Genomic DNA, 56,892 nt, shown 5'->3' on the forward strand with positions numbered 1-56,892 from the left:
GTGTCTCCCCGGCGACCATTCGCAACGACATGGTCGCCCTCGAGGAGGACGGCTACATCACCCAACCCCACACCAGTGCGGGACGGGTGCCCACCGACAAGGGGTACCGGCTCTTCGTGGACCGGCTCTCCTCCGTCAAGCCGCTCTCGGCGGCCGAACGGCGAGCCATCGAGTCCTTCCTCGGCGGTGCCGTGGACCTCGACGAGATCGTCGCCCGCACGGTGCGGCTGCTCGCGCAGCTCACCCGGCAGGTCGCGATCGTCCAGTACCCGTCGCTGACCCGCTCGTCGGTCCAGCACGTGGAACTGGTGCCGCTCGGCGGCCAGCGCATCATGATGGTCGTCATCACCAACACCGGCCGAGTCGAACAGCGCGTCATCGACGGGCTGGGATCGGTCAGCGAGACCGTGGTCGACGACCTGCGCAACATGCTCAACCGCGCCATCGCGGGCCGACACCTCGGTGACGTGCCGGACGCGGTGGAGGACCTGCCCGCCCAGGTCGCACCGGAGGACCGACCCGTCGCGGTCGCGGTCCTCTCCATCCTGCTGGAGAGCCTCGTGGAAAGACACGAGGAGAAGATCGTTCTGGCGGGAACCGCCAACCTGGCCGCGGTCGACTTCGCGGCCAGCCTGCGCGAGGTGCTCGAAGCACTGGAAGAGAACATGGTCCTCATCCGACTGCTCGGTGAGGCCAAGGACCCCTCCATGCTCACGGTGCGCATCGGCGCGGAGAACTTCCACGAGGGCCTTCGATCCACTTCCATCGTGTCGGCTGACTACGGCGTGGGAAACCAGTCGCTGGCCAAGATCGGAGTGGTGGGCCCGACCCGTATGGACTACCCAGGGACGATGGGCGCCGTCCGTGCGGTGGCCCGGTATGTCGGACAGATTTTGGCAGGACAGTAACTCAGTGGCCAGAGACTATTACCAGGTTCTCGGGGTGCGTCGCGACGCGTCCAAGGACGAGATCAAGAAGGCGTACCGGCGGCTCGCGCGCGAGCTCCACCCGGACATCAACCCGGACCCCGCGACCCAGGAGCGCTTCAAGGAAGTGACCCAGGCCTACGAGGTCCTCTCCGACGAGAACAAGCGTCGGATGTTCGACATGGGTCAGGACCCCTTCGCCCCCGGTGGCGGTGGCGGTGCCGGAGGTTTCGGCAACGCTGGCGGGTTCGCCTTCGACGACATCATGAACGCCTTCTTCGGCGGAGGACAGCCCGGCGGCCGCGGCCCCCGGGAACGGGTCCGGCGCGGACGCAGCATCAAGATCCGCATCGAACTCGACCTCGTCGAGACCGCTTTCGGGGTCAGCCGGGAGATCACCTTCCCGACCGCGATCCTCTGTGAGACCTGCCAGGGCGAGGGCACGGCGGCCGGTTCGCACCGGACCACCTGCGACATGTGCCACGGCCAGGGCGAGGTCTCCCAGGTCACGCGCTCCTTCCTCGGCCAGGTCATGACCTCGCGCCCGTGCCCGCAGTGCTCGGGTCAGGGCTCGGTCATCACCAACCCCTGCGGCGACTGTGCGGGCGAGGGCCGGGTCCGGGAGAAGGTCACCCGGACCGTGAAGATCCCCGCCGGTGTCGACGACGGCACCCGCATCCAGCTCGCCGGCGAGGGCGAGGTCGGCCCCAACGGCGGACCGCGCGGCGACATCATCCTGGAGATCGTCCAGAAGCCGCACCCGACCTTCGAGCGTCGCGGCGACGACCTGCACTGCACCATCACCGTCCCCATGACGGCGGCGGCGCTGGGTGCCTCGTGCGCCTTCGACACCCTCGACGGCACCGAGAACATCGACCTGCGTCCGGGGACCAACTCGGGCCACGTCATCACCCTGCCCGGCAAGGGCGTCACCCACCTCGACGGCGGCGGCCGGGGCGACCTGCGCATCCGTGTGGACGTGGAGACCCCGGGCAAGCTGGACGAGGAGCAGGAGGCCCTGCTGCGCAAGTTCGCGGAGCTGCGTGGGGAGGACCAGAACCCGGGCCGCTTCAGCCCCGGGCACGGTGGGTTCTTCTCCAAGATCCGCGACGCCTTCGGAGCCAAGTGACCCCGCCGGTCTTCCTGGTCGGGACCGCCGTGCTGGCGGGCGACCGGATCCGTCTGGACGGTCCGGAGGGACGCCACGCGGTGGCGGTCCGACGCATCGGTGAGGGCGAGACCGTCGACCTCTCCGACGGTCTCGGCCTTCGCGTGCGCTGCGAGGTCGACGAGGTCGTCGGCAAGGACACGCTCGTCTGCCGTGTGGTGGAACGCCGGAGCGAACCCGAGCCCCGACCCCGGATCACCGTGGTGCAGGCCCTGCCCAAACGGGACCGGGGTGAGCTCGCGGTGGAGATGATGACCGAGGCCGGGGTCGACGCCGTCGTGCCCTGGTCCGCCGAGCGCTGTGTCACGCAGTGGAAGGGCGACCGGGGTGCCAAGGCCCTGGCCAAGTGGCGGGCGAGCGCCAGGGAGGCGGCCAAGCAGGCCCGCCGTGCCCGGACGCCCGAGGTCACCGAACCACTGGACCGCAAGGGGGTGTCCGCCCTGCTCGCCGAGGCGGACCTCGCCGTGGTCCTGCACGAGGAGGGGGCGGGGCGGCTCTCGGAGCTCCCACTGCCGGAGGAACCCCACGGTTCGGGGATCGTCCTGGTGGTCGGGCCCGAGGGCGGGATCTCCGAGGCCGAGCTGGCCGCCTTCGACGCGGCCGGTGCGGCCCGGGCCCTGCTGGGCCCCTCGGTCCTGCGCACCTCCACAGCCGGGGTGGCCGGACTGTCCGTGCTCCAGGCCCGCACGGGACGCTGGTGAACGGACACGGACACGGACACGGACACGGACACGGTCCGGGTCCGTCCCCGGTGACCGTGACCGTGACCGGGTAGCCGGGACACTCACGGAAGACACGACGAAGGGCCCGTGGAGGATTCCACGGGCCCTTCGTCATGTCCGTTCCCTGGTGCGGTCGGGGGTCAGCTCACGCTGGCCCCGTCCTCCTCACCGCCGCCGCCGGAACCGCTGCCGGGGTCCTCGGAGCCCTCGTCGGGATCCGGGTCACCGCCGCCTCCGGGGCTGGTGGGCTCGTCGGTGGGCTCTTCCCGCGGCTCGTCGGTCGGGGCGCAGGTCTCCTTGTCGGAGCCCCTGTCGTCCCGGTCGTCGTCCTTGTTCTTCCTGTCCTCGTCACGGGCGCCGTCGGTCGCGGCCGGGACGAGCTCCTCACCGGGCGGGCACGAGGAGGTGGCCTCGAAACCGTCGTCCTCCGAGGAGGAGGGCGAGCTGTCGGGGCTGGGGGAGCCCTCGGGGTCGTCCCCCGCCTCCTCCTCCAGCTTGCTGCTGCCGGAGGTGGAGTCCGTCGACGGGTCGGGAGCCGCCACGCCGTCGCCCCCGTCGGACTGGGTCTCGGGCGGGGTGCCCGCGCGGTCGGCCCCGGCCGGGACGATCTCCAGGACCTGTTCGCGGACCTGCGGACTCGACATGATCACCGAGGCGGCGATGAGCACGGCCGCAGCCACGGCCGTCACGGGACGGAGCCACGGCAGCCCGAACCACGACGATCCGCGTTGGCGCTCGGTGCGCTCACGGATGAGGTTGAGGCCTTCGGCCGAGGGTGTGACCTCGTCGGCCTCGGCGCGCAGTATCTGGCGGAGCTGGTCCTCGAACTCCGGTTCGTTCCTATCGTTGGGGCTACTCATGACGTCTGCTCCAGTACAGAGCGAAGGGAGGAGATGCCGCGCGAGGTGTGGCTCTTGACCGCGCCTCGGCTGATGCCCATGGCGTCCGCGATCTGTGCCTCGGACAGATCACCGTAGTACCGGAGCACGATGGCCTCTCGCTGACGGGTGGGTAGCTTGCGCAGGGCGGTGATGACCGCCTCGCGCTCGAGCAGGTTCATGGCCCCGTGCTCGGCGCTGGGTGCGTCGGGCAGGGCCTTGGGGGCGTGCTTCTCGACGACTGCCCTGTGGCGCAGTACCGACCTGGCCTTGTTCACCACCGCCTGGCGGAGGTAGGAGAGGGCCTTGTTCGGGTCCCTGAGGCGACGCCAGGCGCCGTGCATGGCGACGAAGGCGTCCTGGACGACCTCCTCGGCGGTCGCGTGGTCCCGCACGAGCAGGGCGGCGAGCCGAACGAGCGGACGGTAGTGCTCCCGGTAGAGCTCCGTCACGGCATGGTCAGCGTCCCACTCGACCGAGAGTGGCGCCGTGGTGGCATTGGCCACCAAGGTTTCTGTCGTCACATCAGTTCGACGCACACCCTTGTCGCGGGGTTTACGAAAGGGCATACCTCATCATTTCCAGTAGACGTGCGTTCCGATCCGAACACGTCGGACGTGGCCGAACAGCGGGGTGTGCCCACAGTCTGACGCGCACGGAGACCAAAGACTATCGCGCTCGGATCGGTGGCTGGAGGGGAACGTGGATCGGAACGGTTGCGGAAAGGTTGAGGGTTCATCTCCCCGTGGGCCGCGCACCTGCGGCGTTTCGTGCACCTGCGGCATCATGGGCAACGGACAATCCCGAGAACCGAATGAGCGGTGCCGCCACCGAGCGCGGGCCCGCGTGACGGAAGGTGAGCGATGGTCGACCCCGACTGCCTTTTCTGCAAGATCGTGAAGGGCGAGGTCCCAGCGGACATCGTCCGCGAGGGGGAGCGCACGGTGGCGTTCCGCGACATCAACCCCCAGGCGCCCACCCACGTCCTGGTCGTCCCGCGTGAGCACCACGCCGACGCCGCCGCTGCCGCCGCCACCGACACCGGGCTGGTGGACGCCCTGGTCCGGGAGGCCCACGAGGTGGCCAAGGGCGAGGGCGTGGTGGAGTCCGGGTACCGGATGGTGTTCAACACCGGGGCCGGCGCCGGACAGACCGTCTTCCACCTGCACGCCCACGTGCTCGGCGGTCGAGGCCTGAACTGGCCCCCCGGGTAGGCGTCGCGATAATCCATCGAGCCCGCCGTGCCCCCGTTGGTAGACTCGGGGACGGGCCCCACCGGCCACTTCGGTTGTCCCACACACCCGTGGTGACCGTGTCCGACACCGTCGGGCACGGTGTGCGGCCCGTCCGCGAGGAACCCCGGGCGACCGACCCCGGGGCCGTGACCGAAGGGTAGGGACAGCGGCCGCAAGGCCACACCATGGCCGAGTCAACTCACACGAACCAGGACCCGGAGACCCAGGTCAAGGTCGTGGTTCCGGACGAACACACGATGATCAGCCTGCTGGGTTCGGGGGACGAGCTCCTCCGGGCGCTGGAGCGGTCCTTCAAGAGCGACATCCACGTCCGTGGCAACGAGTTCACGATCAGCGGTACCCCCGAGGAGACGGCCGTGGTGGTCCGCCTCGTGGAGGAGCTGATCGAGCTCGCCAAGAGCGGCACCCACGTCACCCCCGACACCATCGAGCGCATGATCCACATGCTGCGCTCGCCGGGCAAGGAACGCCCCGCGGACGTGCTGACCACCAACATCCTGTCCAACCGGGGCAAAACCATCCGCCCCAAGACGCTGAACCAGAAGCGGTACGTCGACATCATCGACGAGCGCACCGTGGTCTTCGGCATCGGCCCGGCGGGCACCGGCAAGACCTACCTGGCCATGGCCAAGGCGGTGAAGGCCCTCCAGGACAAGGAGGTCAACCGGATCATCCTCACCCGGCCCGCCGTCGAGGCCGGGGAGCGCCTGGGATTCCTGCCCGGCACCCTGTACGACAAGATCGACCCGTACCTGCGTCCGCTGTACGACGCCCTGCACGACATGCTCGACCCGGACTCCATCCCCAAACTGATGGCGGCCGGAACCATCGAGGTCGCGCCCTTGGCGTACATGCGTGGCCGGGCGCAGCCGCTGCACACGAAGGTGCTGACCCCGGAGGGGTTCCGGCCCATCGGTGACCTCCGGATCGGTGACCTGGTGATGGGCTCTGACGGGCGACCGACCCCGGTGATCGGGGTGTACCCGCAGGGGGAGAAGGCGACCTACCGTTTCTCCTCCCAGGACGGTGCCTCCACGCTGTGCTCAGAGGACCATCTGTGGACCGTCCGGACCAGGGACGACGCACGCAGAGGCAAGCCGCCCAGGGTGCTCACCGCCAAGGAGATCGTCGAGAGCGGGCTGCGCAGCTCGCACTATCGCAAGTACGAACTCCCTCTGCTCAGCGAGCCCGTGGCCTTCCCGGAGCGGGAGGTACCCATGGACGCCTACGCCCTGGGCCTGCTCCTCGGGGACGGTTGCCTCACGGGTTCGACCACACCGCGTTTCGCGACCAACGACCCGGAGCTGGCCGAGGCACTCGAGACGCTTCTCCCCGGTGTTCGCGTCAGGCACAAGTCCGGTGTGGACTACGTTCTCAACCGCGAGAGCGCGCCGGGCGACGTGATCACCATCACCAACCCGGTCACGGCGATCATGCGTGACCTGGGACTGTGCGGGACTGGGTCCGACACGAAGTTCGTCCCGGACGACTACCTGTACAACACGGCCGAGGTGAGGTTGGCCCTGCTCCAGGGCCTGCTCGACTCGGACGGGGGACCGGTCACACAAGCGGGGCGCACCTGCCGCGTGCAGTACGGAACGGCGTCCCCGCACCTGCGTGACGCGGTGACCTTCCTGGTCCGGTCTCTTGGAGGCGTGGTCTACGAGCGTTGCCGCCCAGCCGAGGGGCGTGCACCGGGCCTCGCCCGGGGACGGGAGGTCTTCCACCGCAAGGACGCCCATGCCCTCGACCTGCGTCTGCCCGAGGGAGTTCAGCCCTTCCGGCTCCGACGCAAGAAGGAGAAGTACGACGCGACCGGTGGGGGACGCCCGATGCGCTTCGTCGACTCCGTCGAACCCGCCGGAAGCGAGGAGTGCGTGTGCATCCAAGTGGCGGCGGAGGACTCCCTCTACGTCACCGAGGACTTCCTGCTCACACACAACACACTCAACGACTCCTTCATCATCCTGGACGAGGCGCAGAACACCTCTCCGGAGCAGATGAAGATGTTCCTCACGCGGCTCGGCTTCGGGTCGAAGATCGTGGTCACCGGTGACGTCACCCAGGTGGACCTGCCCGGCGGGCAGACCAGCGGGCTCCGGACCATCGAGAACATCCTGCGTGATATCGACGACATCGCCTTCTGCCGACTGACCAGTGAGGACGTCGTGCGGCACCGGCTGGTGGGGCAGATCGTCGACGCCTACGGGCGCTACGACGCCGATCAGGGCGGCCGGAGCGACGGCGACCGGGGCCGCCCGGGACCGCGCGGCGGACGGCGCGGGGGCGGTGACACCCCGAAGGACGGGGGCGGCGGCGCCGAGGGCCCCCAACACCGGGCAGACTGAGAAGAAGTACGTAGTGACACCGGCCGGTGGGCCCGCCTCGTGCGGGCCCACCGGTGTCGGTGGGCGCCCCTCGCCGGGCGCCGGGCGGAGCGAACCCGCCCACCCACACCGAATCCAAGTGAGGCAGCCCCAACCGATGAGTATCGACGTCGCCAACGAGTCCGGCGTCAGCACCGTGGACGAGGAGCGACTCTCCCGTCTGGCCCGGCACGTGCTCGACGCCATGCGGGTGCACCCGTTGGCCGAGCTGTCGGTCGTGCTGGTGGACGAAGGACCCATGACCGACCTTCACGTGCGCTGGATGGACGAGCCCGGCCCCACCGACGTGCTCTCGTTCCCCATGGACGAACTGCGCCCCGGCGGTCCCGGACGCACCAGCGAACCCGGTGTGCTCGGTGACGTGATCATCTGCCCGCAGGTGGCCGAGCGCCAGGGCGAGAAGGCCGGTCACGGTACCCGGGCCGAGATCGACCTGCTGTGCACGCACGGCATCCTCCACCTGCTCGGCTACGACCACGCCGAGCCCGAGGAGCACAAGGAGATGTTCGGTCTCCAGGGCGAGATCCTCGCCGCCTGGAACGAGCGTGAGGCCGCCGCCGACGGGACGACCGAAGGGGACGAGAGCGCCCGATGAGCGCGTCGCTGGCCACGGGTGACCCCGTGGTGTGGTCGGTGTCCCTGGCGGCCGCCCTCCTCCTGACCGCGGTGGCCGGTTTCCTGGTGGCGGCCGAGGTCGCCGTCACCCGAGTGATCTCCATGGGCATGGAGGACGCCCACGCCGAGCGCCCCGCACGGGTGCGCGCCGCGTGGGAGCGGGTGCGGGTCAATCCCACCGAGCATCTGAACATGCTGCTCTTCCTGCGCGTGGTGTGCGAGGTCTGCGCCGTGCTCGCCGCCGTGGTGGGCATGGTCTTCCTGCTGGGAGCCGGCTGGCCCGCCCTGGTGCTCACCGCCGTGGCGATGGTCGTGGTCGAGTGCGTCCTGATCGCGGTCACCCCGCGCATCCTCGGCCGCCAGTTCGCCGGTCCTCTGGCCCGGGTCAGCGCGACGGTCGTGTACCCGCTCCAGGTGGTGCTGGGTCCGCTCGCCCGCCTGCTGGTGGGGGCGGGCCGCGCGCTCACCCCGCGCGGCAAGGGCGACCGGGACGGCCCGTTCAGCACCGAGGTGGAGCTGCGTCAGCTCGTGGACCTGGCCGAGCAGGGGGAGGTGATCGACCCCGAGGAGCGCCAGATGATCCACTCGGTGTTCAAGCTGGACGACACCTCCGTGCGCGAGGTGATGGTGCCCCGGCCCGACATCGTCTTCACGGGCCGTGACGCGGACGCCGACGCGGTCCTCTCGCTTGCCATGGCCAGCGGGTACTCGCGTATCCCGGTCACGGGTGAGGACGAGGACGACGTGGTCGGCATCGTCTACCTCAAGGACCTGGTGGAGCGCCTGCGCGACCGCTGGGCGGCCGCCGCCGGGGGCGCGGACGACGTGCCCCTGACCGCCGGGGACGTGATGCGTGACGCCACGTTCGTGCCCGACACCAAGCCCATCGACGAACTCCTGCGGGAGATGCAAAAGCGCCGCAACCACGTGGCGGTGGCGATCGACGAGTACGGCGGCACCGCCGGGCTCGTCACGCTGGAGGACATCGTGGAGGAGATCGTCGGCGAGATCACCGACGAGTACGACCACGAGATCGCCCCGGTGGACTGGCTGGACGACGACCGTCTGCGGGTCACCGCGCGACTGCCCCTGGGTGAGCTGGCCGAACTCTTCCCCGAGCGCGACCTGGAGGTCTCCGACGTGGAGACCGTGGGCGGCCTGGTGGCGTTCGTGCTGGGTCGCGTCCCGGCGGGCGGCGCCCAGGCAGAATACGCTGGACTCCGGCTCACCCTGGAGGGCAAGAGCAGCCGCCGCAACCGGATGACCACGGTGCTGGTGGAGCGGCTCGCCCCCGAAGGGGACCAGGGCCCCGACCACGACGTAAGGAGCACGGACCAGTGACGGACACGACGGGACTCGGCCCCGAGGACGCCAAGCTGATCACCCTCGCGCGCGCCTCCCGGGCACGGAACGCGGCGGCCGAGGGCGCCGCGGTACGCGACGAGACCGGGCGCACGTACGTGGCCACCACGGTGTCGCTGCCCTCGCTCCAGCTGAGCGCGCTCCAGGCCGCCGTGGCCGCGGCGGCCTCCAGCGAGGCCTCCGCTCTGGAGGCCGCGGTGGTCGTCACCCAGGCCAAGGAGCTGACCGAGGCCGACCGCGCGGTGGCGGACGACCTGAAGACCCAGCTGGTGGTGATCGCGGCCCCCGACGGGGTGCCCGCGAACATCGCCCGGCGTTGAGAAGGACCGATGAACGACCTCGACCTTGAGAAGCTCCGCGTGCCGCTGGAGCCGCTCTCCTTCCCGGAGGGCTTCCGGAGCGGTTTCGCCTGCTTCGTGGGCCGCCCGAACGTGGGCAAGTCCACCCTGATGAACGCGCTGGTCGGGCAGAAGGTGGCGATCACCAGCAACCGGCCGCAGACCACCCGGCGGACGGTGCGCGGGATCGTGCACCGCCCGGACGCGCAGCTGATCATCGTGGACACGCCCGGTCTGCACAAGCCCCGCACCCTGTTGGGGGAGCGGTTGGACTCGCTGGTGCGGTCCACGTTGGTCGAGGTGGACGTGATCGCGTTCTGTCTGCCGGCCAACGAGCCGATCGGGCGCGGTGACACCTACATCGCCAAGGAGCTGGCCGAGCAGACCAACACTCCGGTGGTGGCGCTGGTGACCAAGACCGACCTGGTGGACCGGGCGGCGGTCGGGGAGCACCTGATGGCCGTGAACGAGCTGGGCGACTGGGCCGACATCGTGCCGGTGTCCGCGCGCGGGGAGTTCCAGCTGGACACGGTCACGGACGTGCTGTGCTCGCACCTGCCGAAGGGGCCGCCGCTGTACCCGGAAGGCGACCTCACGGACGAACCGGACGAGATGCTCGTGGCGGAGCTGGTCCGCGAGGCCGCCCTTGAGGGTGTCCGGGACGAGCTCCCGCACTCGATCGCGGTGGTCGTGGACGAGATGTACGAGCGGGAGAACACCAAGCCCGGCAAGGAGCTGGTGGACATCTACGCGTCGCTGTACGTGGAGCGCCCCAGCCAGAAGGCGATCGTGATCGGCTCCAAGGGTTCGCGTCTGCGTGACGTGGGCTCGCGGGCCCGCAAGCAGATCGAGGGGCTGCTCGGGCAGCGGGTCTTCCTGGACCTGCGGGTGCGGGTGGCCAAGGACTGGCAGCGCGACCCCAAGCAGCTGCGCAAGCTGGGCTTCGACCAGCAGACGTAGTTCGGCGGTCTCGAAGCGGACGAGGGGGCGTGACCACATGTGGTCACGCCCCCTCGTCGTGGTGCGGGTCAGCTCTGGTTGTTGAGGTCGGTGGCCAGGACCCGGGCGCACCGCTGCACGATGGGTGCGGCGTGGTCCACGAAGTCCCAGCTCACGCGGGCCTCGGGGCCGGAGACCGACACGGCCATGCCGGAGGGTGCGTCCTTGACCGGGACGGCCACGCATCGCACGCCCACCTCCTGTTCACCGTCGTCGATCGCGTACCCGGTCTCGCGGATGCGCCGCAGTTCGGAGAGGAAGGCCTCGGGGTCGGTGATGGTGCGTTCGGTGGCGGCGGGCATCCCGGTGCGGCGGACGGCGGCCAGGGCCTCCGCATCGCTGAGCTGGGACAGCAGGGCCTTGCCGACCCCGGCGGAGTGCGGCAGGACGCGGCGGCCGACCTCGGTGAACATGCGCATGGCGTGCGGTGAGGGGACCTGGGCGACGTAGATGACCTTGTCGCCGTCGAGCATCGCGAGGTTGGCGGTCTCGCCGAGGTCCTCCACGAGTTGGGCGAGGTGGGGGCGGGCCCAGGTACCGAGCATGCGGGCGGCCTTGTCGCCGAGCCCGATCAGGCGGGGGCCCAGGGCGTACCGGCGGGAGGGGAGCTGGCGCACGTAGCCGTTGCCGACCAGGGTGCGGATGATGCGGTGGATGGTGGGCAGGGGCAGGCCCGAGGAGTCGGCGAGCTGACTCAGGGAGGCCTCGCCGCCCGCCTCGGCCATGATCTCCAGCAGGGCGAAGGCGCGGTCGAGTGACTGCACGCCACCGGAGCGCCGGGCCGTCTCCTCTGGAGGGCGTGGCTGGTCCGTTTGGGGGATCTGTGAGGCTGACAAGGGTCGTGCTCCCATGCTGAGGGCCGCTGCGGTCTCGCCCATCATTCTGCAATACGAAAGGAGGTTTTCGCTCTCTGTTGCTTGCGGAAGCTTCGCGTTCGCAGGCGCGGGAGTCTCGGGACCCTTGTTCTTCCGAATGGCAGAAGTTATTATCCGCATATAGAAATTAGTGACCGGACTCTCAACGACCCCCGAGGGCCGGCACCGACGACGGAGGAGGACACGACACGTGGCGAGTGACAGCCTTGCTGGCCTGACCGACCTGGTCACCGAACTCGACACCCGGCTGGCCGAGGCCGACGCCCGACTGGACCGTGAGTACCCCGGGACCAGCGGCGGCCGCCAGCCCGTCCACAGCGTCTACGTTCCCGCCGACCGCATCCAGCCCGGCCTCGCCGCCGCCTGGGGCGAGGAGGCGATCGCCTCCCTCGACGAGTACGCGCCCAGGGCCGCCGATCTGGCCGGGATCACCGGTCTGAGCGAGGCCGCCGTGGCCGACGCGATCCCGCTGGTGCGCGCCAAGCTCGCCCGCGAGCCCATCGAGGACCTGCGAGCCGACTTCGAGGACGGCTACGGGTCCCCCGGTGACGAGGCCGAGGACGCCCACGTCCTGGCCACCGCGAACGCGTTCGTCTCGGACCTGAAACAGGGGACGGCCACCCCCTACTTCGGGATCCGGATGAAGGGCATGGAGGCCGCCGGGCGCCACCGCGGCGTCCGCACGCTCACCCTCTTCCTCCAGACCCTGCTGGAGGGACACGGCTCCCTCCCGGACAACCTCGTCCTCACCCTGCCCAAGATCACCTCGGTCGAGCAGGTCGAGGCGATGGTGTGGGTCAGCGAGCGCCTGGAGGAGCGCTTCGGCCTGCCCGCCGGGCGCCTCCGGTTCGAACTCCAGATCGAGACCCCCCAGTCCATCCTGCTCACCGACGGCACCGTCGCGGTCTCCCGCATGATCCAGGCGGGCCAGGGGCGGGTCACCGCCCTGCACTACGGAACCTACGACTACAGCGCGGCCTGCGGGATCACCGCCGCCCACCAGAGCCTGGCCCACCCGGCCGCCGACTACGCGAAGGCCGTCATGCAGGTGGCCGCCGCCGGGACCGGCGTGTGGCTCTCCGACGGGGGCAGCAACATCCTGCCCACGGGCAGCACCGAGGACGTGCGCTCCGCGTGGAACCTGCACGCCGGGCTGGTCCGCCGCTCCCTGGAGCGCGGCTTCTACCAGGGCTGGGACCTGCACCCGAACCAGCTCCCCATCCGCTACCTGGCGACCTACGCCTTCTACCGGGAGGCCTTCGCGCCCGCCGCCGCCCGTCTCAGGGCCTACCTCGGCCAGGCCGGGGGCAACGTGATGGACGAACCGGCCACCGCCCAGGCCCTGGCCTCCGTGCTGGCCAGCGGCCTGCGCTGCGGCGCCCTGGAGGAGTCCGAGGTGGTCACCGCCGCCGGTGCGGACGCCGGTACCATCGTCGCCCTGGCCACCCGCCGTGTCGGACAGGAGCAGTGAGTTGACCGAGCACGCACTCGTCGTACGCGCCCACCGCGCGCTCACCCCCGAGGGTGAGCGCGCCGTCAGCGTGGTCGTGGACGACCAAAGGATCACCGAGGTCCTCGCCGGTGACGACGTTCCCGTCGAAGCCGCCCGCGAGGTGCGCCTGGCCGAGGACGAGATCCTCCTCCCCGGCCTCGTTGACAGCCACGTGCACGTCAACGAGCCCGGCCGCACCGAGTGGGAGGGCTTCGCCAGCGCCACCCGCGCCGCCGCGCTGGGCGGTGTGACCACCCTGGTGGACATGCCGCTCAACAGCGTGCCGCCCACCACCACGCTCGACGGCCTCAAGGCCAAACGAGCCGTGGCCGAGGGCAAGCTCGCCGTGGACGTGGGCTTCTGGGGCGGGGCCGTCCCGGAGAACTCCGGAGCGGACACCACCGGCACCCTCGCCGACCTCTGGTCCGAGGGAGTGTTCGGGTTCAAGGCGTTCCTGTCGCCCTCCGGGGTGGACGAGTTCGGGCACCTGTCCCCGGAGCAGCTGAACACCGCAGCCACGGCCATCAGGGCGTTCGGCGGCAGGCTGATCGTGCACGCTGAGGACCCCAAGGTGCTGGACTCGGCGCCCGCCGCGTCCGGCCGCGACTACGCGGACTTCCTGGCCTCGCGCCCCGACGAGGCCGAGAACGCCGCGATCGCCCTGGTGATCGACACGGCCCGCCGAACCGGGGTTCGCGCGCACATCCTGCACCTGTCCAGCGCCTCGGCCCTGCCCCTCATCGCGCAGGCCAAGCAGGAGGGCGTGCCGCTCACGGTGGAGAGCTGCCCGCACTACCTCACGCTGGCAGCCGAGGAGATCCCGGCCGGTGGGACCAGCTACAAGTGCTGCCCGCCGATCCGCGACGGCGCCAACCGCGACCTGCTGTGGAGAGCGCTCCAGGACGGCCTGATCGACTGCGTGGTCAGTGACCACTCTCCGAGCACCCCCGACCTGAAGGACCTGGACACCGGTGACTTCGGCACCGCCTGGGGCGGCGTCGCCGGGCTCCAGGTGGGTCTGTCCGCCATGTGGACCGAGGCCAGAGGCCGGGGCGTCCCGCTCGCGGAGGTCGTCCGGTGGATGTCCGCCAGGCCCGCGAGTGTGGCCGGTGTGACCGGCAAGGGCTCGATCGCCCCTGGTATGGACGCTGACCTGGCGGTCTTCGCCCCCGACGAGCCCTTCCACGTGGAGGCGGGCTCGCTGGCGCACCGCAACCCGGTGAGCGCCTACGACGGCGCCGACCTCCTGGGCCGGGTCCGCCGCACCATCCTGCGCGGCGCCGAGGTCACCTCGGACAGCGTGAACGGCCGGATGATCACCCGGAACTGACCGGTTCCGGCCCCGGGCGCCCCGCCACCACCGGGGCGCCCGTTCTTGTGAGCGGAGTCGTCAGACAGACCTCAGCCCCAGGGGGGCGAAACCCACCCACGTGCCGTAGTAACCCGCACAGGACAAACCCCCTGGTGCACAGGGGTGTGGACGTGCACGTGTGTGCTGCCTTGAGTTGTGCGGGGTTCGAAGTTCCGCCATGTGCTGTAGTAACCCGAACAGGACGATCCTCCTGGGGTGCAGGGGGTGTGGACGGGTACCCGTGTGCTGCCACCGGTGGCGGGGCTTCTAGCAAACTCCCTGGGCTTGAGGGGTTCGCGCCCTGTGCATGCTCGACCACCGGTGGCGGGGCTTCGCGTAACCCTCTGGGGCTGAGGGTGCCGCACACCTGCATGTGCTCTGAGGCCTGCGGGCATGTGGAAGGGCGGGCCCGCTGACGCGTGCCCGCCCTGGTCTCTGTGTGGGGGCTGCTGGCTGTGGATCAATTCGCACTTGCTTCCCAGCCTCGGTTCCACTCCCGCCCCGTCGCCTTTCGACGGTCGCGAGTCTCGTGAGCGATCTCCGAGCACGCGTCCACGAATCAGGCCTCTTGATTTTTCGGCAATGGTTCGTAGGCATCGCGGAGGCGGCGGACAGCGGCCTCCGCCACGGCCCGGACATCCGTCGCGTGTAGCGGAGTGGGAGCAAGGGCGGAGCTGAGCGAGAAGCCTTCGACCAGGGTGATGAGCAGAAGCGTCTCGCGGTGCAGCGCCTGTTCGTCGATGGCGCGGTCAGCTAGCGCCGCGCGCAGGAGTGGATCAATCGCGGCTGCTGCCGCGGCGCTCGCGGCGGCGATCTCGGCGCCGATCTCAGCGTCCGCCCGTCCCATGACTCGGTACTCGACGAGGGCGATGTTCTCCTTGCGCTCCTGCTCGCTGGTCGGAGCGGTGAAGGTGATCACGTCCACGATCCGTGTCGTTGGGTCTTCGGACAGGGTTGGAGCGCGTTGTTCTGCGCGTTGGATCAGGACGCGCAGGGTGAAGCGCATGAGTTCGCGGACGTTGTTGCCGAAGTAGTGCCGGATGCTCCCGATGGCCAAGCCGGTGCGCTCGGCGATGCGGGCGAGGGTCACTGACTGGAGGCCGTGCACGGCGATCTCGTCGATCACGGCGTCGGCGATCAGCTCCCGGCGAGTGTCTGGGTCGACTCTTTTTGGCATGCCGCCATCCTACCCACAAATAGCATGGACATGCTAATTTGATGAGCATTCCAATGCCAGAAAAGATCCGGGGGAATGCGCCATCGCTTCGCCCGAGGCCATTGGCGGCAGCCTGCTGGATTTCGAAAGCCCACCCGCCGGGGCTCGAAGAAGCCTCTGATCCCGCACGCGGGGCAATGGGGAAGGGATACGCGACTCCGACCGCAGAATCCCCGTTGATGCCAAGGGGGCCCGTACTTACACCGACGCGAGAGACGGCCCGGGAACACTGATGCCGCGACGCATGACATTGTCTCCGCAGCCGATGGGTCCGGCGGCCTGCACGGCAGTCATACTGATGTGCTGGTGATCGGCGCGGGGATTTCTGGGATCGGTGCCGCGCACCGGCTGAGGGTTGACTTCCCGAACCTCGGATTCGTGGTCATCGAGGCTCAGGGTGAGCGGGGCGGCACGTGGTGGACACATCGATACGCCGGTGTCCGTTCGGACAGCGACCTGTTCACCTACGGCTACCGACAAACTTTGCCGGGGTCGGTCATCGCGGGCTGAGGCGAGATCCTCGACCCTCGACTAGGTGATCGCCCAGGGCATCCACTACTGCTGCCGAGTCGCGGGACTGGAGCGGTCGTCACACGATGGGCGATGGGTCCCGCAGGTCAACCGCCTTGATACCGGCGAGCAGCTGCAGGTCACTGCGAACTTCCTCTGGCGGGGCGTCGTCGGACGCAGGCGTGCTGGTGCCTCGGGCCGCGGATCATCGTGCTTCTCCTTCGGAGGGCCGCGTGTCAAGGGGGAACGGATCGCCTCGGTCGCCGCCCGGGACGTCGCCGCGACTTCGGCCGCGATCTCGGGGTCCCGTGCGAGCCATGACGCGGTACTCCACCAGGGTGAAGTTCTCCCGGTGCTGCTGTTCGTCGGTCGGCGTGGCGAAGGCGATCAGCTCCACGATCCCGGTCGCGGGGTCGTTGGACGGCTTCGGGTTCCGGTCCTGGACGCGTCGGATGAGGACGCCCAGCGTGAAGCGCATGAGACCTCGCCCAGGGTGTTGCCGAAGTAGTGCCGGATGCTCCCGATTGCCAGCCCGGTCCGGGTGGAGATCCGTGCGAGGGTCACCGAGCGGATCCCGTGGTCGGTGATCTCATTGATCACGGCGTCGGCGACCTGCTCGCGGTGCATGTCGGGGTCGACTCGTCGGGGCACGGACTCATCATAGACGGGTGTGGCATGCCTGTGCTACTTTATTGGCATGAGCATGCTAGAAAACTCATCGTGGCCCGAAGACGCGGGGCAGAACCGATCCGCCCATCGCCCGGGTGAGGGATCGGACGTGCTCGGAGATCTCGGCCTCGGCGACGACCAGGCAGGGGTCTGGTCGACGGACGAGCCGGCTCCGGGCGCGTCGCTGCCGCCGTTCCCACGGTCCCTCTCGATGGAACGCACCCGCTTCACCGTCGACCTCCCTGATCGCTCGACGGCCACGGTCGACGTCGATCACCTCGCTGGTCGGGCCTCCCTCTACCGGGATGATCGGCATGTCCGGACCTGCGACATGCCGGCCCGGTTCGCGCTTGGACCGGACCACCTTGAGGTCGCGGCGAGCAGGTACGGCATGAAGCGCATCCACCTCGTCCACGCCGACGGTCGCGAGCGACGTCTCGATCCCGCTCCGGGCACGCCCGAACACTGGCGTGCGCAGCTCTCTCGTGAGCATCCTGGGCTCGGGCGCGCCCTAGCCGTCTGCGCGGTCCTCGTGCTCGCGATCAACCTGATCCTGCTCGCCCCGCAGGCACTCGACCTGCTCACCCACCAGGCGTTCTGGGCCGATCACTTCAGCTCGTTCGACTCACCGGTGTCCCTGCCCGCTTGGGCCAACACCGCGCTCACCCTCGCCACGTGCCTCGCTGGCACCGAGAGGGCGCTTACCTTCCGTCATCACCGCCTCCTCGACGTCGAAACCGACGGCATCGCGGACTGACGACCCACCCAGACCATGAAGGAGACACCCATGTCGACCCGACCCCCCGCCCAGCGTGGACCACGGTGCTTCACGATCGGGCTCGCCGTTGTGACGCTCCTGCTGCTTGCCGCGTGCACGCCCGGCTCCCCCTCATCGGGCGCCGACCCCGGCCTGGATCCCTACCTGGAGCAGGACGTCGACTGGGGTGGGTGCGAGGAGCGCGCCACCACCGCGGTGGACGCCGAGTTGTTCGCTGACCCTGCGCTGGAGTGTGCCTCGGTCGAGGTCCCGATCGACTACGACGATCCGCAGGCCGAGCGTGCGCAGATCGCGCTGATGCGCCTGCCAGCCACCGGCGAGGCAGAGGCCGAGGGCTCCTTGCTGATCAACCCGGGCGGGCCCGGCGGGTCCGGGATGAGCTTCGTCGCGTCCCTCCTGCCCATGTGGCAGGACAATCCCATCGCCGAACGGTTCGACGTCGTCGGCTTCGACCCGCGCGGCGTCGGGGCGTCGACGCCCTCTCTCGGCTGCCATACCGACGAGGAGCGCGACGCGGGCGACGTCCCCGGGTTTGCCGCCGTCTACGACATCACCAGCGCCGAGCAGGCCACCGAGCTCGCGCAGCGGTGCATCGACGGCTCCGGCGGCGTCGACAATCTCGTCAACGCTGGGACCACGAACGTCGTGCGGGATGTGGACATCCTGCGCGCGGCGCTCGGCGATGAGCAGCTGACCTACCTCGGCTACAGCTACGGCTCTGAGCTCGGAGCGATGTACGCCGCGACCTACCCCGACAAGGTCCGCGCGATCGTGCTCGACGGAGCCACTTCGCCCGAACTCACAGCGCTCGAGTTCCGACGCACCCAGTTCATCGCTGCTCAGGAGCGCTTCGACGATGTCGCCGCGCTCTGCGCAGAGACGTCGGACTGCGTGCTCGGTCCCGACCCGGCGAAGGCGACCGATCGGCTGCACGAGATCCTAGAACCGGTCGTCGAGAACCCGGTACTCACGTCCGATGGCCGGGAGGTCAGCGTCTGGGACGTCTACCTCGGGCTCACCGCCGGGTTGGCCTCGGAGTCGACGTGGCCCGAGGTCGTCTCCGCTCTGACCGAACTGGACGCTGGCGACGCCGACGAGATGCTCGTTCTGCGCGACAGCTACTTCGAGCGCGGTCCGGATGCTGTCTACGCCAGGAACCTCGACACGAACATCGCCGTGCGGTGCATGGACTGGCCTCGGCCGACGTCGCAGGAGCTCACCGAGCACGCCCGTGAGCTCGGTGACGTGGCCCCGATGTACGACCTCGACCTGCTCACGGGAGGGACCTTCCACAGTGAGTGCGAGGCGTGGCCAGCGCCGCCCACGCGCAACGAACCCTGGCTCCCTGCTGACGTTGAGGACCTGCCCGAGACGCTGGTCGTGTCGATCACAGGTGATCCCGCGACGCCGCACGGGGGCGGTGTGGCGATGGCCGAAGCCCTCGGCGCGAACCTGTTGACCGTTGACGGCAAGCAGCACGGCGCCTACCTCCTCGGCGGCAGCAGCTGCGTCGACGAGGTGGTCGAGACCTACCTCCTGGATCTGCAGACCCCGCCCGACGACGCCACGTGCAGTCTCTGAGGTAGTCGGCGCGCGGCCAAGGGCGCCGTGGACTGTCAGGGCCGCGCAGTGCGATTGGCGCGACACCCGTCCGTCGTAGCGTGCTGCCCGTGATTGGAACCACGATGGAAGCATCCGCGAGCAGCATGTGGCGGCGCGCCTCACAAACGGTCGCTTCCGAGGGCCGGGTCCCGCTGGTGGCCAAGATCAAGGTGCGCGGTCCGGTGGGCCGCCCCAGGAGCCGACCGATCGTGGTCGCCGCAGACAAGGCGTACTCATCCCGAGTCAACCGCACCCACCTGCGCAGGCGCGGTATCAGGTCGGTGATCCCGGAGAAGGCTGACCAGGCCGTCAACCGTAAGAGGAAGGGGGCGGCCGGGGGCCGCCCCCTCAGCCACGACAGCGAGTTGCACAAGGACCGCAACACCGTGGAGCGGACCATCAACAAGATCAAGGAATGGCGGGGGCTGGCCACCCGGTACTCCAATAGAACCGGCACGAAACACGCGGGGCTCCATCTGCGCGGGCCGTCCTGTGGTTGCGCGGCCCGCCCGCCGCACCATGATCCAAACTCAGAACAGGCCCTGGCTCCGGGTGGCTTCCCAGCGGTCGCGGAGGTCGGCGGAGCCGGTCTCCGTGAGGGAGCCGAACACGTTCAGGCGGGCCATGCCGCCGTCGGGGAACACGTCGGTGCGCACGTGGGTCACGGTGACCGGCGAGTCCAGCACGAAGCGGTGGGCGCTGTCGGGCTGGAGCTTGGTGCGGCCGACGATCTCGAACCACTCGTCCGGGGTGTCCGAGTGCGTGTCACGGCCCAGGATGGCTACCCAGCCAGCCGAGTTGCCCTTGAGGTAGGCGGTGTCCAGCTCGATGGCGCGGACCGAGGCCTGGGCGGTGAGGCGGAAGCGGACCCAGTCGTTGCCGGTGTCGCGGCGGCGGCGGTTCTCCCAGCCGTCGTCCATCTTGTGCGAACGGCCCGGCAGGATGATGTTCTCCGGCGAGGAGTAGAAGCGGTCCGAGGCGTCCTCGACGGTGCCGCCGTTGACCAGCGCGGCCAGGTCGAAGCCGCCGAGGGCCGACAGCCAGGCCGGGTCGGCGACGGGCTCGCCGTACACGCGCAGGCGCGCCACACCGCCGTCGGGGAACTGCTTGAGGCGCAGGTGGGTCCAGCGGCGCTCCACCTCGATCCTGAAACCGTTCTCGGCGTGGCCGTAGACGGGCGTGCGCGCCACGATCTCGGTCCAGTCGGCGGCCAGGAGCTCTTCGGTGGTGGGGGTCCCGTCGACGTGCGCCACCTCGACGCTGATCTCCGTGGGGTGGTTGCCGCGGAAGTGCGCGGTGTCCACCACGATGCCGTGGATGACTCCGGGCAGGGCGAGGCGGACCAGGGCCCAGTCGTGGTCGTCGGCGGTGGGGTGCGGCTGCTCGGCGCTCACTCCACGGCGGCGGCGGGTCTCCCACCCGTCCATGACCTTGCCCTTGTGCCCGAAGTGGTGCGGGTCGAACACCGCGGGCTCGGTCCGCAGCATGTTCTCGCGGTGGGCGAAGAACTCGTCGTTGGCGGCGACGACGCCCCCGCCCAGTCGGCGGTCGGCTAGGTCCACCAGCCCGGCGAAGTCCAGTTCGGTCTTCTTGAAGTCGGCGTAGGGGTCGCCGCCGGGGTAGGGCTGGGCGTTGTAGGCGCGGGGGTCGAAGGACGGGTCCTTGCTCACGTTTCTCCTGTCGTTCGCTGCTTCAGTCCAGCGTCGCAGGAGAGACTGGTTAATTCCAGCGAAAGTTTTTGATCACTATGTTCGCTTTGGCTGAACGTTTGACAGGCGCGCGGCGGCGTCGGCGAGAGCCCTGAGGGCGAGGGCGATCTGGGGGCGCCCACCGGCGCCGGAGCGCACGGCGGTGACCACGTGGCGGCGGGGCTGTTCGGAGTGGGGAACGCGCAGCGTGACCCCGGGGGTGTCACCAGCGGCGGCCAGTCGGGGGATCAGCGCCACCCCCATGCCTGCGGCGACCATGTCGAGGATGGCCCGCCAGTCCGAGGCCACGTGCGCCTGCTCGGGGACGAACCCGGCCTGGGCGCAGGCGGCGAGGGTGATGTCCCGCCAGGGCCCGGCGGCCCCGTAGATCCAGGGCTCCTCGGCGAGTTCCCTCATGCGCAGCGCGGGTGTGGTGGCGAGCCGGTGCTGGGCGGGCAGGGCCACGTCGAGGGGGTCGGTGAGCAGCTCGGTCCGGTCGTAGCGGCCGTCGTTGCTGGTGGGAGCCTGCGCTGCCAGGGAGAGACCGATGTCGATCTCCCCCGCGGAGAGGAGGTCGTACACCTCGGCCGCCTCGGCCTGGTGCACTCGCGTGCGCAGTCCCGGGTGGTCGGCGCGCAGGGCGTTGAGCGCCGGGACCACCAGTCCCGGGATGGCGGTGGCGAAGGTGCCCACGCGGACCCGTCCGGCCTCACCCCGGACGAAGCCGTCCAGTTCGGCCTCGGCCCTCTCCAGCTGGGCCAGCACCACGTCGGTGTGCCGCAGCAGCACGTGCGCGGCGTCGGTGAGCCGCACCCGGCGCCCGTGGGCCTCCAGCAGGGCCACGCCCACCTGTTGCGAGAGGGAGGAGAGCTGTTGGGAGACGGCCGAGGGCGTCATGGACAGGGCCTCGGCCGTCGCCCGGACGGTTCCGAGCTCTTCGAGGGTGCGGAGTACGCGCAGCTTGCGCAGGTCCCAGTCGGTCACCCTCACAGGCATACCATTCACCGTCACTTAACAGAAGCGGGGCGGGCGCGTGATCACGGCGCTCCGCCCCCGGGGATGGGACTCGGGTCAGGTCCTCTCGTGCTCCCCGCCCCGGTAGGTGGCGCCCGCCTGGTCCGTGTACTTGGCCTCACCGGGCCCGGCGCTGCCGATGTCCGCCTGGTCGATCTCGGCGGGGTCCGCGGAGGGGCCCCGACCGATCACGTTGAAGCAGATGTTCAGCAGGATCGAGACGATGGCCGCGCCGATGATGCCCGAATGCGCGATCAGCTCCACGGACTCCGGCAGGAACGCGTAGAAGGTCGGGTAGGCCAGCGGGATGACGGCCACGCCGATGGAGGCGGCGACCAGGATGAGGTTGAGGTTGTTGGTGAAGTCCACCTTGGCCAGGGTCTTGATGCCGCTGGCCGCCACGCTGCCGAACAGCACCAGCCCGGCACCGCCCAGGACCGGGGTGGGGATGGCGGCCATCACCCCGCCGAGCACCGGGAACATACCCAGGACCAGCAGGATGCCCGCGCCGGTGGCCACCACGAAGCGGCTGCGAATGCCGGTGAGGGCGAGCAGACCGATGTTCTGCGCGAACGAGCTGGTGGGGGTGGCGCTGAAGATCGGGCCGATGATCGAACCGCTCACGTCGGCGCGCAGTCCGGCGGAGATGCGCTTGGCGTCCACCTTGGAACCGGTGATCTCGCCGACCGCGATGATGTGCGAGGCACCCTCGGTGAGGACCACGAGCATGATGATGCACATGGTGATGATCGCGGCGACCTCGAACTGCGGAGCACCGAAGTAGAACACCGAGGTGGGGTTGAAGACGACGTCGGCCTCTCCCACCCGGCTGAAGTCGGTCATGCCGAGCGGGACGGCGACCAGTGTGCCCACGACCAGGCCCAGCAGGATGGACAGGCGTCCCCAGATTCCCGGGAACAGGCGGGAACCGACGAGGATGACGGCCAGGGTGAGCCCGGCCAGGGCGAGGTTGGCCACGGGCGCGGCCGGGACCTCGGCGCCGTCCTCCATGACGCGCACGGAGTCGTCCATGATCCAGCGCGCGGCCACGGGCATCAGGCTGACGCCGATCACCGTGATGATCGTGCCGGTGACGATCGGGGGGAAGAAGCGGATGAGCTGCCCGAAGAAGGGGGTCAGGAGCAGCGCGAACACACCGGCGGCCATGGACGCGCCGAAGGCGATGGGGAGGTTCTCCCCGTCCTGGCCGGCCGCGAGGGCGGTGATCGCGCTGACGGGCACGAAGGAGCAGGCCACCACGATCGGCATCTGCGCGCCGATCCTCTTGTGACCGACGGTCTGCATGAGGGTGGCGATACCCGCCACCAGGAGCGCGCCGCTGACGAGGATTCCCATGGCGGCGGGGTCGTTCGCGAGCCCAGCGGCGGCGCCGATGACCAGGGCCGGTGCCACCGCACCGGCGTACATGGTGAGGATGTGCTGGAGCCCGTAGACGAGCATGAGCCGCACGGGCAGCTTCTCGTCCTCGGGCCGGGAGGGGGTAGTGGCGGTTGTTGTGGCCGAGTCCTTCGCGGACGGACTGTTCGACATGGCCAGTTTCCAGCCTTTGCGATCGGCGGTCACCGAGAGAGGGGGGTGACCGGGTTCTCCGGGGCGGGTGCCCGGTGGTGTCGCGCCGGCCTCGAACGCCCGGGACAGCTGTTTCCGGGCATGACGAAGGCCGGTGTGGCCCAACTCGGGTGGGCAGGCGAGGGTGACCTCGGGTGATGGAGGGTCCGGGGCCCGGCCGCACGCACGGGCCCCGGCGTTCAGAGAGCTCCGAAGAGCACAGGGGGCGGGCCGGGGGAGCGCCCCGGGGCCGTCACCGGGAGAGGGGGCTAGATGAAGCCCGGGACCGCCCTCCAGGCGTCGCCCGCGTCGGGGGCGTCGTCCCGCTCGACCGTGGCCTCGATCTTGCCGTAGGGCCGGTCGGCGGCGAAGAAGACCTCGTTGGGGTTGTCCAGGCCGAACGGGGACAGGTCCACCAGGAAGTGGTGGTTGTTCGGCATGGAGAAGCGGATCTCGGCGATCTCGGGGTGGGCCTCGAGGACGGCCGTGCCCATCGCGTACAGCGTCTGCTGGAGGGCGAGGCTGTGCGTCTCCGCGAAGAGCTCCAGGCAGAGGGCGCGGACCGACGCGTACGCCTTGTCGAAGTCGTGGTCGGTGCCGACGTAGCGCCAGCGGGCGGTGACGTCGGTGGCCAGGATGCGGTCGTTGGTCTCGGGCAGGGTCGTGTACCGGGTCCGGGGGTACCCGTGGAACTCCGAGCCGGTGGACTTGAGGACGGTCAGACCCTCGAAGCCCGAGACCACCCACTCCTTGTCGCCGTCCTTGTTGACGACGGTGGTGCGAGTCTCGGCGCCCCTGCGGGAGAACGCGTGGTCGTGCGGGCCCCTCGAGGTGGCGATCCGGTCCCAGGAGTACTCCTCGATCTCCTGGCGCGCGCCGTACACGTACTCGTGCTCATCCACGAAATGGCGGGCCAGGCGCAGGGCGAAGTCCTCGATCGCGCCGACGCCGCCCCACTCGCGGGCCTTGGCGTAGACGGTGTTCTTCTGCGTGTCCGTCGGCAGACACTTGGCGTTGTCGCCGACGGTGTGGACTTCCTCCAGGTCCCCGCGGAGCTGGGAGGTGACGTTGACGTCCTTGATCTGGTGGACGTCCGTGTCGCGCTGGACGTGGACGAGGCGGACCTCCGCCTTGCCGTACTGGTTGTCTCCGAGTCTGATGCCCATCAGGGGGAACTCCATCCGTGTGGATTCGGTTTCATCGCTCGCGCCGTGCGTGCTGCCACGCGTCGGTGCGCTGTGCGTATGAGGGAGGACCGCTGTGGTCATGCGGAAGGACCTGTCACGCACTCGAAGAGGTGAGGGTGCTACGTGGTGGGTGCCGCCAGGCGGGGCTCCTTGGTTCGTGGTCGGGACCGGGGGAGGGGCGTGCCCGTGGTCGGGCGCGGCCCGGTCTATGAGCCCCGGTAGGTCGAGTAGGCGAACGGGCTCAGGAGGAGCGGCACGTGGTAGTGCTGGCTCTCCTCCGCGAGGTCGAACACGATGGTGACCTCCGGGTAGAAGCCCCTCTGACCCGTCGCCGCGAAGTAGGCCCCGGTGTCGAAGACGACCCGGTAGTAGCCGGCGGAGAGCTGGTCGGGTCCGAGGTCGGGCACGCGGCCGTCGTCGTTGGTGCGGCCCTCCGCGACGGTGGTCCACGAGGTGCGGCCGGGATCGGCGGCGGCCTCCAGGCGCACCGGGACGTCGCGGGCGGGCGCGCCCAGGGCGGCGTCCAGGATGTGGGTGGTCACGTGGCTCATGCTGCCTCCAGGAGTTTGACCAGGCGGAGTCCGGAGATCCTGCGGAGCTCCTCGCCGACCACGGTCAGCTCGGTCTCGGGGTCGTTGCCGAGTCGGCCGACCAGGTCCGCGAGGAGTTCGCGGCTGCTGCGGCCGCTGGCGCAGACAAGGTAGATCTGTCCGAACCTTCCCTCGTACTCACCCTGGGCGAACGTGAAGATCCGCTGAACCCTGGCGGAGGCGTCGTCGGTGTCGGCGGCGAACGCCGACTGTTCCCCGCGGGACCACGCCGACTCGGTGTCCTTTCCCTTGGCCTTCTCCCCGATGCGTGGGTGGCGGGCCAGGGCGGTGGCGACCTCGTCGGAGGTGATTTCGCGTGCGTGCGCGTCGGCCACCGAGAGCAGGCTCCGGCGGTCGGCGTAGGGCGCTTCGGAGGCCACGGCCTCGACCCAGCGGTCCACGTTCAGGCACTGCGCGAGCTCGGTGCGCAGGTCCTGCCGGGACAGGGTGTTCAGACGCGCCAGACCCGGATCGGGGGCGTCCCCCGACTGGTCCGGGGTGGTCTCGGGCATGTGTTCTCCCGTGGCTCGGCCGGCACTCGGCCCCGGCGCCGCACGCGGCGCCGGATCGTCGTACCGGCCTGGGCTTTCGTAGTGCAGATACCTGATTCCGTATTACGGATTGCAGGGACTCTAGTTGATGGCAGTGTGACCTTGTCAACACTCGCAAGGGGAGAAATCGGAAAAACAGGCGAATCTGTGGCCTGGTGCGAAGAAATCATGAAGTTCCTGCTCGCTCCTGAGGCCTCCGGGATGGGTGGGGTCGTGGCCTCGGGTTTTGTCGGGCGCGTTCGCGGGGGCTCGGGCGGTGGGGGTTCGAAGGTCGGCTCGGCGGGTGGTTGACAAGTGGTGGTGGTGCGGCCCACACTCAGATCATTCCTTAAAGTGAAAACTACTTTCCGCAATACGGAAGTGGATGCCGGAGGCAACGCATGAGCCACACACTCGGGTACACGGTGAACTGCTCCCTGCTGTTCACCGAGCTCCCCGTCAACGAGCGCCCCCGGGCCGCACGGGACGCGGGCTTCCACGCCGTCGAGTACTGGTGGCCCTTCGAGAGCGCCACCCCGGCGCAGGCGGAGATCGACGCCTTCGTCGCCGCCCTCGACGAGGCGGACGTGCGCCTCAGCGGCCTCAACTTCTTCGCCGGACAGCTGCCCGGTCCCGACCGCGGCGTCCTCTCCCACCCCTCCCGCACCGACGAGTTCCTCGCCAACGCCGAGGTGGTCGCCCAGATCGCCGAGCGCACCGGCACCACCGGCTTCAACGCCCTCTACGGCCTGAGGCAGGACGGCGTGGACCCGGCCGAGCAGGACCGCCTCGCCGTGCGCAACGCGGTGGCCGCCGCCGACGCGGTGGCCAAGGTCGGCGGCACCGTCCTTGTCGAGCCCATCAGCGGCTCCGAGGACTACCCGCTCAAGACCGCCGCCGACGGCCTCGCCTTCGTCGCCAGGGTCAGGGAGGCGGGGGCCGAGAACGTCGCCCTCCTCGCCGACTTCTTCCACCTGGCCGTCAACGGAGAGGACGTCGCCGCCGTCGTCCGCGACCACGCGGCCGAGTTCGGGCACATCCAGATCGCCGACGCCCCCGGACGCGGCGAGCCCGGCACCGGCGACCTGCCCATCGACGAACTCCTCTCCGCCGCCCAGGCGGGCGGCTACCGGGGCCTGGTCGGCCTGGAGTACAAGCCGACCGTCCCCAGCGCCGAGAGCTTCGGCTGGCGCGACTGACCCACCGGTCACCACGGCGACTACGGTCGCACCAGCCACCGCAATACCAGCCACACCCACAGCCTGAAAGGGGGCCGACATGGCCGCCAAGAAGATCGCCTTCATCGGCCTGGGCATCATGGGCCTTCCCATGGCCGTCAACCTCGTCCGCGCCGGACACACCGTCACGGGCTTCAACCGCAGCAGCGCGCGGGTGGACGCCCTGGTCGCCGAGGGCGGCCTGCGCGGCGGAAGTGTCGCCGAGGCCGTCACCGACGCCGACGTCGTCATCACGATGGTCCCGGACTCCCCGGACGTCGACCAGGTCCTGCGGGGCGAGGGCGGCGTCTATGACAACGCCAAACCCGGCACCCTGGTGATCGACATGAGCACCATCCGCCCCGACGTCGCCAGGGAGGTCGCCGCGGCCGGTGCCGAGCGCGGCCTGCGCGTCCTGGACGCGCCGGTCAGCGGCGGCGAGGCCGGAGCCATCGAGGCCAAGCTGTCCATCATGGTCGGTGGCGCCGCCGAGGACTTCGAGGCGGCGCGCCCCGTCTTCGATGTCCTGGGCACCACCCCGGTCCTGGTCGGTCCCAGCGGCTCCGGCCAGACAGTCAAGGCGGCCAACCAGCTCATCGTCGCGGGCAACATCCAGCTCCTCGCCGAGGCCCTGGTCTTCCTGGAGGCCCACGGCGTGGACACCGAGTCCGGCCTGGAGGTCCTGGGCGGCGGGCTCGCTGGCAGCACCGTGCTCCAGCGCAAGGGCAGGGCCATGCGCGAGCGCGACTTCAACCCCGGCTTCCGGATCGCCCTGCACGACAAGGACATGCGCATCATCACCGACTCCGCGAGCGCCGCCGGTGTGGCGATCCCGCTGGGAGCACAGGTGGCGCAGTACGTGGCCGCGCTCAAGAACCAGGGCCACGGCGGCCTCGACCACTCGGCCCTGCTCAAGATCGTCGAGCAGCTCTCGGGCCGCGAGGCCGAGTAGGCGCCCGGCCCACCGGCCGCGACCGCGGCAGCAGTACCCCTGGCACAGAGACTCCGTATGAACGGGGCGGCGCGCCGCCCCCGGGTGTTGGCCCACCCGGGAGGCAGGCGGCGACGTCGCCCCACCCCTGGCACTCACCCCTGGCAGCCGGGGCGTCCACGCACCAAGGACGTCCCCGGCACACCAGCCACCCCAGCACTGAAGGGTTCGCTCCCATGGCGAAAATGCCCGCGATGAACGCCGTCGTGGAGGTTCTCAAGGACGAGGGCGTCGACACCGCCTTCGGCTGCCCCGGCGCGGCGATCCTCCCCCTCTACAAGGCGATGGAGGAGGTGGGCGGCATCGAGCACCTGACCGTCCGCCACGAGGAGGGCGCCACCCACATGGCCGACGGTTGGTCGCGCACGACCGGCAGGGTCGGCGTGGCCATCGGCACCTCCGGGCCCGCCGGGACCAACATGATCACCGGCCTGTACACCGCCATCGCGGACTCGGTCCCGATCGTGTGCATCACCGGCCAGCAGCGCACCGACCTGCTGGACAAGGAGGGCTTCCAAGCGGTCGACATCGTCGAGATCGCCAAGCCCGTCACCAAGTGGGCCGTCCAGATCAAGGAGGCGGCCACCGCCCCGTGGATCTTCCGGGAGGCCTTCCGGATCGCCCAGGAGGGCCGCCCCGGACCCGTGCTGGTCGACATCCCGGTGGACGTCGCCCAGCAGCTCATCGAGTACGACCCCGAGCTGGACGCCGCTCTCAAGATCAACACGGTCGAGCCGCACCCGCCCCGGGTGGAGAGGGCCCTGGACCTGCTGCTGGAGGCCGAGCGCCCGCTTATCCTCGCCGGTGGCGGCGTGATCCTGGCCGAGGCCTCCGACGACCTGCGCGCGCTGGCCGAACACCTCCAGGTCCCGGTCCAGGTCACCCTCATGGGCAAGGGCTCCTTCGACGAGGACTCGCCCCTGTACTCCGGCATGACCGGCGTGCAGACCTCCCAGCGCTACGGGAACGCCTCCTTCCTGGAGTCGGACCTGGTCCTGGCCGTGGGCGCGCGCTTCGCCGACCGCCACACCGGCCAGATCGACGTCTACCGGGGCGAGCGCAGGTTCATCCACGTGGACATCGAGGCCACCCAGATCGGCCGGGTCTTCGAGCCCGACCTCGGCGTGGTCTCCGACGCCGGACTGTTCCTCCAGGAACTGCTGGCCGCCGCCAAGCGCCGCGACGCCAAGGCCAGGGTGGGTGCGTGGATCGAACGGATCAACGAACTCAAGTCGACCCTGATCCGCCGCGAGGACTTCGACACCGTCCCCGTGAAGGCGCCCCGCGTCTACAAGGAGATCAACGAGGTCTTCGACGAGGACACCTACTTCGTCACCGCCATCGGCCTCTACCAGATCTGGGGCGGCCAGCACCAGAAGGCCTACAAGCCGCGCCACTACCAGATCTGCGGCCAGGCGGGCCCGCTCGGCTGGGAGATCCCTGCGGCCATCGGCGTCAAGAAGGCCCTCAAGAACACCGAGCCGGACGCCGAGGTGGTCGGCATCGTCGGTGACTACGGCTTCCAGTACATGGTCGAGGAACTCGCGGTCGCGGCGCAGTACAACGTGCCGTACGTGATCATCATGCTCAACAACGAGTACCTGGGCCTGATCCGCCAGGCGTCGATCCCGTTCGACATGAACTACCAGGTGGACATCCACTACGACGAGTACGGCACCGACAGCGTCAAGCTGATGGAGGCCTACGGCTGCTCGGGCCGCCGCGTCTGGGAGCCGGGGGAGATCCGGGAGTCCCTGGAGTGGGCCCGCAAGCAGGCCCAGTCCACCTCGCGCCCGGTGCTCGTGGAGATCATGATCGAGCGCGAGGCCAACACCCCGCACGGCCCCGCGATCAACGCCGTCAAGGAGTTCGAGCCGCTGCCCGGCGAGTAGCTCCGAGGCCCGGGCGCCCCGGCGCCCGGAGCCCACAGACCGCCACGGGGTCGGACCTGCACCCCGACCCCGTGGCACGGGCCCCCTCCGCGACCGGCAGGAGGGGGCCCGCACCAGCCCCGGGGGGTGGTGACGTTCTTCGCTGGCTCAGCGCCACCCCCCGGTTTCCTCGCGTCCGGGCTCCGGGAGGACCTCTCCGAGCCCCGGGCGGTGGCGTGCCCCGACGCGCGCGCTCCCATGAACGACGGAACCCCCTCACACGTGCGGACCTTATCTCGGCACGTGCAAGGGGGCGTTCTGTCGGGCCTACGCGGGTGTGACCCTGTGGGTCAGGAGCAGTAGGCCTCCTCCTCACCGATGATGCGGTACGGGCAGTCCGCGTAGTCGAGCAGGCGCAGCACGGCCTCCTCGTTGCGGGCGGTCTCGCGTTCGATCACCGACGAGGGCGGGTAGAAGCCGCCGTCCCCGGCCGACTTCGGGTACATCTCATAGGTGTAGTTGACGATTGACTGGTCGGCCCAGAGCCAGTCGTTGATGGAGCCGTCCGTGACGTAGAGGTCGCTGGACTGCTGGGGCGTGTAACCGTTGGCCTCGGCCATGTACTCACCCAGGGCACGGTGGGTGTCGTACTCCTCGCGGTTCATGCCGTCGGTGACCTCGTCGTAGGTGTACCCGTACGGCCACAGGATCAGCTCGCTGTAGGTGTGGAAGTCGATCGCGCTGGTGATCTGCTGTTCGCCGTCCACCACGCGGCTCCGGACGAAGTCGGCGACGGCCCGGACCTCGGGGGCCGACTCGGCCGAGTCGCCCCGGTAGGTGATGCTGCTCGGGTCGCCGGAGGAGCCGTTGCAACAGCCCCAGTTGTACGCCCAGTTGCGGTTCAGGTCCGTGCCGATCGACGACGAACCCTCGTCGGGCTGACGGTTCTTGCGCCAGTCCCGCCAGGTGTCGCCCGCCATGTCGTACTCGCTGCCGTCCGGGTTGACGTTCGGCAGGATCCAGATCTCCCGGCTGTCCACCAGCCCGGTGACGCGCTCGTCCTCGCCGTAGCCGTCCGTGAACAGGCGCATCAGGTGGATCGCCATCTCCACGGTCAGGTGCTCTCGCGCGTGCTGGGAGTGGGTGAACAGCACCTCGGGCTGGTCCTCGTCCACGGACACGTTGTCACTGATCTTCACCGCGACGAGGTCCTGGCCCTCGTGGGACCGTCCGTACACCTCCTTGGCGGCGATGTCGGGGTTGGCCGCGACCAGCTCGTCGACGATCTCCAACAGCTCGGGATAGGTCGTGTAGCCCGGGTCGGGGTTGGCGAGGGTCTCTGGGATCGCGTAGGGCTCGGCGGCGTAGCCGAGGTCGTCCAGCTCGGCCATGTCGTGCACCGAACCGGTGACCAGGACGGAGTCCTCGCCCACGTGGTCGATGGCCACTCCGGACGCGGCGATCCGCGAGCGCTCCTCGGCGGTGCTCACGCCGGTGATCTCGTACAGGTCGTAGGAGGGTTCGGCGGTCGCTCCGCCAGGGGCTAGCAGGCCGAGCAGGAGGGCGCTCGCCGCCACCGGGACCAGGGTTCTTCGGACGGGGGTGAGGGACACGATGCCTCCGTTGAGCGGGGGTGAGGCTTCGGATATCTGGCGATATTGGAGATCGGGGCGCCGTGAACTGTCAATGTGGGTGGCTTCGAGGCGCAGGGGTGCCCCATTGTCTGGTTTGGCGTCCTTGCCACGTGAAGCCCGCTTTTTCTGTCACGAGACCCTCGCTCTCCGTGTCCGGATGTGGCCACGGCGGGACTCCGTTCCCCAGCGGTGGGGGTGAGAGAGGAGTGAACGTGAAACGTCCCGTGGCGGACGGGCCACGGGACGCGTTTGCGGGTGGTGTGAGGAGAGAGGTCCGTCCCGACGGGAGAAGGGGGGTCCGTGCCCGGATCGGAGCCTTGGTCGGACGGTGGAGGGGGCGTCCGCCGCGCTGGTGTACATGCGCCGCTGTGCCGCCGGATGTCCCAGGCGGCCCCGCCCTCGGCGTCCGGGTCCAGGACGGCGTGGTGGCGGGTCCGGGGCCGGTCGCCCCTGGCCCGGTGTGAAACCGCCCCCGAACCGCTCCGTCACCTCCGAGCTGAGGCCGGGTTCGGTGGGGGCGGCGACGACGGTGTCGGCCCCTTCCGTGGGCTGGCGGGCGGAGGGCGGGGTGGGGGTCCCGGTCCCCGGGGCTTCGCGACCCGTGCGAACAGTTCGGGCCTGCCCGGAGAGTTTCGGGAAAACGCGGACACGGGCGGAGGTCGGGGGCTAGGTTGTGGGTGAGGCCGTGGGAACTCCCACGGCTCGATCGCCGCCACGCCCGTCAAAGGCGTGGTCAGGCGGAACAGAGTTCTCGGTGTCCGCGTCGGAGACTCCTCGGTAAGTCCGTAGGGGAGGGATGAGGGGTGAGCCCTGCACGTGGTCCTCAGCCGCGTCGCACGCCGTCCGGCCAGATGACCTCGACCGGAAGACCCCGCAGACGGGCGGTCTCCACAGCGTCCCCGGTTCCGCCGTGGCCGTCGGCTGGTTGGCCGTCCCACACGGCGAAGAGCCGGTCCGCCTGGGAGATCAGGGTCTGGTTCGCGGCTTCGTACGCCGCCCGGCCCGCACTGCGGTGCGGCATGTAGCGGACCGAGTCGGCGCGGATGAGCAGCTCGTCGAAGGAGTCCCGCTCGTGCGGCTTGACCTTGTTCTCACGGTAGTCGGCCGACGGCAGAACGACCTCGACGCGACCTCCCACCTCCAGGACGGCCGAGGCGAAGAGCTGGTCCGCGCCGCGTGCCAGGCAGGAGATCCCGACCAGGTCCGCGTCCCTGTACGGGGCGAGCGCGTCGGCCAGAGCCCCCCTGACCACCTGGGCGCTGTTCCCTGTCAGGTTCGAATGTCCGGTGATACCTATCCGTGTCACAGCATCCCTTTCACGTACGGGGCAGTGGAAGCAGGGTAAAGGAGAGCTCCTCGCGGAGCTGCGCCACGTCCGGGTCCCGGTGCATGGCGGCGGCTTCGGTGTGCCAGTCCTCGAGCCTCCTGCGCACGCGTCCCGACCCGATGGCGGAGCGGGATCGCAGCACGCTGCGAACGGACGCCGCGGAGGCGGTGGGATCGCCGAGAACGAGATAGGTCCGGCCCAGCCCCACGTGGTCGAACGCGCGCCCCTTCTCCTGGCCCTCGGGTCGTGTCTCCAGGGCCCGCAGGATGTACTCCGCCGACAGCTCCGCGTAGCGTCGCCTCTCCGCGGGTTCGCGTTGACGACGGCCCAGGTCCCGGTAACGGGCGCCGACCACCCCCGAGAGTTCGGCGTGGTCGAAGCTCCTCGCCCACAAGGGCAGGTGGTCCCCTCCCTGTTCGATCAGGTCCTCGGCCTGGTGGACGGAGCGGCGGAAGGCCTCGGCCCGGCCCATGTGCGCGTACGACCACGCCTCCCGCGTGCGTAACAGGGACCGGGCGACGGGCGGCAGTCCGAGGGAGTCGGACTTGTCCAGGGCCAGCCGGATGATGTCGAGCGCGTCCTCGGGGCGGTGCAGGTCGAGCATCTGGCGTGCCATGTCGGCCAGGACGCCGATGCCGTAGGCCCGGTGCTCGGGCCCGGCCTGTTGCAGGGCCCTGAGCGAGATTCCGTAGTAGCGCTGCGCGGTGGCGTGGTCCCCCGAGTCGAAGGACATCGACGCCACGATCTTGGCGAGCTCGGCCATGACGGCGAAGAGCCTCGACTGGACCTTGGCCCCCTGCGGGTTCTCCACGAGTTCGGAGACCTCCGAGAGCTGGCCGATCACCGCCTTTCTCCGAGTCCCCATCCGCCACCGCTCGCTCCAGTGCCTCAGACAGACCGTGGCCGCCTCGATCCTTTCGAGTTCCAGTTCCCCGATCGAATTCCTTCCGTTCACCAGCCCTGCGGCGCGCGGCGCCAACCAGTGTTCGACCAGCTCCGTCAGGGCGGCGCCAGCGATCAATCCTCCGCCGACCGCGAAAGCGTCTCTGCGTTTCATGAGGTCCCTCAACGTGATCTCGGCGATGTCCCCCGCCGTTGTGGTGGAGGGAGAAAATTCGCCATGCTGTAGAGACAGTTCTGTCCCAGGATCCACATGATCATGCTTTTCCGGGCCATCGGCGAGTCCGAGGGCGCGTCTGGCCTGGGTGGGCATCTCCAGGCCGTCCGCCACACGCAGCCACGTGTTGAGCGCGGTGACGGATCTGCGCCCGGACATGATCGCGCTCACGTGGGGCTGCGCCATGTCCACGGCGGACCCGATGACCTGTTGGCTCGCACCGGTGTGTTGCCGAAGAAGGCCGAAGAGCCTCCCCGCGTCCCGTTCCGTGAGGGAGCGGCGGACGTCCAGGCGGCTCCAGAAAGGAAGTGGTGGCCTCAGTGGCGCGTGGGCCAGGTGTTTTGGCATTCATACCACCGGTGTATATCCGTTCGGGATTCCGCGAGGAAGGGTGATCGGGTTCCCATGTCCCTGTTCATCCTTACCCAGAACGAACGGCCGTGTAATGGACTCAAGACCCTGATTGGGTCCGGATCGCGGCGGATGGAGTCCGTCCACCTTGAAAACCGAGACACGGCGTCGAACGCGTCAGCGCAACAGCCCCTCGCGAGAAACGGCCCTCCACGTGTCAGGGCTGGTGAACGGGAGGCGTCCGTGACCTCCCACCGGAAGGACCTCGTCGGGCGGCTCCTGACGCGGGGCCGGTTACCGATCGAGTGGCGGTCCTCGTTCGAGTCGGTGCCACGTCACCTCTTCGTTCCCGAACGGTTCGAGGACTCCGAGGGAGTACGGCTCGACCGGTACGAGGACGAGGACGGCTGGCTTCGTGGGGCCTACGCCGACTCCCAGATCCTGGAACCGCCGGGGCCGGGGGAGGAACTGACGCGGCGGGTCCGTGTCTCGGTGTGCTCCCCCTCGCTGGCGGCCGAGGTCCTGGACGCCTCCCGGGCCACGCCGGGGATGCAGGTCCTGGAGATCGGCTCCGGAAGCGGCTACTGCGCCGGACTCCTCACGATGCGGCTGGGCGACGACAGCGTCACCACAGTGGAATCCGGTTTCGCGCGATCCGAACACGTCCGTGTCCGTCTGGCCTCCGCCGGCCTCGAACCGCGGGTGGTCAGCGTCGACAAGACGGAGGGGTGGCCGGAGCAGGGCCCCTGCGACCGGGTGCTGAGCTTCGCTCCGGTCGACCGGGTTCCCTACGGCTGGATACGCCGGTGCCAGCCCGGCGGACGGGTTCTCGTGCCCTGGGGGGACGCGTCCCGTCAGCTGGCACTGGCCGACCTCCGCGTGGGTGGGGACGGCCTGGCACGGGGCCGGTTCTCGCCGTTGCGGGGGAGCGGTGGCCAGCAGAGTGGGCTCGCACTCTGGCGTCGTCTCTCACGGAGTCTGCGTCCCGAGGCGGACCGCGCCGTCCGCGGATCGGAACTGGGCCGCGGCGATCTCCTCGACGACTCCGCCGTGTTCGCGGCGGGGCTCCTCCTCCCCGGGGTGGGCTGGGCCGTGCGCCACGGAGCCGGCCACTCCGTCTCCCTCTGCCTCGTGGACCCGGCCACGGGTTCCTGGGCACTCCTGCGCACGCCGGCCGAACCAAGGATCGGAAGGTCCGAGGTCCGACAGAAGGGACCCAGGTTCCTGGCCGACGAACTCGAACGGGCTCACGGCCTCTGGCGGGAGGCCGGTCGCCCGGCCCCGGACCGGTTCGGTCTGACGGTGACGCCCGACTGGCAGAGCGTGTGGATCGATGACGAGTCGTCGGTCCTGAGTGTTTCCCCATCATCCTGAGGAGTGAAGCCATGAACCGAACCCGCGTCCACCCGAACGAACCCTGCACCGAGCGGCGCTGGAAGTCCCGTTGGTATCCGGGTGACCCCCGCCGTATCGGCGTGGCCCGTGACGACCTGGTGCAGGACCTGTCCCGCCTTCCCGGTGTGGGGGAGGAGACCGAGGACGCCCTGCGACTCTGCCTGAGCGAGATGTTCACCGGGGCCCTGACCCGGGCCTCCTGGGCCGGTCGGGGGGTCGTCGTGTTCCGAAGTCTGTCCCTGCGCGACAGAGGCCCGTCCCAGCGTGTCTTACGCCTTTCCGTGGGGGAGAGGGAGTCCGTCGACGTGGCACGGGTCCCCCCGGTGTGGGGAAGTGTGGAGCAGGCCGAGGGAACCGGGCTCACGCTCATCGCGCATTTCGCCAGCCGTTGGGGAAGCAGACGGATCGGCACCGAGGAGGAGTGGGCGTATCTCATGTGGGTCGAGTTCGACCTCGACGACCACTGACGCCGACGCTGTGAGGATGTCCGTCGGCGGTACCGGCCCTGCGGTGGCTGGGCTTACCTGCCTGCCGGGGCCTCGGGTGTTGGCCGCACCCTGGGTCCCGCCGACGGACTCCGTGTGACCCCCCTAGCACTGAAGGGTTCCCCTCCAGGGTAGCTGCTCGCGTCTGTATCTTGAAGTCGAGGTACCTGATTTCGAGGATCGGTGGAAATGCTGAAAAACCGGTCGGCGTGTCCCAGTTCAGGCAGGGTGCGTCCCATCATGTGGACGCTGGGTACCAGAATCCGTTGACCGTCTGCTAGCGTGACGATCGTTATGCTGCGCGAGCTCCTCCTTCTTAGTGGCCGCGGCGGGGATCGTTAGAAGGTCGGCCCCTCGCCGCGGGACTTCGGCTTGCCTTGTCGACCACGACATCACGCGCCACATTTTCCCGAGGAGCCACACCGTTATGGTGCCGCAGCAGAAGACCAGCCCCATGCCGTTCCACCGCTACCAGCCGTTCCAGACGGTGGACCTGCCCGACCGCACCTGGCCCGCCAAGAGCATCACCGAGGCGCCGCGCTGGCTGTCCACCGACCTGCGCGACGGCAACCAGGCGCTGATCGAGCCCATGGACGCCACCCGCAAGCACGAGATCTTCCAGCTGCTGGTCAAGATGGGCTACAAGGAGATCGAGGTCGGCTTCCCCTCCGCCAGCCAGACCGACTTCGACTTCGTCCGGTCGCTGATCGAGGACGACCTGATCCCCGACGACGTACAGATCTCCGTGCTGACCCAGGCCCGCGAGGACCTGATCGAGCGCACCGTGCAGAGCCTGGTCGGCGCCAAGCGCTCCACCGTGCACCTGTACAACGCCACCGCCCCCACCTTCCGCCGTGTGGTCTTCCGTGTCGACCGCGAGGCCTGCAAGGAGATCGCGGTCGAGGGCACCCGCCACGTGGTCCGCTTCGCCGAGAAGTACCTGGGCGACACCGAGTACTTCGGCTACCAGTACTCGCCCGAGATCTTCATCGACACCGAGCTGGACTTCGCCCTGGAGGTCTGCGAGGCCGTCATGGACGTCTGGCGGCCCGGCCCCGGCCGCGAGATCATCCTGAACCTGCCCGCCACGGTCGAGCGCTCCACCCCCAACGTCTACGCCGACCAGATCGAGTGGATGAGCCGCAACCTGACCCGGCGCGAGCACGTGGTCCTGTCCGTGCACCCGCACAACGACCGCGGCACCGGTGTGGCCTCCGCCGAGCTGGCCGTCATGGCCGGAGCCGACCGCGTCGAGGGCTGCCTGTTCGGCCACGGCGAGCGCACCGGCAACGTCTGCCTGGTGACCCTGGGCATGAACCTGTTCAGCCAGGGCGTCGACCCGAAGATCGACTTCTCCGACATCGACGAGGTCCGCCGCACGGTCGAGCACTGCACCCAGCTGCCGGTCGCGCCCCGCCACCCCTACGGCGGTGACCTGGTGTACACGGCCTTCTCCGGCTCCCACCAGGACGCCATCAAGAAGGGCTTCACCGACCTGAACGCCCGCGCCGAGGAGGCCGGGACGTCGGTCGAGGACTACCCGTGGGACGTCCCGTACCTGCCCATCGACCCCAAGGACGTGGGCCGCAACTACGAGGCGGTCATCCGGGTGAACAGCCAGTCCGGCAAGGGCGGCGTCTCCTACATCATGCAGCGCGACCACTCGCTGGACCTGCCGCGCCGCCTGCAGATCGAGTTCTCCCAGGTCATCCAGCAGTTCATGGACGCCGAGGGCGGCGAGTTCCCGGCCGACCGGATCTGGGACATCTTCTCGCAGACCTACCTGGCCGAGACCGGCCCGGTGGCGGTCCTGGCGCACCGCTCCAGCACCGCCGAGGACGGCACCTACTCGATCCACGCCGACGCCCGGGTCAACGGTGAGATCCGCGAGCTGAAGGGCACCGGCAACGGTCCCATCTCCGCGTTCGGTGACGCGCTGGCCGACGTCGACGTCAAGGTCCGGGTCATCGACTACGTCGAGCACTCCATGGGTGAGGACGGCAACGCCCGCGCCGCCGCCTATGTGGAGGCCGAGATCGACGGCAGGGCCGTGTGGGGCGTCGGTATCCACAGCAGCATCACGACGGCCTCGCTGAAGGCCATGTGCAGCGCCATCGGCCGCGCCTGATCCACCACCGTCAGGCGCCCCCGGCACAGGGCGCCCGACACTTCCCCCGGCACTGGGGGAACGGGGCCCGCGACACTCGTCGCGGGCCCCGTTCCGTGCCGCCGGAGGGAATACACACGCCATCCGTGAGCCCGCGCCCCACGGAACCGAACCCCGACCGCTAGCCCGACGGCCCCTGGACGGGACAACCGGACACCAGTCCACGACACGTCCGAAACAACGCGAACGGGCCGCGCCCCATCGGGGACGCGGCCCGCCCTCGTGTCACCTGAGGGACGGCGGGACTACTCCCAGCCGAACTTCTGGGTCCACGCGTTGCCGGACTCGCCGACCCCGATCACCTCCAGGCCGCAGTTGAGGATGTTGGCCCGGTGGCCCGGGCTGTTCATCCAGGCGTCCATGACCTGCTCGGCGCTGGTCTGGCCCTTGGCGACGTTCTCCGCTCCCCAGGCGTCGTAGCCGTGCCGCTGCGCCCGGTCGCCCGGGCCCTCACCGTCGGGGTTCTCGTGGGACATGTAGTCGCGCGCGGCCATGTCCTCGCTGTGCTCCTGGGCGGCCGCGGCCAGCCTGTCGTCCACACGCAGCGGTCCGCAGCCGTTGGCCGCACGCTCGTCGTTGACCAGGGTCACCACGGCCGTGGTCCGGGGGCCACCGGTCGTCTGGTTGCCGCCGCCCCCTCCGCCGCCACTGCCGCCGTTGCCGGCCCCGCCTCCACCGCTGCCGCCGCCCTCGCGACCGCCCTCGTCGGAGCCGGTCTCCTCGGCCTCCTCGGCGGAGGACGAGGCGGTGACGGTGGAGGACCTCGGGCCTCCGTCACCCCGGGGCCCGGCGTCGCCGGGGGTGCCCGTGGGCTCTGCGAAGAAGTCGTCCTCCGCGTGCGTCTCGGGAGCGTTGGAGTCGTCGCTCACCGAACCCCCGATCTCGCCGCTCGCGTCGGCGGCGGTCGTGCCGTCCGCGGGGTCCGGCTGGTCACCGAGCCCGGAGAGCACCAGGGCCCCGGCGAGGGTCAGCCCCACCGGGACCGCCACCACGGCGGCCACGACCGGGATCCTCCTGCGTCGCGCCTCGCGGTCTGAGCGCTGTTCGCGAGCGCTTGTCCTGCGCCTGCCTCGACGACCTCGCGCCATATCGCTCTGCCTTCCGTACCGGGATGGGGAATCGGGCACCCGCGTGGGGTTTACGGTCACGGTCGTCCTGGCCGCGGGGGGAGGGCGGCGGGACCGAAACCGTCAGGCCCTAGCGCGTGAGAGTAGAGCAAATATCGAGAAAAGGGAATCCAAACCGTAATAAACCAGCTCAGGGTGGTGCGCGTCATGGCGAACCGGGGATGGGGCGCGGCGCCCCACACGGGTCGGCCGACACGGGGCGGTCGGAACCATCCGCGACAATGGGGAGGTGAGTCTCTACCGCGACGAGGGCGTCGTCCTGCGCAACCAGAAGCTGGGCGAGGCCGACCGCATCGTCACCCTCCTGACCCGGCGAACCGGCCTGGTCCGCGCCGTCGGCAAGGGCGTGCGCCGCACCAGGTCGCGCTTCGGCGCCCGGCTGGAACCGTGCACCCACGTCGACCTCCAGCTGCACACCGGCCGGACCCTGGACGTCATCACCCAGGCCGAGACCGTGCGCTCCTACGGCGCCGCGGTGGTCACCGACTACTCCCGCTACACCGCCGCCACCGCCATGCTGGAGACCGCCGAGAAGGTCGTCGCCGTGGAGAAGGACCCGGCCCTGCGCCAGTTCCTCCTGCTCATCGGTGCCCTGCGCACCCTGGGGGAGGGGAGCCACGACTCCCGGCTGGTGCTGGACGCCTACCTCCTGCGCTCCCTCGCGGTGGCCGGGTACGCGCCCGCCCTCACCGAGTGCGCCCGCTGCGGGAGCAGGGGGGAGCACCGTGCGTTCGCGGTGCACGCCGGAGGTATGGTCTGCTCGGTGTGCCGTCCCCACGGTTCCACGCACCCCGCGCCCGACACGCTCCGGCTCATGTCGGCCCTGCTCGGGGGCGACTGGGACAGCGCGGACGCCAGCGACGGCAAGCAGCGCTCCGAGTGCAGCGGGCTGGTCGCGGCCTACCTACAGTGGCACCTGGAAAACGGAATCCGATCACTGCGCCATGTGGAGCGTTCTTGAGTCTGTTCAGCTTCGACAACGGTAGGCGGCGCGAGCCGGACTACACGCCGCCCGTCCCGCACCCGAGCGGGGCCCGGCCCCCGCAGGTCCCGGCCGACCTCGTGCCACGCCACGTGGCCGTGGTCATGGACGGCAACGGCCGTTGGGCGAAGGAACGCGGTCTGGCGCGTACGGAGGGGCACAAGGCCGGTGAGTCCTCGCTCTTCGACGTGATCGAGGGCGCTCTGGAGATGGGCATCCCCAACCTGTCCGCCTACGCCTTCTCCACCGAGAACTGGAAGCGCTCACCCGACGAGGTGCGCTTCCTCCTCGGCTTCAACCGCGACACCATCCGCAACCGCCGCGACGAGCTGCACGCCCGCGGCGTGCGCGTCAAGTGGGCCGGGCGCCCCGGCATGCTCTGGAAGAGCGTCATCAAGGAACTCAAGGACGCCGAGGAGATGACCCGGGACAACACCCGGCTCACCCTCCAGTTCTGCGTGAACTACGGCGGTCAGGCCGAGATCGTCGACGCCGCCCGCGAGCTGGCCCGCCAGGCCGCAGAGGGGCGCATCTCCCCGGAGAAGATCACCGAGGACACCCTCACCCAGCACCTGTACGCCCCGGACGTGCCCCCGGTGGACCTGTTCGTGCGCTCCTCCGGTGAGCAGCGGCTGTCCAACTTCCTCCTCTGGCAGTCCGCCTACGCCGAGTTCGTCTTCCTGGAGACGCTCTGGCCCGACTTCGACCGCCGCGACCTGTGGCGGGCCTGTGAGATCTACGCGAGCCGGGACCGCCGGTACGGCGGCGCCGTGCCCAACCCGGTGTCCGAGGAGGAGAAGTGATGGTGGGACGGACCGACGAGGCTCTGGTCAGGCCGGGGATGTCACTCGTGTCCATCGGTGACAGCTTCACCGAGGGCGTGGGTGACCCCTATCCGGACGGCAGCGGCGTGTTCCGGGGCTGGGCGGATCGGCTCGCCGAGCACCTGGCCGACCACGTGGGCGAGATCGAGTACGCCAACCTGGCCGTGCGAGGCAAGCTCATCCGCCAGATCATCACGGACCAGGTCCCGCCCGTCCTGGAGATGGCCCCGGACCTGGTCACCCTGTGCGCGGGCGGCAACGACCTGCTGCGCCCCGCCGGTGACCCCGAGCGCCTGGCGAGGATCCTCGACCACACGGTGGCCCGCCTGCGGGCCCAGGGCAGCCAGGTGGTGCTGTTCACCGGGGTGAACGTCTCCACGGGGTACATGCGCGGCACCATCGGGCCGTTCGCGCGCTACTACCTCAACGTGCGCGCGATCGCCGACAAGCACGACTGCTTCCTGGTCGACCAGTGGTCCATGGACGTGCTCACCGACTCCCGCGCCTGGGACGAGGACCGACTGCACATGTCCCCGCAGGGCCACCGGCGCCTGGCGCTGCGCGTGGCCGAGGTCCTGGGGGTGCCCACCGGTGAGCGCTGGGACGAGCCGTGGCCCGAGACGGAACCGGTCAGCTGGACCGAGGCGCGCCGGGACGACCTGAACTGGGTGAAGGACTCCCTCGGTCCGTGGATCGGCCGCCGCCTCACAGGGAAGTCCTCGGGCGACACGGTGAGCGCCAAGCGTCCCGTGCTCACCCCGCTCACCAAGGACCGCTGACCGCGCCTCCGACACCGTTCCGGGCACACCGCGCATGGTGTGAGTTCCGCCCCAAAACAGGCGAAATCCACAACCTACTGTCGCGTAACCGTGGCGTCGAGTTGCATCATCGAACACCATGAGCGGTGTGCCGACCGGATCTCCCGGTGACCTGAAAAGCAAGGACATCCTGTCCTACGTCGCCCTCGGGGACAGCTTCACCGAGGGCATGAGCGACCCCTACCCGGACAGCGGCAGCGTGCCCAACGGCCGCTACCGCGGCTGGGCCGACCGTGTGGCCGAACACCTGGCCCACCACGTGCCCGAGGTTCGCTACGCCAACCTCGCCATCCGTGGACGCCTCATCGCGCAGATCCGCGACGAGCAGGTGCCGCGCGCGGTCGAGATGAAGCCCGACCTCGTCACCCTGTGCGCTGGTGGCAACGACATCATCCGTCCGGGCAGTGACCCGGACCAGGTCGTGGCGATCTTCGAGTCGATGGTGGCCGACCTGCGCGCCACCGGCGCCCGGGTGGTCATCTTCACCGGGTTCGACACCAACTGGCAGCCGGTCATGCGCCATCTGCGCGGCAAGATCGCCACCTACAACATGCACATGCGCGCCGTGGCCGACAGGTACGGCTGTGACGTCGTCGACGTGTGGAGCATGAAGGTGCTCTCGGACGCCCGCGCCTGGAACTGGGACCGCCTCCACCTGTCCTCAGAGGGACACCGCAGGCTGGCCCTGCGGGTGTGCGAGGTCCTGGACGTCCCGGTGGACTCCGACTGGAACCAGGCCTGGCCGCCGCCCGAGGCCCGTGACTGGCGCACCGCCCGGCAGGAGGACCTGCACTGGGCCCGCGAGTTCCTGGTGCCGTGGATCCACCGCCGCCTCACCGGCCGCTCCTCGGGCGACGGTGTCGACGCCAAGCGCCCCACACTGGAACGCTGCGAGCCCTCCCAGGACGGCCGCTGACGGGTTCCGGTGGTCGCGCGGTCCGCGCTCCCCGGTGACCCGGTGACCCGTGACCGAGAGGTCCGGTCGTGGCCGCGCGAGTCCCCGCGTGCCGTGGGACGACTGGCCGAGCGGCTCCGACGACACGAGGCCCCCACCGCGACCCGCGGTGGGGGCCTCCGCACACATGGACTCGGGGGCCGAGACCTCAGGTGGCCGTGACCAGGTCCTGGGCGGTGGCCATGTTGACCCGGCTCGGCTGGTCGTCGACCGGCCAGTTCGGGGTGGCGCCGCCCGCAGCGTGGATCGCCGTGCGGACGAGGTCCAGGGCCCGGCGCAGCACCCGCGGGGGGTCGCCCTCGTCGAGGACCAGGATCTCCACGGTGACGGTACGCGCCAGGGCGTCGGTGCTCACGGTCGAGTCGGTGAAGTCGGGGTTGTGCCGCTCCAGTTCGAGCAGCTCCCGCATCACGGACTCGCCGTGCGCGTGGACCACCTCCGGAGTGCTCGCCGGTTCGGAGCCCAGCCGGAACTGAAGGGACAGTTGGGTGGCGGTCCTCACGCTCACACGTCCTCCTGCTGCTCGGGCGGGCACACTCGTCTCACATAGCGTACGGTCTGGGTCCAGTAGTTGGGGTTGGAGGGCGACAGGTGGACCTGTCGCTGGTGGGATCCGCAGGGACACTTGATCGTGTAGTACGTGGGCGGGTCCTCGACCCGCCACCCGAGCTCCGCGATCCGCCGGAGCGCCTCCTCACCCTCCTTCTTCGGGTGCTTCGTCCAGTGGCCCAACGCGTTCCTTCCCAGATTCCCCCATGGGCCGGGGCCTGTCGAGGGTGCTTCCCCGCCGGGGGTCAGGGGCGCGGGGTGGAACCGAACACCGGGTAGTGGTCCGAGTAGTCGTCGTAGGTGTACGAGCGGCCCCAGGAGCGTACCGTCCAGGGTTCGCTCTTCACCGCACGGGTCTCGTTGACGTAGGAACGCGGTGCGGCGCCGTTGCGGATCGGCAGGACGTGGTCCAGCTGCTGGGCGTCCCAGTCCGAGTAGCCGTGCGCGGCGATCGAGTTGCTTGAGGGATCCCAGGAGGGCGCGTCGCCCGTGTGGTCGGGCGCCACGGCGTCCAGCCGCTCGACGGCGCGCTCCCACTCGGCGCCGCCACCCGCGATGTTCAGGTCACCGGCCAGGTAGATCCGCTCGTCGTCGGGGATGCCCCTGGCGTCCAGCAGCGCCACGATCTGGTCGATCTGGGCCTCGCGTACGCGCACGTCCTCGCCGGAACCGCACGCGCCGTCCTCGGACTGCATGTGGGTGCCCACCACGTGCAGGCGGCCGTCGGGGGTGTCCAGCTCGACGTAGGCGAAGCCCTTGTTGGAGAACCAGTCGGCGCCGCAGGCGCGGGCGAAGACGTGCTGTTCGGCCCGGACGATCGGCCAGACGCTGTGCACGCTGACACCGCCGTTGGTGAGGGTCCCGTCGCGGAAGCCGGTGGTGTGGTCCCAGCCGGACCTGGAACGGCCCACGACGGGAGTGCCGTGCGGGTACTCCTCGGCCAGACCCGCGCGCAGGCGGTCGGCGCCGGAGTTGTCGAAGAGCTCCTGGAGGACCACGACGTTCTGACCGGAGAGGAGCCCGTCCCGGACGGTCAGGTCCGCGCGGATGTCCTGGCCCCAGTTGGGATGGAGGGCCCTGGGGAGGAGGAAGGCGTTGTGGGTGACGACGCGGGGATCGGTCCGGTCCTCTGACGCGGAGGCGGGGGAGGCGGACAGGAGCGGGGAGATCAGCAGCGCGGTCAGCAGCGCGGCCGTGGTTCGTCTGTACACGAGGGCACAGCCTGGCCCAGTCATGACACGACACGGCTACCAGCCGGTAACCACCGGGTGGAGACCGCGTGCACCCTCCAGAACGGCGAGGAACCGCCCGGGTGAACCGGGGCCACACACGACGATGGCCCCGCACACCTTGAGTTCTAGTGGTCGTTACAACACCTCACTTGACGGGGTGCGATGGACGACTTCGAGATCCGACAGATCCGATCACCGCAGGGACCCAAGAAGCTCCAAGCTGAACGGGCGGCCTATCTTGCCCTTGTGGCTCAAGGAGTAAGTACGACACAGGCGTGCCGGATCGTCGGCGTGAACCGCAAGACGGGACACCGCTGGCGATTCGGCCGTCCCACCCGGACCAAAGACGGCCAGGAACGGTCCCTTCCCCCTGCCTGCCCCACCGCTGAGCCCGTCTCTCCCGGCCGCTACCTGACCGGTGATGAGCGTCTCCAGATCGCTGACCTGGACCGTGAAGGTCTGGGTGTGCGAGCCATCGCCGCCGAGATGGGCCGATCCCCTTCCACGATCAGCCGGGAACTACGCCGCAACGCCACCGTGGACCCGCGCGGGAAAGCCCACTACCGCCCCCACGCCGCCCAGGCCCGCTCCCAAGCCCGCAGGCCCAGGCCCAAACCCTCCACGTTCGCCCTGAACCCCGAGCTGCGTGCTGTGGTCCAAGAGCTACTCAACGACAAGTGGAGCCCGGAACAGATCAGCCGTAGGCTCAAACGGGACTTCCCCGAGCGGCCGGAGCTGCACGTGTGCCACGAGACGATCTACCAAGCGCTCTACGTCCAAGGCCGTGGTGAGCTGCGCCGGGAGTTGGCCGCCGCGCTGCGCTCGGGGCGTGCCCGGCGAAAGCCCCGCCGCCAGGCCCAGCAACGCCGGGAGCGCTTCGCTCATCCGATGGTGATGATCAGTGAACGCCCGGCGGAGGTCGCTGATCGGGCGGTGCCCGGCCACTGGGAAGGGGACTTGATCATCGGAGCAGGTGGCACTTCGGCCATCGGCACTCTGGTGGAGCGCTCGACCCGGTACACGATGCTTCTGCACCTGGGCCAGGGGCGCAGCGCCGACCAGGTCCAAGAAGCGTTGACCTCAACGGTGGTGACCCTGCCCCACCATCTGGTGCGTTCGGTGACCTGGGACCAGGGCTCGGAGCTGGGCCGCCACCACGAGTTCACCGTGGCCACCGACATCCCGGTCTACTTCTGTGACCCGGCCAGCCCTTGGCAGCGGGGTTCGAACGAGAACACCAACGGGCTGCTCAGGCAGTACTTTCCCAAGGGGACCGACCTGTCGGTGCACTCGCGTGAGCACCTGGAGGCGGTCGCTGTGCAGCTGAACGGACGCCCACGCAAAACGCTCGGCTGGGATACCCCAGCCGAGCGCCTGGCTAAGCTACTTCAGACGAGCAACTGACCTTCTGTGTTGCGACGACCCCTAGAATCCGCCCACGCGTGTGCGGGGCCATCGGCAGTCGTCGGTCAGACCTGCTGTGCGCTGCCCTGTTGGGCCGGGCGCAGCGAGCAGGGGCCGCAGGTGCCGAACACCTCGACCGTGTGGGTCACCCCGGTGAAGCCGTGTTTGGCCCCCACCTCGGCGGCCCACCGCTCCACGGTGGGACCCTCGATCTCCACGGCCGTGGAGCAGGTCCGGCACACCAGGTGGTGGTGGTGACTCTCGGTGTCGCACGCACGGTAGACGGCCTCGCCGTCGTCGGTGCGCAGGACGTCGACCTCACCGGAGTCGCTCAGGGCCTGAAGAGCCCGGTACACCGTGGTCAGGCCGATCTTGGAACCGTCGGCTCGCAGGTCCGCGTACAGGTCCTGCGCGCTGCGGAAACCGGAGGACTCGGTCAGTGCCTGACGGACGGCCTCGCGACGTGTACTCATGGTGTCACCCTCCCCCGATCTGTCTGGGGCATCGTATCCGCCGGACTCCCCGTCACGGGATGCAGGGGTGCCGGTGTCCGCCGCTTGGTCACGCGGCGCAGGACCCCGCCGAGCAACACGGCGAGGCAGAAGACGGCCAGGGCCAGCAGCACGATCGTGGCCCCCGGTGCGAGGTCCGAGTAGAAGGCCGTGGTCAGCCCGCCGAGCGAGGAGACCAGGCCGATCAGCACCGCCAACCCCATCGTCACCCGGAAACTGCGGCTCAGCTGCTGTGCGGCGGCGACCGGGACGATCATCAGAGCGCTCACCATCAGCACGCCGACCACCCGCATCGCGATCACCACGGTCAACGCGGCGGTCACCGCCAGCAGGATGCTCAGGAAGCGGACCGGGAGGCCGTGGGCCCTGGCCACCTCCTCGTCCTGGCACAGGACGAACAACTCCCGGCCGAACACGGCCAGCACCGCGACCACGCCCACCGCGAGCACGCCCACGATCCAGATGTCCTGCTCGCCCACGGTGCTCACCGAACCGAACAGGAACGACGTGAGGGTGGCGTTGCTCGCCCCCGGGGTCATCCCGATGAGCAGGACACCCCCCGCGATGCCGCCGTAGAACAGCAGCGCGAGCGCCACGTCGCCACTGGTGCGCGTGCGCACCCGAACCAGCTCCATGAGGATGGCGCCCAGGGTGGCCACGACAGCGGCCGTGAGCACCGGGGAGGTGCTCGTGAGCAGGCCCAGCGCCACACCGGTCAGGGCGATGTGTCCGATGCCGTCGCCCAGCAGGGCCAACCTGCGCTGGACCAGGAAGGTGCCGATGATCGGGGTGACCAGGCCGACCAGCACCGCGGCGAGCAGCGCGCGCCGCATGAACTCGTACTGGAGCAGCTCAGTCACGGCGGGGTACCTCCAGGCGGACCATCTCCGTCGGCGCGGTGGTGTGCGCGGAGCGGGGGTCGGGATCGTTGGGGTCGGGGTGCGGATGCTGGTGCTCGTGTCCGGGACGCGCGCACTCGCCGGTGGCGGCGGGGGCGGGGCCGTCGTGCACGACCCGGCCGTGCTCCAGCACGACCGCGCGTTCGATGACCTCCTCCAGAGGACCCAGTTCGTGCAGCACCAGGACCACGGTGCTGCCCCGGTCGCGCAGGTGGGTGATCGCCCTGGCCAGGGCGCGCTGGTTCTCCGCGTCGACCCCGGCCATGGGCTCGTCCATCACGAAGGTGTCCGGGCGTCCGGCGAGGGCGCGGGCGATGAGCACGCGCTGCTGCTGGCCGCCGGAGAGTTCGCGCACGGCGTCCCCGGCACGGTCGGACAGGTCCACGGCGGCCAGGGCCTCGTCGACGGCGGCGCGGTCGGCCCGCGTGGGCAGGGAGAGTCGGCGGCGCCGGGCGACCTGCCCTGAGGCGACGATCTCGCGCACGGTGGCGGGCACCGCGCCCCCGGCGGTGAGCCTCTGGGGCACGTAGCCGATCCGCTTCCAGTCCCGGAACCGGCGCAGGGGCGTCCCGTGGAGAAGGATGCGCCCGGAAGTGAGGGGCACGATGCCGAGCATCGCGCGCATCAGGGTGGACTTGCCCGAACCGTTGGGTCCGAGGACGGCCATGGTCTGACCCACGGGGACGTCGAGGCTCACGCCGTCGAGCACGGTGACACCGTCGTAGGCGGCGTGCGCGTCGACGGCCTGGAAAGCGTGCGGGGTGTCGGGGCCCGGGGCCCCGTCCTCCGTGAACTGGGCAGACACTGCTTCATTATCACGAAAACGAAAATGATTGTCAAAACTGACAAGAGTGACGAGCGTCCCCCGGCCCCGGGAGCCGAACGCCCCCGGCCCTCAGAAGCCCAGCATCCTCGCCACCGCCAGGACCAGCACCACCACGATCATCAGGACACGCGGCACCCGCTGCTGCCGGTGGAGCGAGGGCCAGGTCAGGAAGGCCAGCCACCCGAAGGCCGCCGCCACCAGCAGCAGACACGGAGCGCCCAACCACCCCGGTGCCATCAGACCCGCCAGGAACAGCGCCCCCAACACCACCGGTGGCAGCCAACCCGGCCTCTGGTGCAGCCACACCAGGGGCACCGCGCTGCGCCGCTCCACCTCGTGGCGCAACCGCCCCGCGCCCGGGGTGAAAAGGGAGTCACCCGGGGGAAGCGGGCGCCCGGGGGCGGGTCGTCGCTGTTCGTCCTCGTGCTCGGGAGAGGCCATCGCCGCCTGTTCCTCTTCACTGTGTCCCGGCCCCCACGACCCCGACCGGACGCTTTGGGGGCGGTCGGTGTGCGCACCGTGTCTCTGGGCCTGTGATAATCCTGGATCAGACCCTAGTGCAGGGCCCTGGCACAGCGCCGGGCACAGGCGCGGCGCAACACCGCGCATCTCCCCTCGTACCCGCACCCCGACTGTTCCGGGTTCGACACGAGACGGGTCGTGAACCGTCTACATTCAGTTACTGACCGTCTGTTCCATGCGGACCGTCCGCACCACGGTGCCCGCACGTCGTGTAGAGACGAACCCTCCGGAGGGTGTCAACTTCCGTGCCCGAACCCACAGTCATCGTGACGTTCGACGTCACCGAACCGCACTTGCAGAACTGCCTCGACTCACTGGCCCGTCAACGTGACGAGAGCCAGACCGGGGCGGCGGCGCGCGACGGCGCCGCACGACCGGACATCGAGATCGTCCTCGCCCCGGTCCGCACGACCAACGGCGGTCCCGCGCCGGAGCCGTCCGACCCCGGGACCACCGACCCGGACACGAACGGGGACGACGAGGCGACCACCGCAGACGAGCCCCTTCCGGAGGAGAACGACCAGGGGGACGAGGCCGTCGAGTCCGCGCGCGAGGACGGGCTGGCCACCGCCACCGCCTTCGCCGCCGCACCGCCCGCCGGGCTGAGGGTCACCCTCCTGCCCGGCGAACCCGCCCCCCACCACACTGGGGCGCGCTCCCGGGGCGCGGCCGTCGCCACCGGCAGCCACCTGCTGTTCCTCTCCGGCTCCGACGCGCTCACCGCCTACGCGCTGGCCCACCTGGCCCAGAGCGCGGCCGACACCCGCTCCGACCTGGTTATCGGCAACGTCCACCAGTTCAACGAGCTGGGCGCCGCACCCTCCAAGGCGCACCGCAAGTTCGGTCGCCACCGGCTCGCGGAGGACCCCAGGGCGGTTCCCGGCCTGATCGCGGACGCCACCCTCGGCAACCGGCTCTGGCGCCGGGAGTTCTGGGACTCCCTGCCCGAGCACGGCGTCACCAAGGAGGACACCGACCTCGCCATCGGCCGCGCCACCCTGCTCGCCCAGGCCGTCGACGTCCTGCCCGCGCCCGTCCTGCTGATGCGCGAACGCGAGAAGGTGGGCATCCCGCTGGAGAGCGAGGCGCTCACCCGCCGCGTCACCGCCATGCGTGAACTCGGCGCCGACCTCACCACGGCCGACCGCGAGCTGTGGGACCGCATCCGCCTCCAGGGCGAACTCCACCGCCTCGTCCTGCGCCTCGACGACGCGGACGAGAAGGTCCGCGAGACCGTCCTCGACCTGCTCAACGCCTACCTCGACCACGTCCCGGACAGCCTCCTGCGCGGCCTGAACGTGCTGGACCGCCTCCTGTACCACCTGGTGCGCAAGCGGCGGCTGGACGACGTGCTGGAGGTGGCCACCTTCGCCAAGAGCGTGGAGATCAAGAAGGCCACGGTCGTTCGGCAGGGGCTGGGTTACTACATCCGCTACCCGTTCTTCGGAGCCAAGGACCCGGCCAAGGCGGTCCCCCGGGAGATCTACCGTCTCGAGGACGAGATCAAGGTCCGGCAGAAGACCGAGGACATCCACTGGGAGGACGGCCGACTGCACGTCAGCGGCCGGATCGGCATCCGCAACCTGCGCGCCCGCAAACGCTGGCAGCAGCACGTGGTGGCCTTCGTGGTCAACACGGCCACCAAGCGCCGCGTGCGCGTCCCGGTACGGACCCGCCTGGCCGCCGAGTACCGGCTCCCCGACCTGCCCGACTCCGCACGCCACGACTACGGCGGCTTCACGGTCGTCGTCGACCCCCGCCGCCTGCGGGGTTCCGGTGACTGGGAGCCCGGCGAGTGGAAGATCGAGCTGGTGGTGTTCAACCGCAGCCTGGCCCGCCGCCGCATCGTCTCCAGCCCCGTGCCCGGTCCGCCCGAGCGGCCCGGCTACCAGAGCGTCGGCGACGACGTGTGGGTGCGCCCGCACTGGAACAAGGACCGGCACCTGGTCATCGCCGTCGAACCGGCGCGCGCCCAGGTCACCGAGCACCGCTTCGACGCCCGCACCGCCGAACTCACCGTGGGCGGCGAACTGCTGTCCGCGCCCGCCGCCGAGGCCACCGAACTGCGGCTGGTGCGGCGCCCCGGCACGGCAAGGCTCAGCTACCCGGTCACCATCCAGGGCGGCCGTTTCGAGGCCAGGGTGCGCGCTGAGGAGCTCTTCGCCCGCAGCCTCAGCGAGTGCGGCGGCGTGATCCGGCAGGAGGAGTGGGACGCCCACCTGGTCACCGCCGACCAGCGCACTGTCCCCCTGGTCCTGCCCGACGAGGCCCGGACCACCGCCTACGACTCCGAGGGCGCCCAACAGCAGCTGGCCGTGCAGCGCACCTTCACCGGCCACCTCAAGCTGCGGGCCGGCCGGGCCCACCCCTGGGTGGACCGGGCGGAGTGGCAGGAGCGCGTCCTGGTCCTCGGCGGTGAGTTCTCCCCGAGCAACGAACTGAGCGTGGTGGCCAAGGCACGCGGTCGCGACGAGGAGCACGCGCTGACCGTGGAGCGGTCCGGGAACCGGTTCACCGCCCGGTTCGACCCCTCCCGCATCGCCACCCTGTCCGGCGAGCTCTCGCTGTCCACCGGTTCCTACCAGCTGTGGGGCCGGGTCAGCGAGGAGACCGCGGGGGAGGGCGGTGAGACGGCCAGCGTGGACGTGGGCGTGGAGTTCACCGACTCGCTCATCCACGACCTGCCGACCGAGACCGAGAGCCCCGAGCGCACGTACACGCTCTCCTACCAGGGACGCGGCATCCCGGTGCTCCAGGTCGGCACCGACCTGCGCCCCGTCGAACGCGGCGCCTTCGCCCAGCGCGAGCTCCGTGAGACCTTCTACCCGGCCCAGCGCGCGGAGCCCGTCACCGAGGGCATCCTCTTCGACACCTACACCGGGCGCCAGTACTCGGACAGCCCGCAGAGCCTCTACGCGGAGCTGCGCAAGCGCGACAAGTGGGCCGACTACCCGATGTCCTGGCTGGTCGCCGACGGGCAGGTCCGCCTGCCCGACGACCTCGCGCCGGTCCGCCACAAGGGCGAGGAGTACTTCCGGGAGCTGGCCCGCAGCCGGTACCTGGTCAGCAACTCCCGCCAGCCCGCGTGGTTCCACCGCCACCCCGACCAGGTGGTCGTGCAGACCTGGCACGGGTCCATGCTCAAGCGCATCGGCTTCGACGTGGAGAACATCCGGGGCAAGTCACGCGACTACTTCGACAAGCTCGCGTGGGAGACCCGGCAGTGGGACTACCTGGTCTCGCCGAGCCCCTGGGCCACCCCGATCCTGCGCAGCGCCTTCCGGTTCGAGGGCGAGGTCCTGGAGACCGGCTACCCGCGCAACGACATCTTCTTCTCAGCGGAGCGCGAGGCCGTCGCCGAGCGCACCCGGCGCCTGCTGGGCCTGCCCGAGGGCAAGAAGGTGGTCCTGTACGCCCCCACCTGGCGGGACGACAAGTACTACACGCGCGGCAAGCACAAGCTGGACCTGCACCTGGACCTGCGCCGCATGTACGAGAAGCTCGGCGACGACCACGTGCTGCTGGTGCGCCGCCACCCCCGGGTGGTGGACAGCGTGCCGATCGTGGGGGAGGACTTCGTCTACGACGTGTCCCTGTACCCGGAGATCATGGAGCTCTTCCTGATCACCGACGTGCTGATCACGGACTACTCGTCGATGATGTTCGACTTCGCCAACACCGGCCGCCCCATGCTCTTCTTCACCTACGACCTGGAGAGCTACCGGGACAACCTGCGCGGGTTCTACTTCGACTTCGAGGAGACCGCCCCCGGACCGCTGCTGACCCGCTCCGACGACGTCATCGAGTCCCTGCTGGACATCGACGAGGTCGCCAAGCGCAGCGGCGCCTCCTACCGGTCGTTCGTGGACCAGTTCTGCCCCCTGGACGACGGCCACGCCTCCGCCCGGGTCGTGGACCGCGTCTTCGGCAAGGAGTAGCGGGGCGGCGCCCGCTTCGGGTCCGCCCTTCACCCCGGCCGTGCTCGGGCCGCTCCGGACCACCTCCGGGGCGGCCCGCTCCCGCGTCTGCGCCACAATGGACGGGTGATCGTCATCACCCGATACTCCGTGCCCGAGGCCGACACCGAGGCCTTCCGAACCGACGCCGACGCCGCAGTGGCGGTCCTGGCCCAGCGCCCCGGATTCCGGTGGCACCGCATCGGCCGCGCAGCCGACGAACCCACGCTGTGGACCGTGGTCACCGAGTGGGACGGTGCCGGGTTCTACCGGCGGGCCCTGTCCGACTTCGACGTCAAGGTCAACGCGGTCCCCCTGCTCTCCCGGGCCATCGACGAACCCTCCGCGTTCGAGATCCTCGCCAGCGGCGAGACGTCGTCCTGACCCTCGCGGCCCTCCTCCACACGTGGTCGGGGCGGGGCCCGCACAAACGGTGCGCGCCCGCCTCCGGATTGCTCTAGCCTGGTGGGAAGCGGTCTCCCGGTGCGCCACATCCGTGGCTCCGCGCGCGGACCGCCTCCCAACAGAACCGACGATGTATCGCGAACAGCGATCCACCGACCGCCAGCCGGATGGAGAGTCACCCCATGGCCGCCAAGTCAGAGGCAATGGACGCACTGGTCAACCTCGCCAAGCGCCGAGGTCTGGTCTACCCCTCCAGCGAGATCTACGGAGGTCTGCGCGCCGCCTGGGACTACGGCCCCCTGGGCGTGGAGCTCAAGAACAACGTCAAGCGCCAGTGGTGGCGTTCGATGGTGCAGGAGCGCGACGACATCGTCGGCCTCGACTCCAGCGTGATCCTGGCCCGCGAGGTCTGGGAGGCCTCCGGCCACGTGACGGCGTTCGTCGACCCGCTCACCGAGTGCCAGTCCTGCCACAAGCGCTTCCGGGCCGACCACCTCATCGAGGCCTACGAGGAGAAGCACGGCAAGGAGCCCGCCGAGGGCCTGGCCGCGATCGCCTGCCCCAACTGCGGCGCCAAGGCCTCCTTCACCGAGCCCCGTATGTTCAACGGCCTCCTGCGCACCTACCTGGGCCCGGTCCAGGACGAGAAGGGCCTGGCCTACCTGCGTCCCGAGACGGCACAGGGCATCTTCATCAACTACAAGAACGTTGAGCAGAGCGCCCGCCGCAAGGTCCCCTTCGGCATCGGCCAGATCGGCAAGTCGTTCCGCAACGAGATCACCCCCGGAAACTTCATCTTCCGGACCCGTGAGTTCGAGCAGATGGAGATGGAGTTCTTCGTCAAGCCGGGCAGCGACGAGGAGTGGCACCAGTACTGGATCGACCAGCGCCACCAGTGGTACCTGGAGCTGGGCATCGCCAAGGACAACCTGCGGCTGTACGAGCACCCGCAGGACAAGCTCTCCCACTACTCCAAGCGGACCGTGGACATCGAGTACCGGTTCAACTTCCAGGGCAGTGAGTGGGGCGAGCTGGAGGGCGTCGCCAACCGCACCGACTACGACCTCAAGACGCACGCCGAGGCCTCCGGTGTCGACCTGTCGTACTTCGACCAGGAGAACAACGAGCGCTACATCCCCTACGTCATCGAGCCCGCGGCCGGTGTCGACCGGGCGGTGCTCACGTTCATGCTCGACGCCTACAACGTCGACGAGGCTCCCAACGCCAAGGGCAAGCTGGAGAAGCGCGCCGTAATGCGCTTGGACCCGCGCCTGTCGCCGGTCAAGGCCGCCGTCCTGCCGCTGTCGCGCAACGCCGACCTCTCGCCCAAGGCCCGTGACCTCGCCGCCCTGCTGCGCAAGCGCTGGAACGTGGAGTTCGACGACGCCGGTGCGATCGGCCGCCGCTACCGCCGCCAGGACGAGATCGGTACCCCGTTCTGCGTGACGGTGGACTTCGACACCCTCGAGGACAACGCGGTGACCGTGCGCGAGCGCGACACCATGTCGCAGGAGCGCGTGTCCCTGGACCGCGTGGAGATGTACCTGCTGGAGCGCCTGCCCGGCTGCTAGCACCCGGAGCCTCCAACGCCCACGGCCGTCCGTCCCCGAACAGGGGAGGGGCGGCCGTTCGGCGTCTACGGGACGCCCCTCGCGGATTCGGACCTCTCGACCGCGACGGTGTCACGCCCCCGGTCCCGGAGGACGCGCACCAGGAGGCTGAGCGCCCCGGTGGACACCGCCGGTGACGATGCTCCGGTCGGGCGCCGCGAGGACGCCGCAGCTGCGGGCCAGCCAGGAGGAGAGTTCTGCGCGCAGCGCGAGCGAGCCGTGGAGCTGGAGGAAGTTCGTGCCGCTCATCTTGGCAGGAGCCCAGCGGCGGAGGTGAACAGCAGAGACGGCCGGACCCGGGGGGATGTGGTTTCCGGCCGTCTCCTCGGCGCCCCGGCCGCACACGGCCGCAGCACCGGTACTCAACCTAACGGCAGGCGCGAGGAGCGATGGGGGAGTTTCGGCCCGCTTGTCCCATCGCGTGAGTAAATCGTGACGACCGGAAGTGGTCGCTCCTCGTCCTGGGGGACAGTATGCCTAGGAGTGCTATGCCTAGAGGTGCTAGGGTTCGTGTCGCGAACACACGGGGGTGAGGACAAGCATGCACATCGACAAGGACCTGGTCGCCGCCTCGGCCACACCGTTGGTCCTGGGAATCCTGTCCGAGGGAGAGTCCTACGGCTACGCGATCGTCAAACGCGTCAACGAACTCTCCGACGGGCGGATGACCTGGACGGACGGGATGCTGTACCCGCTGTTGCACCGCTTGGAGCGCAACGGACTCGTGCGCGCGTCCTGGGGCAGGTCCGAGGCGGGGCGACGGCGCAAGCACTACGCCATCACGGACGCGGGGCTGGAGGCGCTGGCACAGCGGCGCGAACAGTGGAGCGTGGTCGCGGATGCGCTCCGGCAGGTGTGGGAGTCCGTGCCGCGCCCGGAGTACCCGGGCCCCGCCCCGGCCGGGGGGCTCGCGTGACCGGCGACACCGCACGCGGTGAGGTGCTGGAGGAACAGATCGACCAGTGGCGCGGATTCGTGACCCGCCGCCGCGCCATCTCCGCCCCGGACGTGGAGGAGATGGAGGACCACCTGCGCGAGCAGATCGCCGAACTGGAGTCGGGTGGACTGGACGGCGAGGAGGCCTTCCTCGTCGCGGTCAAGCGCATGGGCGCTCTGGACGCGGTCTCGCGCGAGTTCGCCAGAGAACACTCCCACCGACTCTGGAAACAGCTGGTGCTGGTCCCCGAGGCCGACGAGGAGTCCGGTGCGTCGCGCTGGCGCGAGCTCGGGGCGACGCTGCTCTTCGCGCTCGGCGCCGGTCTCGCGGTCAGGCTGCTGGTTGGCGCGGTGGACGACGAGATCGTGCTGATCCGCAACCTCCCGTTCGTGGTGCTGCCCTTCCTGGCGGGGTGGTTCGCCTGGAAGCGCCGCGCCCCCTGGCAGGTGGGCGCCGTGACGGTCGCCCTCGCGGCGGTCCCGGCTCTGGCGGTGAACCTCTACCCGTTCCAGGAGACCCTCGACCCGTATCCGGCGCCCGGGATGACCCAGGTCCTCGCGATCACGCACGTGCCGATCCTGTTGTGGCTGCTCGCGGGCGTGTTCCACACGGGCGGTCGATGGCGCTCCCACGAGCGGCGGATGGACTACGTCCGGTTCACGGGCGAACTCGTGATGTACCTCGTGCTGATCACCCTGGGGTCCGTGGTCCTGCTGGGCCTCACCGCCGCGGTGCTCGCGCTGGCCGACGTCGACGTCTCCCCGTTCGTCGCCGACTGGCTCGTGCCGTTCGGTGTGCCCGGGGCGCTGCTGGTGGCCGCTTGGCTGGTGGAGGCCAAGAAGAGCGTGGTGGAGAACATCACGCCGGTCCTGAGCAGGGTCTTCACACCGTTGGCGCTGCTGATGCTGGTCGCCGACCTGGTGGCGATGCTGGTGAACGGCCCCCTGGCCAGGGTCGACCGCGAGATGCTCATCGTCATGGACGCGGTCCTGGTGCTGGTCCTGTTCCTGCTGCTGTACTCGATCTCGGCGCGCGACCCGCTGCTCCCACCGGGTGT

At 69.8% G+C, this 56,892-nt stretch carries 52 protein-coding genes and 4 pseudogenes (2 of these 56 running past the window's edge); 32 read left to right on the top strand and 24 right to left on the bottom strand.

Translation table 11 applies throughout. The features are described from left to right. The 3 genes in view from hrcA to KBX21_RS17610 are tightly spaced (at most 4 nt apart) and all read left to right on the top strand, a layout consistent with a single transcriptional unit that may run on beyond the window. Positions 1-908, top strand: partial view of a heat-inducible transcriptional repressor HrcA gene (gene hrcA, locus KBX21_RS17600; protein ID WP_049574291.1) — the 3' portion only. 106 nt of this gene lie to the left of the window's left edge; only the last 908 of its 1,014 coding nucleotides appear in the window; its start codon lies beyond the left edge, outside the window; the stop codon is at positions 906-908. 4 nt (positions 909-912) lie between these two features. Then, positions 913-2,055 (top strand): molecular chaperone DnaJ, encoded by a 1,143-nt coding sequence (gene dnaJ, locus KBX21_RS17605; RefSeq protein WP_017546304.1) that lies wholly within the window; start codon positions 913-915, stop codon positions 2,053-2,055. Next, the gene (locus KBX21_RS17610) at positions 2,052-2,795 is read left to right on the top strand and encodes a 16S rRNA (uracil(1498)-N(3))-methyltransferase (RefSeq protein ID WP_049574294.1); all 744 of its coding nucleotides are present in this window, start codon (positions 2,052-2,054) and stop codon (positions 2,793-2,795) included. Before dnaJ ends, KBX21_RS17610 begins: the two co-directional genes overlap by 4 nt. 161 nt (positions 2,796-2,956) lie before the next feature. Here KBX21_RS17610 and KBX21_RS17615 read toward each other — a convergent pair whose 3' ends face one another. Then, on the bottom strand, positions 2,957-3,676 hold the full coding sequence (locus KBX21_RS17615; RefSeq protein ID WP_210842558.1) for a hypothetical protein: 720 nt from the start codon (positions 3,674-3,676) through the stop codon (positions 2,957-2,959). Continuing rightward, positions 3,673-4,203, bottom strand: coding sequence for a SigE family RNA polymerase sigma factor (locus tag KBX21_RS17620; protein WP_017546301.1), 531 nt, complete (start codon positions 4,201-4,203; stop codon positions 3,673-3,675). The genes KBX21_RS17615 and KBX21_RS17620 overlap by 4 nt, the downstream gene beginning before the upstream one ends. A gap of 354 nt (positions 4,204-4,557) precedes the next feature. Here KBX21_RS17620 and KBX21_RS17625 point away from each other — a divergent pair, with 354 nt between their 5' ends. The 7 genes and pseudogenes from KBX21_RS17625 to era all read left to right on the top strand — a co-directional run bounded on the left by KBX21_RS17625 (position 4,558) and on the right by era (position 10,612). Continuing rightward, on the top strand, positions 4,558-4,908 hold the full coding sequence (locus KBX21_RS17625; protein WP_049574300.1) for a histidine triad nucleotide-binding protein: 351 nt from the start codon (positions 4,558-4,560) through the stop codon (positions 4,906-4,908). Between the two features lie 206 nt (positions 4,909-5,114). Beyond that, positions 5,115-5,813, top strand: a pseudogene (locus tag KBX21_RS27140) (PhoH family protein); the annotation flags it as partial. Between the two features lie 1,080 nt (positions 5,814-6,893). Next, positions 6,894-7,298, top strand: a pseudogene (locus KBX21_RS27145) (PhoH family protein); the annotation flags it as partial. Positions 7,299-7,434: 136 nt separating this feature from the next. After that, positions 7,435-7,932, top strand: coding sequence for an rRNA maturation RNase YbeY (gene ybeY / locus KBX21_RS17635; RefSeq protein WP_049574307.1), 498 nt, complete (start codon positions 7,435-7,437; stop codon positions 7,930-7,932). Continuing rightward, positions 7,929-9,293, top strand: a complete 1,365-nt coding sequence (locus KBX21_RS17640; protein WP_210842560.1) for a hemolysin family protein — start codon at positions 7,929-7,931, stop codon at positions 9,291-9,293. The genes ybeY and KBX21_RS17640 overlap by 4 nt, the downstream gene beginning before the upstream one ends. Then, the gene (locus tag KBX21_RS17645) at positions 9,290-9,634 is read left to right on the top strand and encodes a hypothetical protein (RefSeq protein ID WP_017546295.1); all 345 of its coding nucleotides are present in this window, start codon (positions 9,290-9,292) and stop codon (positions 9,632-9,634) included. The genes KBX21_RS17640 and KBX21_RS17645 overlap by 4 nt, the downstream gene beginning before the upstream one ends. Before the next feature lie 9 nt (positions 9,635-9,643). After that, positions 9,644-10,612: a GTPase Era gene (gene era / locus KBX21_RS17650; RefSeq protein ID WP_049574314.1), complete on the top strand. Its 969-nt coding sequence runs from the start codon at positions 9,644-9,646 to the stop codon at positions 10,610-10,612. Between the two features lie 68 nt (positions 10,613-10,680). Here era and KBX21_RS17655 read toward each other — a convergent pair whose 3' ends face one another. Further along, positions 10,681-11,415: an IclR family transcriptional regulator gene (locus KBX21_RS17655; RefSeq protein ID WP_049574318.1), complete on the bottom strand. Its 735-nt coding sequence runs from the start codon at positions 11,413-11,415 to the stop codon at positions 10,681-10,683. A 301-nt stretch (positions 11,416-11,716) separates the two neighbouring features. On the opposite strand from KBX21_RS17655, the gene KBX21_RS17660 reads away from it, so the two are divergent. Both KBX21_RS17660 and allB read left to right on the top strand, forming a co-directional pair. Further along, positions 11,717-12,997 (top strand): aldolase, encoded by a 1,281-nt coding sequence (locus KBX21_RS17660; RefSeq protein ID WP_210842561.1) that lies wholly within the window; start codon positions 11,717-11,719, stop codon positions 12,995-12,997. A 1-nt stretch (position 12,998) separates the two neighbouring features. Continuing rightward, positions 12,999-14,348, top strand: a complete 1,350-nt coding sequence (allB, locus tag KBX21_RS17665) for an allantoinase AllB (RefSeq protein ID WP_210842562.1) — start codon at positions 12,999-13,001, stop codon at positions 14,346-14,348. Positions 14,349-14,928: 580 nt separating this feature from the next. Here the strand turns inward: allB and KBX21_RS17670 are convergent. Continuing rightward, on the bottom strand, positions 14,929-15,546 hold the full coding sequence (locus KBX21_RS17670; protein ID WP_017546290.1) for a TetR/AcrR family transcriptional regulator: 618 nt from the start codon (positions 15,544-15,546) through the stop codon (positions 14,929-14,931). Positions 15,547-15,885: 339 nt separating this feature from the next. On the opposite strand from KBX21_RS17670, the gene KBX21_RS17675 reads away from it, so the two are divergent. Then, positions 15,886-16,095 carry an NAD(P)-binding protein gene (locus KBX21_RS17675; RefSeq protein ID WP_210842563.1) on the top strand — a complete coding sequence of 70 codons (210 nt, stop codon included), beginning with the start codon at positions 15,886-15,888 and terminating at the stop codon, positions 16,093-16,095. A 205-nt stretch (positions 16,096-16,300) separates the two neighbouring features. Here the strand turns inward: KBX21_RS17675 and KBX21_RS26670 are convergent, their stop codons facing one another. Continuing rightward, the gene (locus KBX21_RS26670; protein WP_049574328.1) at positions 16,301-16,573 is read right to left on the bottom strand and encodes a hypothetical protein; all 273 of its coding nucleotides are present in this window, start codon (positions 16,571-16,573) and stop codon (positions 16,301-16,303) included. 219 nt (positions 16,574-16,792) lie between these two features. Between KBX21_RS26670 and KBX21_RS17685 the strand changes: the two genes are divergently transcribed. The 3 genes and pseudogenes from KBX21_RS17685 to KBX21_RS17695 form a co-directional block, all read left to right on the top strand. Beyond that, positions 16,793-17,521 (top strand): hypothetical protein, encoded by a 729-nt coding sequence (locus tag KBX21_RS17685; protein ID WP_210842564.1) that lies wholly within the window; start codon positions 16,793-16,795, stop codon positions 17,519-17,521. Positions 17,522-17,551: 30 nt separating this feature from the next. Further along, complete coding sequence (locus KBX21_RS17690; RefSeq protein WP_049574334.1) at positions 17,552-19,123, top strand: alpha/beta hydrolase; 1,572 nt, start codon at positions 17,552-17,554, stop codon at positions 19,121-19,123. Between the two features lie 137 nt (positions 19,124-19,260). Beyond that, positions 19,261-19,626: pseudogene (locus KBX21_RS17695) on the top strand (transposase); the annotation flags it as partial. Positions 19,627-19,674: 48 nt separating this feature from the next. Here KBX21_RS17695 and alc read toward each other — a convergent pair. The 6 genes from alc to KBX21_RS17725 form a co-directional block, all read right to left on the bottom strand. Next, positions 19,675-20,814 carry an allantoicase gene (gene alc, locus KBX21_RS17700; RefSeq protein ID WP_210842565.1) on the bottom strand — a complete coding sequence of 380 codons (1,140 nt, stop codon included), beginning with the start codon at positions 20,812-20,814 and terminating at the stop codon, positions 19,675-19,677. Positions 20,815-20,889: 75 nt separating this feature from the next. Then, positions 20,890-21,828 carry a LysR family transcriptional regulator gene (locus tag KBX21_RS17705; RefSeq protein WP_049574340.1) on the bottom strand — a complete coding sequence of 313 codons (939 nt, stop codon included), beginning with the start codon at positions 21,826-21,828 and terminating at the stop codon, positions 20,890-20,892. A gap of 75 nt (positions 21,829-21,903) precedes the next feature. Then, positions 21,904-23,397, bottom strand: coding sequence for a nucleobase:cation symporter-2 family protein (locus KBX21_RS17710; RefSeq protein ID WP_049574343.1), 1,494 nt, complete (start codon positions 23,395-23,397; stop codon positions 21,904-21,906). A gap of 287 nt (positions 23,398-23,684) precedes the next feature. Continuing rightward, positions 23,685-24,581 (bottom strand): factor-independent urate hydroxylase, encoded by an 897-nt coding sequence (gene pucL / locus KBX21_RS17715; protein ID WP_049574367.1) that lies wholly within the window; start codon positions 24,579-24,581, stop codon positions 23,685-23,687. A 227-nt stretch (positions 24,582-24,808) separates the two neighbouring features. Beyond that, entirely contained in the window at positions 24,809-25,153 is a 345-nt protein-coding gene (gene uraH / locus KBX21_RS17720; protein WP_210842566.1) for a hydroxyisourate hydrolase, read from the bottom strand. Then, complete coding sequence (locus tag KBX21_RS17725; RefSeq protein ID WP_049574350.1) at positions 25,150-25,704, bottom strand: 2-oxo-4-hydroxy-4-carboxy-5-ureidoimidazoline decarboxylase; 555 nt, start codon at positions 25,702-25,704, stop codon at positions 25,150-25,152. Before KBX21_RS17725 ends, uraH begins: the two co-directional genes overlap by 4 nt. A gap of 419 nt (positions 25,705-26,123) precedes the next feature. Here KBX21_RS17725 and KBX21_RS17730 point away from each other — a divergent pair, with 419 nt between their 5' ends. From KBX21_RS17730 to gcl, 3 genes are all read left to right on the top strand, one after another. Further along, positions 26,124-26,921, top strand: coding sequence for a hydroxypyruvate isomerase family protein (locus tag KBX21_RS17730; protein ID WP_049574354.1), 798 nt, complete (start codon positions 26,124-26,126; stop codon positions 26,919-26,921). 79 nt (positions 26,922-27,000) lie between these two features. After that, positions 27,001-27,891 carry a 2-hydroxy-3-oxopropionate reductase gene (locus KBX21_RS17735; RefSeq protein ID WP_049574358.1) on the top strand — a complete coding sequence of 297 codons (891 nt, stop codon included), beginning with the start codon at positions 27,001-27,003 and terminating at the stop codon, positions 27,889-27,891. Positions 27,892-28,106: 215 nt separating this feature from the next. Then, on the top strand, positions 28,107-29,822 hold the full coding sequence (gene gcl, locus KBX21_RS17740; RefSeq protein ID WP_049574361.1) for a glyoxylate carboligase: 1,716 nt from the start codon (positions 28,107-28,109) through the stop codon (positions 29,820-29,822). A 329-nt stretch (positions 29,823-30,151) separates the two neighbouring features. Here the strand turns inward: gcl and KBX21_RS17745 are convergent, their stop codons facing one another. The 4 genes and pseudogenes from KBX21_RS17745 to KBX21_RS27230 form a co-directional block, all read right to left on the bottom strand. Then, positions 30,152-31,414: a M14 family metallopeptidase gene (locus KBX21_RS17745; protein WP_307869229.1), complete on the bottom strand. Its 1,263-nt coding sequence runs from the start codon at positions 31,412-31,414 to the stop codon at positions 30,152-30,154. An 844-nt stretch (positions 31,415-32,258) separates the two neighbouring features. After that, the gene (locus tag KBX21_RS17750) at positions 32,259-32,741 is read right to left on the bottom strand and encodes a hypothetical protein (RefSeq protein ID WP_049571361.1); all 483 of its coding nucleotides are present in this window, start codon (positions 32,739-32,741) and stop codon (positions 32,259-32,261) included. Between the two features lie 10 nt (positions 32,742-32,751). Continuing rightward, positions 32,752-33,819: a hypothetical protein gene (locus tag KBX21_RS17755; RefSeq protein WP_247665911.1), complete on the bottom strand. Its 1,068-nt coding sequence runs from the start codon at positions 33,817-33,819 to the stop codon at positions 32,752-32,754. Positions 33,820-33,960: 141 nt separating this feature from the next. After that, positions 33,961-34,227: pseudogene (locus KBX21_RS27230) on the bottom strand (helix-turn-helix domain-containing protein); the annotation flags it as partial. A gap of 246 nt (positions 34,228-34,473) precedes the next feature. Here KBX21_RS27230 and KBX21_RS17760 point away from each other — a divergent pair. From KBX21_RS17760 to leuA, 3 genes are all read left to right on the top strand, one after another. Beyond that, positions 34,474-35,604, top strand: coding sequence for a hypothetical protein (locus tag KBX21_RS17760; protein ID WP_049571354.1), 1,131 nt, complete (start codon positions 34,474-34,476; stop codon positions 35,602-35,604). Positions 35,605-35,615: 11 nt separating this feature from the next. Further along, positions 35,616-36,092 carry an ATP-binding protein gene (locus KBX21_RS17765; protein ID WP_210842568.1) on the top strand — a complete coding sequence of 159 codons (477 nt, stop codon included), beginning with the start codon at positions 35,616-35,618 and terminating at the stop codon, positions 36,090-36,092. 445 nt (positions 36,093-36,537) lie between these two features. Continuing rightward, positions 36,538-38,238, top strand: coding sequence for a 2-isopropylmalate synthase (leuA, locus tag KBX21_RS17770; RefSeq protein ID WP_049571348.1), 1,701 nt, complete (start codon positions 36,538-36,540; stop codon positions 38,236-38,238). A gap of 284 nt (positions 38,239-38,522) precedes the next feature. Here the strand turns inward: leuA and KBX21_RS17775 are convergent, their stop codons facing one another. Beyond that, on the bottom strand, positions 38,523-39,278 hold the full coding sequence (locus KBX21_RS17775) for a CAP domain-containing protein (protein WP_053107280.1): 756 nt from the start codon (positions 39,276-39,278) through the stop codon (positions 38,523-38,525). Between the two features lie 355 nt (positions 39,279-39,633). Between KBX21_RS17775 and recO the strand changes: the two genes are divergently transcribed. The 4 genes from recO (at position 39,634) to KBX21_RS17795 (ending at position 42,944) form a co-directional block, all read left to right on the top strand. Beyond that, on the top strand, positions 39,634-40,365 hold the full coding sequence (gene recO, locus KBX21_RS17780; RefSeq protein ID WP_049571341.1) for a DNA repair protein RecO: 732 nt from the start codon (positions 39,634-39,636) through the stop codon (positions 40,363-40,365). Beyond that, positions 40,362-41,189 carry an isoprenyl transferase gene (locus KBX21_RS17785; protein ID WP_210842569.1) on the top strand — a complete coding sequence of 276 codons (828 nt, stop codon included), beginning with the start codon at positions 40,362-40,364 and terminating at the stop codon, positions 41,187-41,189. Before recO ends, KBX21_RS17785 begins: the two co-directional genes overlap by 4 nt. After that, positions 41,189-41,989 carry an SGNH/GDSL hydrolase family protein gene (locus KBX21_RS17790; protein ID WP_210842570.1) on the top strand — a complete coding sequence of 267 codons (801 nt, stop codon included), beginning with the start codon at positions 41,189-41,191 and terminating at the stop codon, positions 41,987-41,989. Before KBX21_RS17785 ends, KBX21_RS17790 begins: the two co-directional genes overlap by 1 nt. 118 nt (positions 41,990-42,107) lie before the next feature. Further along, on the top strand, positions 42,108-42,944 hold the full coding sequence (locus KBX21_RS17795; protein WP_049571335.1) for an SGNH/GDSL hydrolase family protein: 837 nt from the start codon (positions 42,108-42,110) through the stop codon (positions 42,942-42,944). Positions 42,945-43,131: 187 nt separating this feature from the next. On the opposite strand, the gene KBX21_RS17800 is transcribed toward KBX21_RS17795, so the two are convergent. The 3 genes from KBX21_RS17800 to sph form a co-directional block, all read right to left on the bottom strand. After that, complete coding sequence (locus KBX21_RS17800; RefSeq protein ID WP_210842571.1) at positions 43,132-43,491, bottom strand: hypothetical protein; 360 nt, start codon at positions 43,489-43,491, stop codon at positions 43,132-43,134. Then, positions 43,488-43,715 carry a hypothetical protein gene (locus KBX21_RS17805; protein WP_049571329.1) on the bottom strand — a complete coding sequence of 76 codons (228 nt, stop codon included), beginning with the start codon at positions 43,713-43,715 and terminating at the stop codon, positions 43,488-43,490. Before KBX21_RS17805 ends, KBX21_RS17800 begins: the two co-directional genes overlap by 4 nt. A 62-nt stretch (positions 43,716-43,777) precedes the next feature. Beyond that, positions 43,778-44,743 (bottom strand): sphingomyelin phosphodiesterase, encoded by a 966-nt coding sequence (gene sph / locus KBX21_RS17810; RefSeq protein ID WP_210842572.1) that lies wholly within the window; start codon positions 44,741-44,743, stop codon positions 43,778-43,780. A 183-nt stretch (positions 44,744-44,926) separates the two neighbouring features. On the opposite strand from sph, the gene KBX21_RS17815 reads away from it, so the two are divergent. Next, on the top strand, positions 44,927-46,168 hold the full coding sequence (locus KBX21_RS17815) for an IS30 family transposase (protein WP_210842573.1): 1,242 nt from the start codon (positions 44,927-44,929) through the stop codon (positions 46,166-46,168). A gap of 65 nt (positions 46,169-46,233) precedes the next feature. Here KBX21_RS17815 and KBX21_RS17820 read toward each other — a convergent pair whose 3' ends face one another. The 4 genes from KBX21_RS17820 to KBX21_RS17835 all read right to left on the bottom strand — a co-directional run bounded on the left by KBX21_RS17820 (position 46,234) and on the right by KBX21_RS17835 (position 48,846). Continuing rightward, positions 46,234-46,641 (bottom strand): Fur family transcriptional regulator, encoded by a 408-nt coding sequence (locus KBX21_RS17820; protein ID WP_049571319.1) that lies wholly within the window; start codon positions 46,639-46,641, stop codon positions 46,234-46,236. Next, on the bottom strand, positions 46,638-47,540 hold the full coding sequence (locus KBX21_RS17825; RefSeq protein ID WP_049571316.1) for a metal ABC transporter permease: 903 nt from the start codon (positions 47,538-47,540) through the stop codon (positions 46,638-46,640). The genes KBX21_RS17820 and KBX21_RS17825 overlap by 4 nt, the downstream gene beginning before the upstream one ends. Further along, positions 47,533-48,384 (bottom strand): metal ABC transporter ATP-binding protein, encoded by an 852-nt coding sequence (locus tag KBX21_RS17830; protein ID WP_210842574.1) that lies wholly within the window; start codon positions 48,382-48,384, stop codon positions 47,533-47,535. Before KBX21_RS17830 ends, KBX21_RS17825 begins: the two co-directional genes overlap by 8 nt. Positions 48,385-48,474: 90 nt before the next feature. Beyond that, entirely contained in the window at positions 48,475-48,846 is a 372-nt protein-coding gene (locus KBX21_RS17835; RefSeq protein ID WP_049571310.1) for a DUF6703 family protein, read from the bottom strand. A gap of 326 nt (positions 48,847-49,172) precedes the next feature. Here KBX21_RS17835 and KBX21_RS17840 point away from each other — a divergent pair, with 326 nt between their 5' ends. The 3 genes from KBX21_RS17840 (at position 49,173) to KBX21_RS17850 (ending at position 54,859) form a co-directional block, all read left to right on the top strand. Beyond that, positions 49,173-52,865 (top strand): CDP-glycerol glycerophosphotransferase family protein, encoded by a 3,693-nt coding sequence (locus KBX21_RS17840; RefSeq protein WP_210842575.1) that lies wholly within the window; start codon positions 49,173-49,175, stop codon positions 52,863-52,865. A 105-nt stretch (positions 52,866-52,970) separates the two neighbouring features. Then, complete coding sequence (locus tag KBX21_RS17845; protein WP_049571289.1) at positions 52,971-53,267, top strand: antibiotic biosynthesis monooxygenase; 297 nt, start codon at positions 52,971-52,973, stop codon at positions 53,265-53,267. 203 nt (positions 53,268-53,470) lie between these two features. Continuing rightward, positions 53,471-54,859 carry a glycine--tRNA ligase gene (locus tag KBX21_RS17850; RefSeq protein ID WP_199776544.1) on the top strand — a complete coding sequence of 463 codons (1,389 nt, stop codon included), beginning with the start codon at positions 53,471-53,473 and terminating at the stop codon, positions 54,857-54,859. A 111-nt stretch (positions 54,860-54,970) separates the two neighbouring features. Here the strand turns inward: KBX21_RS17850 and KBX21_RS17855 are convergent, their stop codons facing one another. Continuing rightward, positions 54,971-55,147, bottom strand: coding sequence for a hypothetical protein (locus KBX21_RS17855; RefSeq protein ID WP_210842576.1), 177 nt, complete (start codon positions 55,145-55,147; stop codon positions 54,971-54,973). A 292-nt stretch (positions 55,148-55,439) separates the two neighbouring features. On the opposite strand from KBX21_RS17855, the gene KBX21_RS17860 reads away from it, so the two are divergent. Further along, the gene (locus KBX21_RS17860; RefSeq protein WP_210842577.1) at positions 55,440-55,814 is read left to right on the top strand and encodes a PadR family transcriptional regulator; all 375 of its coding nucleotides are present in this window, start codon (positions 55,440-55,442) and stop codon (positions 55,812-55,814) included. After that, a protein-coding gene (locus tag KBX21_RS17865; protein WP_210842578.1) for a permease prefix domain 1-containing protein crosses the window boundary here: on the top strand, positions 55,811-56,892 show its 5' portion. The gene runs 301 nt beyond the window's last position; the window shows 1,082 of its 1,383 coding nt (coding positions 1-1,082); the start codon lies at positions 55,811-55,813; its stop codon lies beyond the right edge, outside the window. The genes KBX21_RS17860 and KBX21_RS17865 overlap by 4 nt, the downstream gene beginning before the upstream one ends.

Origin of the sequence: Nocardiopsis sp. B62 (assembly GCF_018070675.1) — a bacterium.
GTDB lineage: Bacteria > Actinomycetota > Actinomycetes > Streptosporangiales > Streptosporangiaceae > Nocardiopsis > Nocardiopsis prasina.

What these genes read in the sequence shown, in the direction of transcription:
- uraH (WP_210842566.1), bottom strand. Translation starts at nt 25,153, where the DNA reads ATGAGCCACGTGACCACCCACATCCTGGACGCCGCCCTGGGCGCGCCC.
- KBX21_RS17835 (WP_049571310.1), bottom strand. Translation starts at nt 48,846, where the DNA reads ATGGCCTCTCCCGAGCACGAGGACGAACAGCGACGACCCGCCCCCGGG.
- KBX21_RS17690 (WP_049574334.1), top strand. Translation starts at nt 17,552, where the DNA reads ATGTCGACCCGACCCCCCGCCCAGCGTGGACCACGGTGCTTCACGATC.
- KBX21_RS17735 (WP_049574358.1), top strand. Translation starts at nt 27,001, where the DNA reads ATGGCCGCCAAGAAGATCGCCTTCATCGGCCTGGGCATCATGGGCCTT.
- gcl (WP_049574361.1), top strand. Translation starts at nt 28,107, where the DNA reads ATGGCGAAAATGCCCGCGATGAACGCCGTCGTGGAGGTTCTCAAGGAC.
- KBX21_RS17640 (WP_210842560.1), top strand. Translation starts at nt 7,929, where the DNA reads ATGAGCGCGTCGCTGGCCACGGGTGACCCCGTGGTGTGGTCGGTGTCC.
- KBX21_RS17795 (WP_049571335.1), top strand. Translation starts at nt 42,108, where the DNA reads ATGAGCGGTGTGCCGACCGGATCTCCCGGTGACCTGAAAAGCAAGGAC.
- era (WP_049574314.1), top strand. Translation starts at nt 9,644, where the DNA reads ATGAACGACCTCGACCTTGAGAAGCTCCGCGTGCCGCTGGAGCCGCTC.
- KBX21_RS17725 (WP_049574350.1), bottom strand. Translation starts at nt 25,704, where the DNA reads ATGCCCGAGACCACCCCGGACCAGTCGGGGGACGCCCCCGATCCGGGT.
- KBX21_RS26670 (WP_049574328.1), bottom strand. Translation starts at nt 16,573, where the DNA reads ATGCGCTTCACGCTGGGCGTCCTCATCCGACGCGTCCAGGACCGGAAC.
- KBX21_RS17850 (WP_199776544.1), top strand. Translation starts at nt 53,471, where the DNA reads ATGGCCGCCAAGTCAGAGGCAATGGACGCACTGGTCAACCTCGCCAAG.
- KBX21_RS17855 (WP_210842576.1), bottom strand. Translation starts at nt 55,147, where the DNA reads ATGAGCGGCACGAACTTCCTCCAGCTCCACGGCTCGCTCGCGCTGCGC.
- KBX21_RS17670 (WP_017546290.1), bottom strand. Translation starts at nt 15,546, where the DNA reads ATGCCAAAAAGAGTCGACCCAGACACTCGCCGGGAGCTGATCGCCGAC.
- KBX21_RS17820 (WP_049571319.1), bottom strand. Translation starts at nt 46,641, where the DNA reads ATGAGTACACGTCGCGAGGCCGTCCGTCAGGCACTGACCGAGTCCTCC.
- KBX21_RS17710 (WP_049574343.1), bottom strand. Translation starts at nt 23,397, where the DNA reads ATGTCGAACAGTCCGTCCGCGAAGGACTCGGCCACAACAACCGCCACT.
- ybeY (WP_049574307.1), top strand. Translation starts at nt 7,435, where the DNA reads ATGAGTATCGACGTCGCCAACGAGTCCGGCGTCAGCACCGTGGACGAG.
- KBX21_RS17815 (WP_210842573.1), top strand. Translation starts at nt 44,927, where the DNA reads ATGGACGACTTCGAGATCCGACAGATCCGATCACCGCAGGGACCCAAG.
- leuA (WP_049571348.1), top strand. Translation starts at nt 36,538, where the DNA reads ATGGTGCCGCAGCAGAAGACCAGCCCCATGCCGTTCCACCGCTACCAG.
- KBX21_RS17755 (WP_247665911.1), bottom strand. Translation starts at nt 33,819, where the DNA reads ATGAAACGCAGAGACGCTTTCGCGGTCGGCGGAGGATTGATCGCTGGC.
- KBX21_RS17615 (WP_210842558.1), bottom strand. Translation starts at nt 3,676, where the DNA reads ATGAGTAGCCCCAACGATAGGAACGAACCGGAGTTCGAGGACCAGCTC.
- KBX21_RS17860 (WP_210842577.1), top strand. Translation starts at nt 55,440, where the DNA reads ATGCACATCGACAAGGACCTGGTCGCCGCCTCGGCCACACCGTTGGTC.
- KBX21_RS17730 (WP_049574354.1), top strand. Translation starts at nt 26,124, where the DNA reads ATGAGCCACACACTCGGGTACACGGTGAACTGCTCCCTGCTGTTCACC.
- KBX21_RS17705 (WP_049574340.1), bottom strand. Translation starts at nt 21,828, where the DNA reads ATGCCTGTGAGGGTGACCGACTGGGACCTGCGCAAGCTGCGCGTACTC.
- KBX21_RS17685 (WP_210842564.1), top strand. Translation starts at nt 16,793, where the DNA reads ATGAGCATGCTAGAAAACTCATCGTGGCCCGAAGACGCGGGGCAGAAC.
- KBX21_RS17625 (WP_049574300.1), top strand. Translation starts at nt 4,558, where the DNA reads ATGGTCGACCCCGACTGCCTTTTCTGCAAGATCGTGAAGGGCGAGGTC.
- KBX21_RS17790 (WP_210842570.1), top strand. Translation starts at nt 41,189, where the DNA reads ATGGTGGGACGGACCGACGAGGCTCTGGTCAGGCCGGGGATGTCACTC.
- pucL (WP_049574367.1), bottom strand. Translation starts at nt 24,581, where the DNA reads ATGGGCATCAGACTCGGAGACAACCAGTACGGCAAGGCGGAGGTCCGC.
- KBX21_RS17765 (WP_210842568.1), top strand. Translation starts at nt 35,616, where the DNA reads ATGAACCGAACCCGCGTCCACCCGAACGAACCCTGCACCGAGCGGCGC.